This is a genomic window from Candidatus Cloacimonadaceae bacterium (assembly GCA_030693415.1).
GTDB lineage: Bacteria > Cloacimonadota > Cloacimonadia > Cloacimonadales > Cloacimonadaceae > JAUYAR01.
Window position 1 is genome coordinate 1 of the sequence record JAUYAR010000080.1, and the last position, 41,749, is coordinate 41,749.

The 41,749-nt window shown below is 47.7% G+C and carries 34 protein-coding genes; 33 read left to right on the forward strand and 1 reads right to left on the reverse strand.

Annotation, left to right across the window (positions count from 1 at the left end; translation table 11 throughout):
- Positions 1-442: 442 nt before the first annotated feature.
- From infC to Q8M98_05040, 33 genes are all read left to right on the forward strand, one after another.
- Entirely contained in the window at positions 443-1,060 is a 618-nt protein-coding gene (gene infC / locus Q8M98_04880; protein MDP3114095.1) for a translation initiation factor IF-3, read from the forward strand.
- Positions 1,061-1,147: 87 nt separating this feature from the next.
- Complete coding sequence (gene rpmI, locus Q8M98_04885; protein ID MDP3114096.1) at positions 1,148-1,342, forward strand: 50S ribosomal protein L35; 195 nt, start codon at positions 1,148-1,150, stop codon at positions 1,340-1,342.
- 12 nt (positions 1,343-1,354) lie between these two features.
- Positions 1,355-1,705, forward strand: a complete 351-nt coding sequence (gene rplT, locus Q8M98_04890; protein ID MDP3114097.1) for a 50S ribosomal protein L20 — start codon at positions 1,355-1,357, stop codon at positions 1,703-1,705.
- 102 nt (positions 1,706-1,807) lie between these two features.
- Positions 1,808-2,842: a phenylalanine--tRNA ligase subunit alpha gene (pheS, locus tag Q8M98_04895; protein ID MDP3114098.1), complete on the forward strand. Its 1,035-nt coding sequence runs from the start codon at positions 1,808-1,810 to the stop codon at positions 2,840-2,842.
- Positions 2,839-5,373, forward strand: a complete 2,535-nt coding sequence (pheT, locus tag Q8M98_04900; GenBank protein MDP3114099.1) for a phenylalanine--tRNA ligase subunit beta — start codon at positions 2,839-2,841, stop codon at positions 5,371-5,373. Before pheS ends, pheT begins: the two co-directional genes overlap by 4 nt.
- Before the next feature lie 3 nt (positions 5,374-5,376).
- On the forward strand, positions 5,377-5,697 hold the full coding sequence (locus Q8M98_04905; protein ID MDP3114100.1) for a hypothetical protein: 321 nt from the start codon (positions 5,377-5,379) through the stop codon (positions 5,695-5,697).
- A 5-nt stretch (positions 5,698-5,702) separates the two neighbouring features.
- Complete coding sequence (gene zapA, locus Q8M98_04910; GenBank protein ID MDP3114101.1) at positions 5,703-5,969, forward strand: cell division protein ZapA; 267 nt, start codon at positions 5,703-5,705, stop codon at positions 5,967-5,969.
- Positions 5,970-6,201: 232 nt separating this feature from the next.
- Positions 6,202-7,776: a ribonuclease Y gene (gene rny / locus Q8M98_04915; protein MDP3114102.1), complete on the forward strand. Its 1,575-nt coding sequence runs from the start codon at positions 6,202-6,204 to the stop codon at positions 7,774-7,776.
- Positions 7,776-8,564 (forward strand): TIGR00282 family metallophosphoesterase, encoded by a 789-nt coding sequence (locus tag Q8M98_04920; GenBank protein ID MDP3114103.1) that lies wholly within the window; start codon positions 7,776-7,778, stop codon positions 8,562-8,564. The genes rny and Q8M98_04920 overlap by 1 nt, the downstream gene beginning before the upstream one ends.
- A 5-nt stretch (positions 8,565-8,569) precedes the next feature.
- Complete coding sequence (locus Q8M98_04925; protein MDP3114104.1) at positions 8,570-9,481, forward strand: bifunctional 5,10-methylenetetrahydrofolate dehydrogenase/5,10-methenyltetrahydrofolate cyclohydrolase; 912 nt, start codon at positions 8,570-8,572, stop codon at positions 9,479-9,481.
- Between the two features lie 36 nt (positions 9,482-9,517).
- The gene (locus Q8M98_04930; GenBank protein MDP3114105.1) at positions 9,518-11,923 is read left to right on the forward strand and encodes a hypothetical protein; all 2,406 of its coding nucleotides are present in this window, start codon (positions 9,518-9,520) and stop codon (positions 11,921-11,923) included.
- Positions 11,924-12,754: 831 nt separating this feature from the next.
- Positions 12,755-12,886, forward strand: a complete 132-nt coding sequence (locus tag Q8M98_04935) for a hypothetical protein (protein MDP3114106.1) — start codon at positions 12,755-12,757, stop codon at positions 12,884-12,886.
- On the forward strand, positions 12,870-16,211 hold the full coding sequence (locus tag Q8M98_04940) for a helicase-related protein (protein ID MDP3114107.1): 3,342 nt from the start codon (positions 12,870-12,872) through the stop codon (positions 16,209-16,211). The genes Q8M98_04935 and Q8M98_04940 overlap by 17 nt, the downstream gene beginning before the upstream one ends.
- Positions 16,212-19,511: a hypothetical protein gene (locus Q8M98_04945; protein MDP3114108.1), complete on the forward strand. Its 3,300-nt coding sequence runs from the start codon at positions 16,212-16,214 to the stop codon at positions 19,509-19,511.
- The gene (locus Q8M98_04950; GenBank protein ID MDP3114109.1) at positions 19,471-19,956 is read left to right on the forward strand and encodes a hypothetical protein; all 486 of its coding nucleotides are present in this window, start codon (positions 19,471-19,473) and stop codon (positions 19,954-19,956) included. The genes Q8M98_04945 and Q8M98_04950 overlap by 41 nt, the downstream gene beginning before the upstream one ends.
- Positions 19,957-20,778: 822 nt before the next feature.
- On the forward strand, positions 20,779-22,302 hold the full coding sequence (gene proS, locus Q8M98_04955) for a proline--tRNA ligase (GenBank protein ID MDP3114110.1): 1,524 nt from the start codon (positions 20,779-20,781) through the stop codon (positions 22,300-22,302).
- 4 nt (positions 22,303-22,306) lie between these two features.
- Complete coding sequence (locus Q8M98_04960; GenBank protein MDP3114111.1) at positions 22,307-23,539, forward strand: CinA family nicotinamide mononucleotide deamidase-related protein; 1,233 nt, start codon at positions 22,307-22,309, stop codon at positions 23,537-23,539.
- Positions 23,536-24,783: a phosphoribosylamine--glycine ligase gene (gene purD, locus Q8M98_04965; protein ID MDP3114112.1), complete on the forward strand. Its 1,248-nt coding sequence runs from the start codon at positions 23,536-23,538 to the stop codon at positions 24,781-24,783. Before Q8M98_04960 ends, purD begins: the two co-directional genes overlap by 4 nt.
- A gap of 13 nt (positions 24,784-24,796) precedes the next feature.
- Positions 24,797-29,806 carry a C25 family cysteine peptidase gene (locus Q8M98_04970; GenBank protein ID MDP3114113.1) on the forward strand — a complete coding sequence of 1,670 codons (5,010 nt, stop codon included), beginning with the start codon at positions 24,797-24,799 and terminating at the stop codon, positions 29,804-29,806.
- 8 nt (positions 29,807-29,814) lie between these two features.
- A complete protein-coding gene (locus Q8M98_04975) occupies positions 29,815-30,825 on the forward strand; it encodes a hypothetical protein (protein MDP3114114.1) in 1,011 nt (336 codons plus the stop codon).
- A 14-nt stretch (positions 30,826-30,839) separates the two neighbouring features.
- Positions 30,840-31,595 (forward strand): hypothetical protein, encoded by a 756-nt coding sequence (locus Q8M98_04980; GenBank protein MDP3114115.1) that lies wholly within the window; start codon positions 30,840-30,842, stop codon positions 31,593-31,595.
- Positions 31,596-31,747: 152 nt separating this feature from the next.
- The gene (locus tag Q8M98_04985) at positions 31,748-32,236 is read left to right on the forward strand and encodes an SLBB domain-containing protein (protein MDP3114116.1); all 489 of its coding nucleotides are present in this window, start codon (positions 31,748-31,750) and stop codon (positions 32,234-32,236) included.
- A gap of 11 nt (positions 32,237-32,247) precedes the next feature.
- Positions 32,248-34,533, forward strand: coding sequence for a polysaccharide biosynthesis tyrosine autokinase (locus Q8M98_04990; protein ID MDP3114117.1), 2,286 nt, complete (start codon positions 32,248-32,250; stop codon positions 34,531-34,533).
- A complete protein-coding gene (gene ispE / locus Q8M98_04995) occupies positions 34,493-35,338 on the forward strand; it encodes a 4-(cytidine 5'-diphospho)-2-C-methyl-D-erythritol kinase (protein MDP3114118.1) in 846 nt (281 codons plus the stop codon). The genes Q8M98_04990 and ispE overlap by 41 nt, the downstream gene beginning before the upstream one ends.
- Positions 35,323-36,267 carry a ribose-phosphate pyrophosphokinase gene (locus Q8M98_05000; GenBank protein MDP3114119.1) on the forward strand — a complete coding sequence of 315 codons (945 nt, stop codon included), beginning with the start codon at positions 35,323-35,325 and terminating at the stop codon, positions 36,265-36,267. Before ispE ends, Q8M98_05000 begins: the two co-directional genes overlap by 16 nt.
- A gap of 21 nt (positions 36,268-36,288) precedes the next feature.
- Positions 36,289-36,894 carry a 50S ribosomal protein L25 gene (locus Q8M98_05005; protein MDP3114120.1) on the forward strand — a complete coding sequence of 202 codons (606 nt, stop codon included), beginning with the start codon at positions 36,289-36,291 and terminating at the stop codon, positions 36,892-36,894.
- 6 nt (positions 36,895-36,900) lie between these two features.
- Entirely contained in the window at positions 36,901-37,512 is a 612-nt protein-coding gene (gene pth, locus Q8M98_05010) for an aminoacyl-tRNA hydrolase (protein ID MDP3114121.1), read from the forward strand.
- Positions 37,496-37,786, forward strand: coding sequence for a 30S ribosomal protein S6 (gene rpsF / locus Q8M98_05015; GenBank protein ID MDP3114122.1), 291 nt, complete (start codon positions 37,496-37,498; stop codon positions 37,784-37,786). Before pth ends, rpsF begins: the two co-directional genes overlap by 17 nt.
- Before the next feature lie 8 nt (positions 37,787-37,794).
- Entirely contained in the window at positions 37,795-38,238 is a 444-nt protein-coding gene (locus Q8M98_05020; protein MDP3114123.1) for a single-stranded DNA-binding protein, read from the forward strand.
- Between the two features lie 11 nt (positions 38,239-38,249).
- A complete protein-coding gene (rpsR, locus tag Q8M98_05025) occupies positions 38,250-38,486 on the forward strand; it encodes a 30S ribosomal protein S18 (GenBank protein ID MDP3114124.1) in 237 nt (78 codons plus the stop codon).
- On the forward strand, positions 38,486-39,328 hold the full coding sequence (locus Q8M98_05030; GenBank protein ID MDP3114125.1) for a hypothetical protein: 843 nt from the start codon (positions 38,486-38,488) through the stop codon (positions 39,326-39,328). Before rpsR ends, Q8M98_05030 begins: the two co-directional genes overlap by 1 nt.
- Positions 39,325-39,948, forward strand: a complete 624-nt coding sequence (rplI, locus tag Q8M98_05035; GenBank protein ID MDP3114126.1) for a 50S ribosomal protein L9 — start codon at positions 39,325-39,327, stop codon at positions 39,946-39,948. Before Q8M98_05030 ends, rplI begins: the two co-directional genes overlap by 4 nt.
- A gap of 17 nt (positions 39,949-39,965) precedes the next feature.
- Positions 39,966-40,538, forward strand: coding sequence for a hypothetical protein (locus tag Q8M98_05040; protein MDP3114127.1), 573 nt, complete (start codon positions 39,966-39,968; stop codon positions 40,536-40,538).
- A gap of 491 nt (positions 40,539-41,029) precedes the next feature.
- Here Q8M98_05040 and Q8M98_05045 read toward each other — a convergent pair whose 3' ends face one another.
- Positions 41,030-41,566, reverse strand: a complete 537-nt coding sequence (locus Q8M98_05045) for a hypothetical protein (GenBank protein MDP3114128.1) — start codon at positions 41,564-41,566, stop codon at positions 41,030-41,032.
- Positions 41,567-41,749: the final 183 nt, after the last annotated feature.

Below are 41,749 nucleotides of genomic sequence, written 5' to 3' on the forward strand. Positions count from 1 at the left end.
GGAATTTACCACCCCAATGGTTAACTCATTGCAGGTTAACTATTTGCAGGCACTCCGCAGGATCGGCATCCGGCGCTACCTCCTTAGCATTACGGAGTCAATACGGACTTAGTCCGTAATGAGTCCGTATTGATTCCGTAAAGCAAAGGGGGAAGATGCCGGATTTTATAGGTGAGATTTGAGATGAGTTCCCACCCTTCCACCTTTCCACCAATTCTCTTCTTGACAAGAATCTGCCCCGCGAAAAGGATGATCCCTAAACGAAGCTGTCTGCTTCTGCCTTAATGCCAATGTGCACGTAAGGCTATGATAGTAATAACATTATGATTTGAATCATTACTGTGAAGCAGGCGGAACGAGATGTTCCGCCTTTTTCATTTCCGGTAAGAAGGAGGTTCTTATAATCCGGATTAAACGTGGAAAGGCACGAACCAAAGAGGTGGTGCCAAAAGAACGGATCAACAATCAGATCTCGGCGAGCAACGTGCGTCTGATCGGTGCCGATGGCAGACAGATCGGAGTGGTTTCGCTGCGTGAGGCTTTGCGCCGGGCAGAAGAGACGGAGCTCGATCTGGTGGAGATTTCTCCCAATATCGATCCTCCGGTTTGCCGTATTCTGGACTTTAGTAAGTACTATTTCCAAAAGGAAAAGAAAGCTAAGGAAGCCAAAAAGAAACAACACGAAGTGGAAATCAAAGAGATCAAGTTTGGTCCCAATACCGAGGAACACGATTTTAACTTCAAGAAAAACAATGCCGTCAAATTCCTCAAACAGCATAACAAAGTGAAATTCACCGTGCGTTTCAGGGGACGTCAGATGGCGCACAAGGAATTGGGGTACAGGGTATTGGAAAAACTCAAAGCCGATCTGCATTCGATTGCGGACGTCGATGCGGAGCCAGTATCCGATCGCAACCTGCTTTCCATGATCATGAGCCCCAAAAAGGAAATCGACCGCATTCTGGAAAAGCTGAGCAAAACAGAAGAGACGCCGATCCAACCGGAAGCTGAGGTAACGGAAACACCCGCTCCTGACGGCGAACCGACTGAAAATAAATAAACATCCTGGTATCAGGATACATAGATTCCATCAGTCCGCGACCCGGACTGAGGTGTATAATACGCGAAAAAACACAAGGAGATAAAGATGCCTAAGATCAAGACAAACCGTTCCGCAGCAAAGCGGTTCAAGGTTACCGGCTCGGGCAAGATCGTGCGCCACCACGCCAAGAGCGCTCATATCAAAACCAAGAAATCCCCCAAGCTGAAACGCCACTTGCGTGCCAGCGCGATCGTCCGTAAATGCGATGAAGGTAGAATCCGTCGCATGCTTGTATTGTAAAGGAGAATAACGATGCCAAGATCAACTAATAATCCAGCCGCACACCGCAGAAGAAAGAAATATTTGCTCGCAGCCAGAGGCTTCTTTGGCCGCAGAGGAACCATCTATCGCGTTGCCCGTCAGACTGTCGAACGCGGACTCGCCTTTTCCTTTGCTCACCGCAAACAGAAAAAGAGAGTTTTTCGCCGCCTGTGGATCGTCCGTATCAATGCCGCCTGCAGGATCAACGATATGTCCTACAGCAGGTTTATCAACGGCTTGCACAAAGCCAATATCGAGATTAACCGCAAAACCCTCGCCCATCTGGCATGGCACGATAGCGACGCCTTCGCCAAATTGGTGGAAATCGCCAAGGGAATCTGAGCCGACATTTTGTTGCTGACGCGGCAGACGGGATTCGTTTGTTGCTCCAGAAAACGGTGCATCAGTGCATAGCAACCTCGATTAAGAAAAACGGGAGATTTAGTGCAAAGCCAATTGATGGAATTGGTCGCGCGGGCAAAAACCGACATCACCGCCTGCGCAAGCCCAAATGATATACTCAATGTCCGGTCGCAGTATCTGGGTAAGAAAAGCATGCTCAATGGCCTTTTTGCCCGTCTGCGCGAGCTTTCTGCAGAAGAAAGACCCGCCTTTGGACAATTAATCAATGATGCCCGCGTTGAATTGGAAATACTGATCGCCGAGCGGGAAAATCAGATCAAAATCCAAAGCTGGGAAAAGCAAAGCTCCGCACTGCAGATGGATATCACTCTGCCGGGGATAGCAAATGAGCGGGGAGGATTCCATCCGCTCACGATCATCCGCAACCGCATCGACGAAGTCTTTCTCAGCATGGGTTTTGAAATCGCTGAGGGCTTGGATATCGAAGACGAATTCCACAATTTTGACGCGCTGAATACTCCAGAAGACCATCCTTCGCGGAATCTGGCGGATACTTTCTATCTGGACAACGGTAAGCTGCTGCGGACTCAAACCTCCACAGTGCAGATCCGGGTGATGGAAAGCTATCCTCCGCCGATCAGGATCATTTCCGCCGGTAGATGCTACCGCAACGACAAGCCTGATCCCTCGCACTCCCCCGTCTTTCATCAAGTGGAAGCGCTCGTGGTGGATAAAGGCATATCCATGGCGGATCTGCAGGACTCGCTACAGGCTTTTGCAAACATCATGTTTGGCAGCAAGGTGCGCTCCCGTATCAGACCCCATTTCTTTCCTTTCACTGAGCCCAGCGCAGAGATCGATATCAGTTGCGTGAGCTGTCAGGGAACAGGTTGCCGCATCTGCAAACACTCCGGCTGGCTTGAAATGGGTGGTGCCGGCATGGTCGATCCCACCGTGTTCACAACCGTGGGCATCGATCCTGAGATCTATTCCGGATTCGCTTTCGGACTCGGCATCGAACGCATCGCCATGCTCAAGTATAACATTCCGGACATGCGCATCCTGTTTGAAAACGACATCCGCATGCTGCGCCAATTCAGTGGTGAATCGTCATGAAGATATCCTACCGCTGGCTCAGCCAATACATCGATCTGCCGGAAAGCGTCGATGACCTGAAACGATATCTCACTTTCTCCGGCATCGAAGTCGAAGGCATTCAGACCATTCCCGCCCTGCCGGAAAGCGTCGTCTCGGCAAAGGTCGTCAGTGCTGAAAAACTCGAAGGCAGCGATCATCTGATTATCTGCAAGGTCGATGCCGGAAACGGTGCAGAGCCTTATCAGGTGGTTTGCGGCGCGCCCAATTGCCAAAGCGGCATGATCGGCATTCTCGCTCTACCCGGCACTCAACTCAAAGACCTTCTGATCAAGAAAACAAAACTACGCGGAATCGAATCCAGCGGTATGCTCTGTTCGGAAAGAGAATTGGGAATATCGGATAATCATGCCGGTATCATTGAGCTGGCGGAAGATACACCCATCGGCATATCGGTCAATGAGTTATATGATTTTCCGGATAGCATATTCGAGCTCGAGATCACTCCCAACCGCTCCGATCTGTTAGGTTATTTTGGCATTGCCAGAGATCTCTCGGCATCGATGGGCAAGGCTTTGAAGCTTCCCACCCTACCCGATATTCCCACAGAAATATGCGAAACTCAGGGATTGAAACTAATCCTCAAAGAACCTGAACTCTGTCCTCGTTATACCGCGCGTTTGATTTTCAATGTGACGGTCTGCCAATCGCCGCTGTGGTTGAAAAGCTTACTGATTAAATCAGGGCTCAGACCCATCAACAACATCGTCGATATCACCAATTATGTGATGCTCGCGACCGGGCATCCGCTGCACGCCTTTGATTATCATACACTTGCCAAGATGGATGAAACCGATCCCCACCCCGCCATCGTGGTGCGCAAAGCTTTTGTAAACGAACCTTTCGCCGCGCTTGATGGAAAGGACTATATCCTGGAAGGTGACGAACTTGTGATCGCGGATGGAGAGAAAGCTTCAGCCATCGCAGGTGTAGTCGGTGGTCGGGTATCCGCCATCACGGATGAGACGACGGCAATCGTTTTGGAATCCGCTGCTTTTTACCCCGGCTCGATCCGCAAGACGGCATTTAAGCACAAGATTTCCACGGACTCTTCCTATCGTTTTGAGCGTCATCTTTGTGATTTCACGCCTCCGCATGCCGGCGCTATGGCGACAAAGCTCATCCTCGAGCTTGCCGGCGGCGAAGTGATCAATGGGTTATACGACGCCTATCCCAAGCCCTGGCAGCCACAATATCTCGCACTACGCCCTCGCAGATTTGAACAGATTATCGGCTACAAAATGCCTGAGGAGCAGATCCTCATCTATCTGGAAAAGTTGGGCTTGAAGTTCCTGCAATATGGAGATTTCCAAGCTGGGCTGATTCCAGATCCAAGCACTATCTACTGTTTCCACGGCGAAGAGGTCAAAGCGGGAATCACGCAGTTTTCTCCCCGCGACGAATGCGTGCACGCTCTCTATTTCAGCGTTCCGCCCTACCGGGTGGATCTGACTCGGGAGATCGATCTGATCGAAGAACTGACAAGGCTGGACGGCTATGACAAGATTCCGCAAAAGACGCCGGTTTCAATGATCATGGATCGCCATGCCTACCGGATCAGAAAGCTGATCGCCGCTCAATTTCGCGATATTGGCTTTTTCGAGACCGTCAGCTACAGTTTCTTGGATCCGGAACAGCTTGTGCAGCTTGGCTTTGACGAAGAGGAGCTAAAACGGGATCTGATCAGATTGATCAATCCGCAAAGCAGCAATCAAAGTGCCATGCGCATCAGCCTGATCCCGCAACTGCTGAATACTCTGAACTATAACATCAATCACGGCGAGCGCGACCTGAAGCTCATGGAAATGGCAAAACTCTATATCAAAAAGGGCGATTCCCACGAAGAACCCTTCCGGCTGACCGCTCTGCTCACCGGGAAAAACGCTTCCGAACACTGGAATAGCAAAGGCGAAAACAGCGGATTCTATCATGTAAAAGGCATCCTTGAGTCGCTATTTACCGCTTTGCAGCTTGACGATTGCCAGGCTCATCCCGCGGAAAAACTCGCTTACCTGCTTCCGGGAGAAAGCCTTGACTATTATTCCGGTGGTATATTCTGCGCCCGCATGGGCAGAATCAATCCCGCCAGCACCGAGACATTTGGCATCGATACGACCACGCTCAAACAGGATATCTGGCTCATTGACGCAGATGTTGAAAACCTGATTATGCTCACTCGGGACTTGCACCACGAGTTTAAATCGCCGCCAAGGTATCCCGCGGTGGTCAGAGACCTTTCTTTTTTGATTTCAAACGAAGTTTCCTGGCAGGATATCCAAACCGCGATCAAAAAGGTGGATCCGGCTTTGATCCACGGCGTCGGCATATTTGACGAGTATCGCGGAAAGCAGGTTCCCGAAGGGTTTCGCAGCATTTCAATCCATTTATTTATGCAAGACGCAGAAAAAACATTGACAGATGAGCGCGTAGATCAGCTTATTGTCTCAACGGTGAAAGTGCTCCAGGATACCTGGCACATTAAAATGAGGTAAAGAATGGAAAACCAAGCATATAGCTTGCAGGATAAGATACAAAAACTGATCGATCAATATACTCTGGACAAGCAGAAACTGGCTGAATTGGACGAGAAGAACAACCTTCTGACCGAAGAAAACATGCAATTGATCAAACAAATCGACGGCGTGAACTTGAGCCAGGCTCAGATCCAAGAACGCACCCAGCAATTGGATACTCAACTGAAATCCCTGGAAAGCAAATACCTGGAACTTCAGAAGACTCTCAGTGGTTTCGAATTGATCGCCACGGATGCGATCAGCAAGATCGACAACATCTTCCCGGAATTCTCAGAAGCATAAGACCAATGAAATCGGTTGAAGTGGATATATTCGGACGCAGGTTTCGCCTACGCAGCCTCGATCCGGATGAAACATTGCAGATAGCATCAGAGATAGACAAGCAGCTCAACGAACTCAAAGACCTCTATGAGCAGCTCGATTTCACCAAGCTATTGCTGCTGCTGGCACTTCAACAACAAGAAAAAGTCCTGAACCTCGGTCGGAAAAACCAGGAACTCAGTGCCGACCTCGAACGCATGAACCAGATGATTGGAAGGATCATCGGTGAGTGAATATACATTGATACGCCTGCGGAACTCGTGATATGGATTGCAGAAAAGCTATTTAAGAATCGGGAATCGAGCCATGAGTGGCGTGCATGCCGGCTAATTCCGGACACATAAAGCTCACAAGGTAGATGCCCACCTGATGCTTGGCTTTTAACGGACAGGCATACACGGTTACCGCGGGTTTTTCGGTTTGGACAAGGCTCCAAGCCAATTCAAAGATATAAGGAATTGATAGATGAACATCGATCTAAACACGATCATTGTAGCTGCAATCGGTGCCGCGGGGGGATTTGTCCTTGCACTGATCATTTACCTCATCCGCCGCAACAACTCTTTCCGCTTGATCTCACAGGCAAAAGAAATCGCCGAGGAGATCAAAACCTCAGCCAAAAAGGAAACCGAAGCCGCTCGCAAATCCGCCATCCTCGAAGCGAAAGACGATTGGTTCAAACAAAAACGCACCCTGGAAGAGGAGATCAAGGAACGCCAGAGAGAGCTGCGTGCCCAGGAAAAAAAATATAGCGAACGCCTCGGCAGCCTGGACAAGCGGCTGGACTCTCAGGACAAAAAGGAAAACTACCTCAGCGAACAGGAACGCAAGCTAAAAACCAAAGAAGATGAAATTGCAAGCAGGAGTCAGGACGCAGAGCGCATTATATCCGACCAGCGCAAAAAGCTTTCCGAGATCGCCGGTCTGAGCCGCGAAGCAGCGATTCAGATCATGCGTGAGGAGCTGATCGGTCAAGCTCGTCAGGTAGCCGCAAACGATGCCAAGCTCACTATCGAACAGCTCAAACTGGACACTAACAAAAAAGCCGCGGATATCCTCTCCACTGCCATCCAACGCATGGCGGCAGATTATGTTTCCGAGACCACGGTCTCCGTCGTATCCCTGCCTTCAGATGAAATGAAGGGTCGCATCATCGGTCGCGAAGGCAGAAACATCCGCACTTTCGAAAAAGCATCAGGCGTGGATCTGATCATCGACGACACTCCGGAAGCGGTGGTGCTATCCTGCTTCGATCCCGTACGTCGTGAAATCGCACGTCTTGCTTTGGGAAAGCTCATCTCCGATGGCAGAATCCACCCCGGCAGAATCGAGGAAGTCATCTCCAAAACCGGTAAGGAAATGGAGGAAACCCTCGTCAAGATCGGTGAAAAAGCAGTATTGGAAACCAATATCCACAACATCTCTCCAAATCTGATCAAGATTCTTGGACGGCTGAACTACCGAACCAGCTATGGTCAAAACGTTTTGCAGCACTCGATCGAAGCAGCTTGGATCTGTGGAATACTGGCAGCGGAACTGGGTCTCGATCAAGAGATCGCGCGCCGTGCCGGCATGCTTCATGACATCGGCAAAGCAGTCGATCACGAATTTGATGGAACCCATGCCATCATCGGCGCCAACCTTGCACGCAAGAATGGGGAAGGCAAGCTCATTGTAAACGCTATCGAAGCTCATCATGAAGAAGTGGAAGCCACCTCCGTCTATGCCGTTCTGGTACAAGCCTCGGACGCCATTTCCGGCGCCCGTCCCGGTGCACGCAGAGAAATGCTGGAAACCTATATGCAGCGCCTCGCCAAGCTCGAAGAGATCGCCAATTCCGTAAACGGCGTCAATAAATCCTATGCCATCCAAGCAGGAAGGGAGCTGCGCATCATCGTGGAACCGGGCACCATAGAAGATTCCCAGACCTCGCTGCTCGCCACAGAAATCGCCGCTCAGATCGAAAAAGAAGTTCAATACCCAGGTCAGATCAAGGTTACCGTCATTCGCGAAACACGTCAAGTCGCCATGGCAAAATAATGCGCGTTCTCTTCTTTGGTGATATCTTCGGCAAATCCGGAAGAAAGGCGTTTCTGGATGGCATCGGCGCTTTGAAAGAAGAATTTCAACCGGATTTTGTCATCGTCAACGGAGAAAACATCGCCGACGGCAAAGGCTTGACGGAACATACTCTGAAACCCCTGCTTGGCGCCGGAGTCGATGCCATTAGCGGTGGAAACCATCTTTGGGATCGCGCGGAATCGCATGAATATATCCGGGCTACTCCGCGCATCGTCAAACCCTTGAACTATCCGGACGCCACGCCCGGGAACAGCTATCACATAATCAACAAGGCGGATAAGAGTTTGGGATTGATTTGTCTCACCGGACAGATGTTCATGCCTCCATCGGATTCTCCCTTCGCCGCTTTTGACAAGTGGTACGCTCAAAACTCTTTACCCTGCGTTCTTTTGGATTTTCATGCGGAATCTACTGCCGAAAAAAGAGCCCTGGGCTGGCACGTCGATGGCAGAATATCAGCAGTGGTGGGCACTCACACTCACATCCAAACCGCGGACGAAGAGATCCTCCCCGGTGGCACTGCCTACATTACGGACGTTGGCATGACCGGTCCGCACGATAGCGTCATCGGCATCAAAAAGTCTATTATCCTGGAAAAGTTCACGACCTGTGTCCCGATCCGCTATGAAGTTTCCGACCGCGGTTTGCAGATCAACGCCGTCTATATCGAGATCGATGAAGAAAGTGGCAAATCACTGTGCATAAAACGGATCCGCCATCACAGCGAATACCAGAGCCAGGGATGAGCAATATGGAAAAGATATTAAGCGGAAAACCGATCGCCAGCGCGATCAAAACCCATATCAAGACCCTCTGCCACGAGCTGGACATCCACCCCGCGATGCTATTGATCCAAGTGGGCACAGACCCCGCCTCGGATTACTATGTGCAAAGCATCGTCAAAAACGGTGAAAAGCTCGGCTTGGAAATCAGTTTGACAAAGCTGCACGTATCGGTTTCCCAGAGCGAACTGCTCGCCATCATCGAAGCTGCCAATCAGGATCCCTCCATTGACGGCATCATGCTGCAAAAGCCTCTGCCAAAGCACATTGACGACATTGCCGCCGGCATGGCGATCGCTCCGGGAAAAGACATCGACAGCCTGAATCCCGGCAATCTTGGCAAGATACTGCTTGAAACCGACAGCCTGCTGCCAAACACGCCCGCCGCGGTCTATGCCACGTTGAAGTATTACCAAGTTCCCGTTCAGGGGAAACATGTAGTGATCATCGGCAGAAGCAGCATAGTAGGCAAGCCTTTGGCAAACATGCTCTTGTGGAAAAACTCAAACGCCAACGCCACCGTCACCGTCTGCCATAGCAAAAGCGAAAACCTGTCCGGAATCACCCAAAGCGCGGACATCCTGATCGCCGCCATCGGCAAAGCCAATTTCGTTTCTGCGGATATGATAAAAAAAGATGCGATCCTCATTGACGTGGGTATCAACGAGGTTTTCGACGCTTCCGGCAAGCAATCATACGTGGGCGACATCGACTATAACTCCTGTTTCTGCAAGGCTTTGGCTATCACTCCCGTGCCCGGTGGCATCGGAGTGATCACTTCCGCATTATTGATGTATAATCTGCTGAAAACCAGATTGATCAAGCTGAATCAAAATAAAAGTATTGACGATTTTCTAAGGATCATTTTTAGTGATAAATAGAAAGATAAAATGACCGACAATGTTTTGGGAGGAATGATGCAAGTAAAGAGTATCAAGCTCTTAACCCTACTGTTAACAGTAACTTTGGCGCTGCTGATCTTCGGCGGATGCGGAAAGTCCGGCACGAGATTTGCCAATCTCGCACCCACGATCAGCATTACATCCTACGAGGGATTTGATGATAGCGCGCTCCTGGCACCCTATGCCAACACAGTTTTTTTGTTCCAGCAACGTATTTATTGGCATGCCACGGATCCGGACGGCATCATCACAGGTTTTGCATATCGCGTGAAAAACCAAAACGGTGATCCCATAGCCACCCCCGGAAACCACTTTGTGGATATGGACGGCAGCGTCACTCCGCAAAACGTGCTTGATCGTTTCGGCCCCGGTTGGGTGATGCACTACATGCCAGGTGCCGATCAGAGCATTCCGCTTTCCAATCCAGAGGCGCGCCGCTGGGTCTGGACTTCTCAAAAATATGCCCTGATCAATTTCCCCGCTTCCGATGCCAACGGCAATCCGCTCACCCTCGAAAGCACCTTCGAAGTGATCGCCATCGACAACCGCGGCGAAATCACTCCGCTCGATCCAAATTATACAGCGCTGCACAGAAGTGTTGCCTGGCGCAAATTCAACGCCACTTCAGCACGCCCGAAATGTATCCTATCCACCACCAAGGGCAATCCCAACGGAGGCGCCGTCGGTTCGGGCATCAAACTGATGTTTTCGATGAAGGATTATGATCCCTTTATCCCTGAAACCCCCTTCAAGTATGAATTCAGGATGCTTAAGGTGCACCCCACCACCGGAGCCCCCATCGCGGGAACCGAAACAGAGTGGTTCAACACAAGTGGACAATACCGCTTGAGCGAATATCTCCTGACCCGCTATACTACTCCAGCCCTCACCTATGACTTTAACGCAAGCAACACCCTGATCTCCAAAACCAAAATCTTTGCCCGCGTTCAAGACCTTGCCGGGGTCGTGTCCTATGCCGATTCGGCATCGATCAATTTTGCCGTCAAGCCCGGTTTCCGGCCCAAGACCATGATCTATCCCCAGAAACTCTATGCCCTTGGAGACAACCACTTCATCGACTATTCTGATGAATCCACTCCGGAGATCTTTCCCTTCACCATCATCGGCGGAGCACAGAGATTTGCCACTGCGTTTTTCAAGGACATGGAAGGAAACACCACTGCGATCAACAGCAACAACCTCAAGGTCTGGATACGTTGGGGATGGAGAGGTGAATACGGTACCCTGCCAGCCTCCGGAGTGCCCAACCCCACAGATAATCCTTATGATAAAAAACTGGACATGGTGCTTGATCGAGAAACCGGCGCAAACTATTTCAGCGAAATCACCCACTTTGATCTGCGGCTAAACGGAGAGCCCTACAATTTCCCGCCTTATGCCAATAATATCATCACCGATGGCGACGGCAAGCGCTGGATCCGCATCCCGCAGCATTCGCCTCTTGGTCAAACAGTTGTATTGACGTCTCTCATCACTGACACACACACTTTTGAAGTCCGTTGCGTTGACCTCCAGGGCGAAGTCGATCCCATTCCTGCGGTATTTTCATTCACGCTGCATGCCCCGATACCCAAAGCCCAGCGCGAGGGTGTCCTGATTATCGATGACGACTTCCACAACGCTGGCACTTCTCCGGATGCCACCGTAAATGCAAAATACGTGAACATGCTGTCCGATTTTGTGGGAACCAAGACCTTTATCAAGCGCACCACCTCCGTCAACCTCCCAGGAAACACCTACCCCGATGGCAACTCGCGCAATTTTGCCACCAGCGACCTTCAGAAATACAAACTGGTCATCTATCACAACGACAATCCTGACGATACCGGAAACCTGAAGCTCGAAAACGACGGTCTGGTGCTCTATATGCATACCGGTGGAAACGTGCTCATCTCCCACACGGCGAAACTCTCGCAAGTGCTGGAATCTTTTGTGAAGTCAACTCAAAAGACCTTTTTGAGCTACTTCGGAGTTCCATATCGAAGCAATCCCGCAAGTTTCATGAGCGCGGCTCTCCATATTCGTCCCATTTTCCAGAAAGCTGTGGGGCAAAACGCCTATCCGGACGTCAATCTCCAATGGGGTGCGACCGGAACGCCAGAAGCCAGCTTCAATTCGATCGTCAATGCGAGGCAAGGGCTTTCCACGATCACCTTTTTCCCTTTCGCGGAAGCAGCCTCCTATAACTTGAACAGGATCTATAACATGGGATTAAAACCGGTCACGTATCCTGTCTTTCCTCCCTCCCAAGCTGATTTTGACTTGTATAACAACAAGCCCATCGGCATCAGAAGCATCAACACCAACAACCGTTGCTACCTCTTCGGTTTCCCGCTCTCCTATATGCAGGACATGGATACCAAAGCGTTGATGAACAAGATCCTCAGCGAAATAATGTAAACCACAACCTTGACAGATAACGATCCCCGGGTAATTCCGGGGATTTTTTTTGGATGATTTGAAGCCTGTGATTTTGCAAAAGACATGAAAATGCAGAGATTCCAGAGAAGAAAATCGTAGGAAAGGCAGAGGAGATTACAAAGATTTTATTCAACCTCTGAGGGGCGAAATGGGATCAGACGAGGACATCCGACCCTACAGCGAAACTGACAAAAGGTGTGGAATAATCATGGAGCGCCTCCTCATGGAATGCCGACGTCCCCGTCGGCAACAGTAGTCACGGTTTTATGACATATCAATATATAAACTGTATAACAAATATAGATATCTAAAGATTCAAGGATTTTATGAGAGTAAGTAAGACATATTTGTCCACTTTAGGTGCTCGCATGAGCATGATTATACAATGGTTTAGGCTTATCGTTACAGTATATATACTTGCATCTACTCAGCTGTGAGTAATCATCCGCAGCACCCTATTCTCCAAAGTGCTCGGATAAAACCATAGAATGTGCCATGCAGCCCCGTTCCTCCTTCCAAAGCGTTAATCAAGCCTTAATCAAGCGTTAGTTTAATTACGCTTGATTAAGGCATGATTGACGCAGTCAAGTGGGAGAGCGGTGTAGCGCAGCATGCCGCGATGCTGCGGAAGCTGTGTATTCAGCGTGAGATATTCCTTGGTAGCAGTAATACATGTATGATCTCATCGAACCCCTACAAATGAAAATAATGCTGATGTAGCCAATTAGGGAATGTCCCCAGAATTTGTGGTTGACAGAAAAACCTTCTGCATATTCTTGTGAAAAATGCAAATCGCACGGTGAGGGATAGATGAAAAAAATTATCGAAAATATCCGTAACATGTTGAAAAATGGTCTGTTCAAAGATGAACAGCATGTCCGTTTTTCACTGGTAAGAAGGCTGTGCTTTGAATTAGGGAGGGATTTTGCCGAGGATTTTTGACAATATTAACGATTCATTATTAACCTATCTTCAGAATACTCTTGAGCACTCATATAGAGCTGATTTCTGTGTAGGATTTTTCAATCTAAGAGGTTGGGCAAGCATTGATCACAATGTAGAGAAGTGGCCGGGCTGGGATGGAGCATGCGCCAGAGTCCTTGTCGGAATGCAAAGATTGCCGGTTGAGGAGCTCAAAGCTGCCTTCAGAACTGATGAAGATGGCATCAGGATGGATTTGAAGACCGCCTCGAGTCTCAGAAAAAAATGTGCGGAACAATTTAAAGAACAGCTATTGATCGGGATTCCTACAAATCGGGACGAAGCTGCACTACGCGAATTATCAGCTCAAATCAAATCAAAAAAGGTAATCGTTAAGCTGCACCTGTCCTTTCCTCTACATGCCAAGCTATACCTTATGCATAAAGAGGATAGTAATGCGCCAATAATAGGAGTAGTTGGCAGCAGCAATCTTACCATGTCCGGTTTGGAGCGTCAAGGCGAGCTAAATGTAGATGTGCTGGATCATGACGCATGCAATAAACTCCAGAACTGGTTTGAGGAGAGATGGGCTGACCAGTACTGCATTGATATCTCAGCTGAACTTGCTGAAATCATTGATAATAGCTGGGCTCGTGAGACGGCTATTCCACCATATCATATCTACCTCAAGATGGTTTACCATCTTTCCCAGGAAGCCAGAGCCGGGCTAAACGAATTTAAAATCCCCAAAGTATTCAAAAACAAGCTCTTTGCTTTCCAACAAGCAGCCGTATTAATCGCAGCTAAAAAGCTATATAATCGCAATGGTGTTTTCATTGGTGATGTAGTTGGCTTGGGAAAAACCTTCACTGCGTGTGCTGTGGCTAAGATATTTGAAGAGGATTATTACTATTCCACGCTGATAATCTGTCCGGCAAACCTCATCGAAATGTGGAAATCCTACATCGACGAGTATGATTTGAAAGCAGAAGTCCTCTCAATGAGTGCCGTTCAGAAAAATCTGAAAAATAAAAAACGTTTCCGCTTGGTTATTATAGATGAAAGTCATAACCTTAGAAATCACAAGGGAGAACGCTATAAAGCAATAAAGACATACCTTAGCGAAAATGAAAGCAAAATAATGCTCCTATCAGCTACTCCATACAATAAGGATTACAAGGACTTATCAAATCAACTTCGGCTGTTTATCCCGGACGATCAAGATTTAGGGATTAGTCCGGAACGATATATCGATAGCATTAAAGGCTACCATCAATATGCCATGAAACACCCAGATACACCTATTCGCAGTATCAGGGCATTTGAAAAAAGTGATTTCCCTGATGATTGGAGAGAACTGATCCGGCTCTATATGATCCGCAGAACACGGACTTTTATCAAAGAATACTATGCTATCCCAGATGATAATAATGAGTTATATCTTGAGTTTCCGGATGGTAAGAAGTCCTATTTCCCAGTAAGAACACCAAAAAAGCTTGGCTACGAGCTACCGGTAGAAGGTCAACAGGATCAATATACAAGGCTCTATAATGAAGAGCAAGTAGATCAGATCGGCTCTCTCAGTCTCCCGCGTTATGGACTTGCCGGCTATGTAGATGAATCCAAATGTAAACATTTAAGCGCTGCAGAACAGAAAATAGTAGAGGATTTGTCCAGAGCAGGGAAACGGTTGATCGGGTTTTGCCGCACCAATCTCTTCAAACGTTTGGAAAGCAGTGGCTATTCCTATCTGCTCTCCTTATGCCGTCACATCCAAAGAAACTACATCTTTATCCATGCCATAGAAAATGAATTAGCTCTTCCTATCGGTAAGAATTATACGGACGTGGTGAGTTCATTCCTCGATCTGGATGATTCAGACGATTTTGAAGACGATACAGATCAGGTTTCAGTCATCGAATTCAGCCACGATTCACGCCTCTACAGCCAAAGAGCGATCGTATCCTACGAGTACTTCACGCAACCAAGCATAAGGAAAAGATTTGTTTGGATAGATAGCACATTATTCTCAAAGGGACTTTTGAAAGCACTAAAGGATGATACGGACATACTGATGGAAATAGTCGTGGCGAATTATAGCTGGGATCCCCAGCAAGACCGTCAGCTACAAGCTTTACGCAAGCTCGTTGTGGAAACCCATGCTCACGATAAGGTACTGATCTTCACACAGTTTGCAGATACTGCAAACTATCTATATCAGCAACTCAGCAAAATGAATGTAGATCATATAGCTGTGGCAACTGGAGCCTCAGATAACCCCACTGAGCTTGCCAGGCAGTTTAGTCCCCTAAGCCATAACCGACATCAGACATCCAGGGATATCAGGGTTCTGATAGCTACTGATGTGCTGAGTGAAGGCCAAAATCTTCAGGATTGCCATATCATGCTAAATTACGACCTACCATGGGCAATTATCCGTTTAATCCAACGAGCGGGACGTATTGACCGGATAGGTCAAAATGCCAAAGAAATCCAGTGCTACAACGTCTTACCTGAGAAGGGAATTGAGAAGATTATCAATGTTCGAGCCCGTCTCAGTAAGCGCATTAGCCAGAACGCCGAAGTCTTTGGCTCGGATGAAGTTTTCTTTGCCGGAGATCCCACCAGTATTGTAAATCTGTATAACGAAAAAGCCGGTATTCTGGATGATGAACAAGATGCAGAAATAGATCTGGGTTCCTATGCCTATCAGATTTGGAAAAATGCCATTGATAAAGACAAAAATCTGGAACGTCTAATACCTGAGCTTCCCAATATCGTTTATTCCACTATGGAATCTAATGCTGAACCTGCTGGAGTAATAATCTATGCCCGAACAGTCCATGATAATGACGTCCTGGCATGGATGGACATCCATGGCAACCTGATCTCCCAATCACAAAAAAGAATACTTGAGGTGACAGCTTGTGGGCCTGATACCAAAGCCTTGCCAAAATTGGAGATTCATCATGAACTGGTCGGTAAGGGAATCGCTATTATCAACACTTCAGAGCGTGATACATCCGGCAGCTTAGGCAGAAAAAGCAGTATCAAACGGCAGCTTTACACCAAGCTGGATGAATTTATAAAAGAAAATGACGCCACTATATTTGTATCAACAGCCCTAAAAAAAGCTGTCGAAGCCATCTACCGTTATCCGCTGAAAGAAGATGCCAAAAACATTATCAGCCGCTATTTCAAAACCAAAGAGCCGATAGATGCTTTGGTAGGGTTAGTGGAATCATTCTGGGAAGAGAATAAACTTTGCACTGATCCCGATGATGGTAATCACTATGATGAGCCCCAAATCATCTGCTCCATGGGCTTGGTGAACAAGAAGGATTAAATGATTAAAAGCACTTTTGCAACACTGGTCAGGGAATTCAACTTCAAAGAACTATTTAACCAAATGGGATGGGATAACGCCACCGGCTCGTTTGAAACAGACCTAAAAGGAACTATCTACACGGTCAGCGTTATCTGTGAAAAAAGCGGATTTCGCTTCTTGCAATGCTCTCCTCCAGTAGGATCGAGCATTCCCCCAAAGAATGATAGACTCCGTATTCAATCTATTGTTAAACGCAGATACTATGAGCATTTGCTAATATTTATCGATGAAACAAAGCAAAGGCAAGTCTGGCAATATGCCTATAAGCCAGCGGGTAAGCCACTGAAAACCGTCATTACAGAGTATTACATTACCCAGGATCCCCAATTGCTTTATCAACGTACTGCAGGCTTAGTTTTTAGCATAGATGAGCATGAGAATATTACACTGGTCGATGTAACCAAACGGTTGAATGCTACCATAGATCAGAATTCTGAAAAGGTCACCAAGAAATTCTATGATGGCTTCAAAAAACAGCATACTAAGTTTCTATCCTTTATGACAGGGATAACAGAAGAGATTGATCGTAATTGGTATGCCTCAGTGATGCTCAATCGGCTCATGTTCTGCTATTTCATCCAAAAACGTGGGTTCTTGGATAATAATGTGCATTATCTGATGAACAAACTTCAAGACGGACAGAGGGTGCGTGGTAGAGACCAATTCTATTCCTTCTATCGCAACTTTCTGCTTCATCTTTTTCATGAAGGACTCGGCTCACCTGATAGAGGTCGCTTCTCATCAGAAATTGGCAAAATCCCCTATCTGAATGGGGGCATCTTCTCGGTGCATGAACTGGAAACTAAGTATGAGGGGCAGATCAAAATTACCGATGAGGCTTTTGAATCTCTCTTTAAATTCTTTGAGGAATATCACTGGCATCTTGATACAAATGTAACTGCTACAGGAAGAGATGTCAATCCAGATGTTATCGGCTATATCTTTGAAAAATATATCAATGACCGGGCTCAAATGGGAGCGTATTATACCAAAGAAGATATTACCGATTACATAGGCAAAAATACAATACTGCCCTATCTTTTTGATGAAGTGCAACGTAAATACCCCGATGCTTTCAAACCGGTGGGGGAAATCTGGCAAAAGCTCATGTCTAGTGAGGATCAGTTTATCTACAATGCAGTTAAACATGGAATTAACCCTGATGATGTCTGGCATGACCTACCTGACGATATCAAAGCCGGACTTGATCCAGAACAGATAAACCTTGTAGAGATACGGCGATGCTGGAACCGCCCTGCACCTTCAGATGCTGCTTTGCCTACAGAAATCTGGCGAGAGGTGATCACCAGGCGACAACGGTATATTGAGGTCAAAAAACTTCTCTCTAGTGGGAATATCACTCAGATAAACGACTTTATCACCTATAACCTTGATATTCGTCAATTTGCCCTTGACCTTATCTATGAAACAGATGATCCTAAGCTGGTTTTCCAATTTTACAATGCTCTGAAATCCATTACAATTCTTGACCCCACCTGTGGATCAGGGGCTTTCCTATTCGCTGCTATGAATATCCTGGAAGACCTCTATGAAGCCTGCATTAACCGAATGAAGGACTTTGTGCATGACAATCACGGGCATGGCACAAGCCACCTAAAACGGGAACTTGATATTGTTGATACCCCCTCTCACCCTAATCTGGAGTATTTCATCTATAAGAGCATCATTCTAAATAATCTCTATGGCGTTGATATTATGAATGAAGCAGTGGAGATAGCAAAGCTTAGATTATTCCTCAAACTCGTTGCTTGTGTTGACCCTGATCCTAAACATCCGAATTATGGATTGGAACCGTTACCGGATATTGACTTTAACATAAGGTGCGGGAATACTCTAGTTGGGTATGCTAATTGGGAAGAGATTGAAAAAGACATTGAAAGCGATGCTATATCTGCTGCTGAAAACAAAGAGATTATTCCAGAGATGTGCCAAAAAGTGGCTATGGCGTTTATCCAATACAAAGATATTCAACTGGAAGGCTATCAGGATTATAAAAACTTCGTAGTTGCAAAGTCTGAACTGCAAGATAATCTGAAAGAACTTACTTCTCACTTAGATAAAATGCTATATCAACATTCAAACTCAGTGTCTTATAGTAAATGGAAAGAAGCACATCAACCCTTCCATTGGTTTGCAGAATTCTACGAAATTATCCACGACAATGAAGGTTTTGGAGTTATCATTGGTAATCCACCGTATATTGAAACCACAAAGGTCAGTTATACATTAGATAATTATAAAACTTGCCCGTGTGGGAATCTATATGCCTTAGTAATCGAAAGAGTGCACACAATTTCAAATAAAACAAGTTCGATATCTATGATTGTCCAGTTACCTATTGTATGTACTGACAGGATGATTCCATTACAAGAAATGCTTGTAGACAGGCACACGTGTTGGTTCAGCACCTTTGATGATAGACCGGGGAAGCTATTTGATGATTTACAGCATATTCGTGCAACCATTATTATTAGTAAATGTATGCAACCATCTCAGATTTTTACGAGCAAGTATAACAGATGGGTGTCTTCTACAAGGGAAAACCTGTTCAAAAATCTGTACTATTTTGAGACTGAACCAAAGCTGTATAGGGGAGCCATTGCTAAAATCGGTGGAAAGAGTTTTTTAACGATTGTGCAAAAATTGCTATTGATGAAAGGTAGGTTCACTAGCTGTATTACGGACTTTAAAGTACTTTACCATAATGCTCCACAATACTGGGTTAGAGCACTTGACTTTTCACCATACTTCTCAAGCGAGAAACTGGGGATAAGTGTCTCGACACAGGTTAAATCACTAACTGCTCGTTCAGAAATAGAGAAGATTTTTTTGATAGCAGTTGTTAACAGTAGTCTTTTCTATGTTTGGTTCATAGGCTTCTCAGACTGTCGCCACCTAAATCTTAGAGAAATAACATCTTTCCCGTATGATATTGAATCTGTTAGTTCTGAGATATCTGAAAAGCTGGCAATCTCAGTATCTCATTTGATGGATTCTTATAATGCTCATAAATCGAGAGTAGTTGCAAATTATAAAACATCTGGTAGAGTTGAGTATGATGAATTCTATCCAAGGTTATCAAAAGAAACAATTGATGAAATTGACAATATATTAAGTGTTTACTACAATTTTACTCCAGAAGAACTGGATTTTATCATTAACTTCGACATCAAATACCGCATGGGTAGTAGCTTAAATGAAAGAGATGATGACGATTTTCAGGACAGCGGGCAATAAAGACATTTTGTCACTGCCAAAAACAAGCTTCCTTTGCAGCCGTAGGATATCTGCCACATGTGTGTTGCGCTCGTATGATTGGGCGATTTCACAAGTTAAAGCCGGCAATTGTGTCATTGGTGGCTTTCATAGCAAAATTGAAAAGGACGTACTTCATTTCCTCTTAATGGGAAGTCAACCCCTTATCATAGTCCTTGCCCGAGGATTCTACATAAGATGGCAGCCAGAAATTAAAACAAGATTAGATAAAGGTAACCTGCTAATCATCAGCCCCTTTGAGGATAGCGTCCAAGTGGTGACACCGCAGACTTGCTTGATCCGTAATAAACTGATAATTGAACTGGCAGACAAACTTGTGATTGGTCATGCAAGTCCTAATGGACAGATTTCCAAGCTTCTCAAGGCTGTGGATAAACCGGTGGAGTATTTGGATAAAGAAATCTAAACTTGCTGTCGAAACTCTGATAGGTGATATAAGAATGGTTAATCCGAAACATGTTCATGTCATCATCCAAGCTGTTTGATCTGGTATCCGGTTCCATTAGTTTATCCATTACCTCTATCGCATCAATTATTGGATAGACCTTGTCCATTGGTGCCATCATCCGCAACATCCTATTCTCCACACTGCGCAACTTCATATTCCCCAGCAATTTACCCATTTCTATCCCTCGTCTCTCCCAAACCACAGCGTTAATCAAGCCTTAATCAAGCCTTAATCAAGCGTAATAAAACTAACGCTTGATTAACGCTTGATTAACGCTTGATTGACGCTGTCAAGGCTGGGAGGGGCATGCTGATCCTGCGGACAAGAACCGACGGGGACGTCGGTAATTCCATAATCATGGAACGCTATCTCATGGAGCGCCGACGTCCCCGTCGGCGACACGAAGCTCTATCCCATAGGCGACAGTAGCAATGAACATGACACATCCACAAGTTTCGTCTATCATCCACAAGTTTCGCCAATCATCCACAAATATGTAGCTGATGCTGCGGACAAGAACCGATTTTTCCTGTTCCGCCACCTTTACGGTTTGTTTCCGGATTTCCTTTCCGGTTTGACGGCATAAGCGATGCCACAAGTGGCAATGACTGGGTAAGCGTGTGGGATGAGATGAGAAGATAGTTGACGAAACAAATAATTCTCTGGATCGTCCACCCAACCGTTCATTTTGTTCACTCGTTCACACGAAGCGCGCCTTTCTCATTGACAGCCTGCGGCAATTCAGAATCTTGTATCCTGCATAAAAGTACAGGAGAATCGATGAGCAAAAACAAACGCAACGCGATTGAGCCCAGCCGCGAGGAAAATTACGCGGAATGGTATCAACAAGTGATAAAAGCCGCCGACTTGGCGGAAAATAGCGATGTGCGCGGATGCATGGTGATCAAGCCCTGGGGCTATGCCATCTGGGAAAACATCCAACGCAATCTGGACGAAATGTTTCGCGAGACCGGACACCGCAACGCCTACTTCCCCATTTTCATACCCAAGAGCTATTTTGAAAAGGAAGCCGAACACGTTCAGGGCTTTGCCAAAGAATGCGCCATCGTGACGCACAGCAGGCTCGAAGACGATGGCAAGGGCGGACTCAAGGTAGCCGGAGAACTAACCGAACCATATATTGTGAGACCCACTTCCGAGACGATTATCGGCGCCTCTTTTGCCAAATGGGTCAATTCCTATCGCGATCTGCCGCTTTTGATCAATCAATGGGCAAACATCGTGCGTTGGGAACTGCGTACGAGACTGTTTTTGCGCACCGCGGAATTTCTCTGGCAGGAAGGACACACCGTGCACGAAAGCTATGACGATGCCATGGAAGAGACCCTGAAAATGTTGGGCGTCTATGCCGAATTCGCGCAGAAGTATCTTGCCATACCGGTGATCCAAGGTGAAAAAACCGAGGGGGAGAAATTCCCCGGCGCGGTCAATACCTATTGCATCGAAGCGATGATGCAGGACAAAAAGGCGCTGCAATCCGGCACCTCGCACTTTTTGGGACAGAACTTTGCCAAGGCATCAAACATCCGTTTCCAAAGCAGAGACGGTGAATATGAATACGCTTGGACGACTTCCTGGGGCGTTTCCACGCGCTTGATCGGAGCTTTGATCATGGCACACAGCGATGACAACGGCTTGGTTCTTCCTCCAAAGATCGCTCCCTCGCACGTGGCAATCATACCCATCTACCGCGATGAAGAAGAACACGCGCTAGTGATGAGCACTGCAAAGCAGATCGAGGCTTCGCTGAAAAAACTCCATTTTGAAGGTGTCCGTGTCTATACCGAGCTTGATGATCGGGATCTGACATCCAGCGAACGTAATTGGTATTGGGTGAAAAAAGGCATTCCGCTCAGAATCGAGATCGGACCACGGGACATAGCATCCGGAACGGTGATGATCTCACGCCGCGACCGGGAGCCCAGAGATAAGGAATCCGTCGCCATCGACACTCTGAAAGATCACATCGTGATCAGCCTCTCCGATATGCAGAACAATATCTACAAGAAAGCGCTCAAATTCAGAGATGAGAACATCGTATCCATCGACGACAATAAAGAATTTTACCGTTATTTCACGCCAAAGAACCAAAACCAGCCGGAGATCCATGGCGGCTTTGCCAAATCGCACTGGTGCGGCAGCGTCGCATGTGAAGAAAGGATCAAGGACGACCTCAAGGTAACCGTTCGCTGCATGCCCTTTGGCGAACCTGATGAACAGGGAAACTGCATCTGCTGTGGAAAGGAATCCTCCCGCCGCGTGATCTTTGCCAAGTCCTATTAAATATATGATCAAATGCGCAGTCATCAGCATCGGGAATGAGCTCCTGCTTGGCAGGACGGTGAATAGCAATTTTGCCTATCTGGCATCCGAACTCGCGCGGATGGGTATCGATACCCAGCTTGGCATTACTTGCAAAGATGAGCCGGATGCGATTCGCGAAGCGCTTGGCATCTGCGTTGAAAAGTGTGATCTAATCATCAGCACCGGTGGTTTGGGGCCGACCGCGGATGACATTACTAAAAGCATGATCGCCGAATACTTTGGCAAGGAACTTGTTTTTGATGAAAAGATCTGGGAACATGTGCAAAAGCTATTTGCCGTGCGCGGGGTTCCTACTGCGGAGATAAATCGCAATCAGGCTATGTTGCCAAGGGGCTTTTCCGCTTTACATAACGATCGCGGTACCGCACCCGGGCTCTGGTTTGAGTATGAAAACAAGTGTTTCATCGCTTTGGCAGGCGTGCCTATGGAGATGCGCCATGTCTTTGAAAATCGCGTCAAACCTTTGTTGAAAGCCAAGTTTTCCGGCTTGAAACCGATCATCCAAAAAACCGTGCATACCTTCAATATCTCCGAATCCGCGTTGGCGGAATTGATCCCGCAGAACTTTATTCCCAAAGAGACAAGCATGGCTTGGCTGCCGCAAACCGGAAGGGTCGATCTGAGATTCTATGGCAGCAATGAAAGCGACATCGATCAATGCGTAAACCGGGTGCTGGAATTGGCGCAAGACTATGTGTGGGGTATCGATGAAGACACACCGGTCAAAGCTCTCAATAATGAATTGCGCAAACGTGGTTTGACGCTGTCCGTGGCGGAATCCTGCACCGGAGGCGGAATCGGAGCAATGATCACAGCCGAAAGCGGCGCTTCGGACGTCTTCCTCGGAGGCGTGATCTGCTATTCCGATGACATCAAACGCAATGTGCTGTCCGTGAGGGATTTAACCTTGAAAGAAAAGGGCGCCGTAAGCGCTGAAACAACCGCGATTGAGATGGTTCGCGGAATAAAATTGTTGACAGATTCCGCCTGTGCAATATCGGTGACCGGGATTGCCGGACCGCTTGGCGGGACGGAATCAAAGCCTGTCGGAACTGTTTATTTTGCATTTGTAGTATTCGAGAAAATCTGGAGCCTGAAATCGGTATTTTCCGGTGGTAGAGATTCGATTCGGCACAAAGCCGCAGAATTCGCGATACTGCACTTACTGAAATATCTACAAGGAAGTAATGCTTGAAAGTTCTGATCATAGGTAGCGGAGGCAGAGAACACGCCCTCGCCAATGCCTTTGCCAAAAGCGCGCAAGTAACCGAGCTCATCGTTGCTCCGGGGAATCCCGGCATCGCAATCGAGCATCGGTGCGCCCCCCTCAAAAGCAATTTCGAGATACTATCATGGTGCCTTGAAAACCATCCGGACATTGTGTTTGTGGGTCCGGAACAACCACTGTCGGAAGGGCTTGCCGACGATTTGAGGGAAAATGGGATCAAATGCATCGGACCCTCAAAAGCAGCCGCACGCATCGAAACCAGTAAAATCTTTGCCAAAGAACTGATGCAAAAACACGGCATCCCCACCGCGGCATATTTTAAGACCGATAATTATCAAATCGCAAAAGCATATCTGGCTGCTAACAAGCAATATCCGATCGTGCTCAAAGCAGACGGACTGGCAGCCGGAAAAGGCGTCATCATCGTGCAGGATAAAGATGCAGCTTTGCACGCGCTCGATACTCTGATGCCTCCCCACAGCGAAACACCAAAATCAGGAGTGGTGATCGAAGAATTTTTACTCGGATGGGAAGTATCCTTATTTGCCTTCACAGATGGATACGACTTTCAAAGCACACTTTTCTCCCAGGATCACAAGCAGCTATTTGATCATGACCTGGGCCCGAACACCGGCGGGATGGGAGCTTTTTGTCCTGTGCCGGAAGCCGAACCCTATCGCGAAGAGATAGAAGACAAGATTATCAGAGTGGTGCTTGCCGCTCTGCGCGAAGAGGGATGCCCCTTTCAGGGTGTGCTCTATTGCGGGTTGATGATCACTGCGCAGGGAGCAAAGGTGATCGAATTCAACTGTCGCTTCGGCGACCCGGAAACTCAGGCGCTGCTTCCTCTTTTGAAGACAGACCTGGTGGACGTTTGTAGAGCTATTTTGGACAATGACGTGAAGAACCTCTCTCTTGAGTGGATCGATCAAAGCACCGTTTGCGTGGTTTTGGCATCCCGCGGATATCCCGGTATATATCAATCCGGTTTTCCTATCACCCTGAACTGGAAGGCTATGCCGATCTGTTTTGGCGGCGTGGATTCTGGGGGTGAAAAACTCATCACCAAGGGAGGAAGAGTGCTATCCGCGATCGGAACGGGAAGTTCCCTTTTTGAGGCTCGCGAGGCTGCTTACAAAGCTGCCGACGCCATTTTCTTTGAAGGTAAAACCCTGCGCAAGGATATTGGCTTGCGCAAAAACAAACTATGACAAGGCGGTCTAAATGAAATTATATATCATCCTGTTGGCACTTGTTCTGCCTCTCCTTTTGGGAGCGACAGGGATGCAGGTGCTGGAACAAAGCGGAAATGAGCTGCTGATCGAATTCACCCTGCCCGAATATGAGATCGGACATCAAAACCTGAAAGGCGCAACCTGGCACAAGCTAATGAGCGAGTATGGCAGCATTGATTCACAAGAGGGCTTCCCGGAACTGCTCGTTTTCGGCGAAGCGGTGGCGGTCCCCATCGATGGAGACATCTCCATTCAGGTGTTAGGCGTCAAAAGCTCGGTGATCAGGAATATCAACCTGATGCCGTCACCCAAAATGGTATTAAGCGATTATGAAGTGGACTATGTATTTTATCAGGATGCCGCTGCATATAACAGCAGCACGGCATATCCTCATCAGATAGTGCAAAAGGGGGAATCCGCCTTTATCGGAGACCGCAGATTCGTCCCATTGCGCATCTTTCCTTTCCAATACCGCGCCGCGAGCAAAGAACTGGTCGTGAATTCCCGGATCAGTATCTGCGTGACGATCCATGGGACGAAGAATCAATCAAAAAACTGGATGCTCTCGGAAAACCCCGTCGATCCGGTCGCGGATAGCTTTTTCCTGAACAATGCCACATCAAAAAGCTGGCGTCTTGAAAAAACCAGCGATCAAAGCTATGAATCCCCCAAGAATGGAACAAGCACGGTCAACGAGATCCAGCTTGTGGTCGATAAGGAAGGCATCTATAAGGTCACCTATACCTATCTGAACAATTTGATCAACACCATGGTCGATTCCCTGGGTGTCCAATTGGCATGGAATCTGAATACGCTCGATCCTCGCTATCTGGAACTGAAAGATAAAAACGGCTCCGTCCCGATCCACTTTTTTGGAGAATCGGACGGCAGTTTCGGTGTCAATGACTTCTTTGAGTTTTTTGGCGACCGAAACTATGGCGATACTGCTTGGATGGATGATTATACCGCCGAAAACGTTTATACCCTTTCCCTCAAAAGCAGCTTGGGAGCGAGAATGGCGGTGGAAAACGGTGGCTTGGTCGTTTCCAATCCGGCTCAGTATATAGTTCCAGACGCTTATGAGGAAACTGTGCACTTTGAGGAGCAATTGGTCAGCGACAAACTGGGACGCGGATGGAGCGCCTTGAATCCTGAGTATTATCGGGAAGATGTGTGGTTTTGGAAAAAGATCAGCGCTCCCAATCTGGATATCGTCCCCATTGAGCTTCAATATCCCAGAGAAAGCACGATCCGAACCGCCAGCGCCAAAGTGGTATTGTTCGGATTATCATATTCCGAAACTATTCTGCCCAACCAGTATGATCACGAAGCATCCGTTCGCATCAACCAGGCAATGATCAATTCTCATACCTGGAGGGGGCAAGCGGAAATGATCTTCAACAATCAAAATCCCATCCCCAACTCATTTTTGAGACACGGCACCAATCATATTTACATCAGCCTTTCCGGAAATACAGTTTCCGGAGACCGCGAACAGGTGCTGCTGGACTACGTCGAGATCAAATACTGGCGCGAGTATAAAACCAATCAGGATTGGATCAAGTTTTCCAAGCCTTCCAACCGTCCGGCAGGGCTCTACCAATTTCAGGTGGAAGGTTTTCCCAATGCCAATGTCTCGGTATATAAGATCGGCTCCAGCATCTTCAACAATCTGCAGATCGAGCCCTTTAGTTTGGGCGGTATGGCACCCTGGACAGTCACTTTCCAGGATAGCGTATCATCAAATGCGGTCAGATACTATGCGGTTTCAGAAAACCAGAAAATGACCCCCAAATTCAGCCGTTTGAACCTACCGTCCAATCTTAAAAACCCCAATAAGCAGGCTGACGTCATTCTGATCACGACATATCCATTCCTCGAGGCAGAGGGCACTAATATGCTCAAAACCCTGTGGGAATCAAATGGATACGGGGTGACAAAAGTAGATGTCCAAGATATCTTTGATGAATTCAACAGCGGGATCAGATCGGCGAAATCGATCAAGGACTTCATCACTTATGCGTATAACAATTGGAGCACTCCGCAGCTCAGACACGTTGTTCTTCTGGGAGAAGGGGTCGATGATGAAAGGGACTTCAGTCCCTCAAGACAATATGCCCTGATTCCGGTGAAAAAGACCTGGACATACAAACATGGCGCCACTGCCAGCGATAATTGGTATGCCTGCATCGTCGGGACCGACACGGTGCCGGATATCTCCATCTCCCGCATCGGAATCTGGAGGGAAGACCAGATCCTTGCCTATGCCAACAAAGCGGGTCAATATCGGAACAACCCTCTGACCTCGAGACTTTGGAGCAGCCATCTGACCTTTGCATCAGGAGGAAAAATATCCGATCCTAACAATATCTTCGCCCACCAATCGGAACGCATCCGCAGAAAAAGCGTTCCAAAAGACTATCGTGTGACCAGAGTTTATACTTCCGCGCAAGAAGTGAGCCCTGATTATTTCGGCGGGACATTCGCACTGAAAGACGCGATCAATAGCGGCACCCAATATCTTCAATTTATGGGACACGGCGGAGGACGCATCTGGGCGGATTATAACCTTTTTAATTTCAACGATGTGGCGACCCTGAACAATCAAGCCTATCCGATCGTGCTCAGCTTGGCTTGCTATGCTTCCGCTTTTGACACAAATGGCTCTGCCTCGATCAGCGAAGCGCTTGTATTGCAGCCAAATAAAGGCGCGATAGCCGCACTTGGATTCACCGGATTGGGCTATCTATACCAGGATGAAGATTGGGGTTTGGCTTTCACCGAAGCGTTGTACAAACACAATTTCCCATCCGTCGGAGAAGCTTTGCAGTTTGCGCTGGCAAAGTTCTATACCACAACCTCTACCAGTGCCGCCAGGTACGCGCTGACCAACGGGGCATCCTATTTGGGCGATCCATTGATCAAAACGCGCAAACCCATAGGTGGCATCCCTATTGATGCGGTGAGCTATGTTTTGCAGCCCGGCGATACGCTCAGAGTGAGTGCCCAGTTTCCTCCCTCGGTCACAGCCGCGCGTCTGTTTATCATGAAACAAAACGAAAAGACGATCAACGTCCCCTTCGACCTGCCTGTGATCCAGGGTAATTTCAATGCCACCTGGGTGATCCCGGTAAATCAGGGAACGAATTATTCGCGTATCATCTATGTGGCGGGCTATTCTTCAAACGAAGAATACATCGGCAGAGCCGCATTCGGTGTGGGACGCTCTGCCATCTTCCATCATGCGCTGGAGCCGGCAAATCCGGCATGGACGGATTCGACGAAATTTATGGCAAAAGTATTTAGCAATGAGGATATCCTATCCCTGATCTGCAAAGTCCGCACGGACAGCACCAACACAACCATCACCTGGGTGAATCTGCCCATGCAGCCACATCCGACCCTGGCAAATACCTATATCACCACTCAGAGGCTGCCGGGGCAGATAACGGGCAAGGAAATCTTCTACAAGTATGTTCTAACCACCAGTGTGAGGACATCTGAAACCTTCCTCGAAAGCCATGTCTATCGCGGACCGGATCTTTTCCTTCGGGACATCAGGTTGGTCTCGGATAATGATAACATCGTGCTTCAGGTGCTGGCTTCCAACATCGGGGACGCGCCATCGATCACTACCGACCTGAGGTTGTATTATACGGCGAGCGGTGGTTCCCAAATCCTGCATTCGACACAGGATATCAGCGGATTGGGCGTCAACGAACAGCGTTGGGAAACGATCCAGCTTACAGGATTGCCGGCTGCCAACATGAGCGTCGAGGTTCGGGTGAACTGGTCAAATACTTTCCCTGAATGGCATATTTTTTACAATACTAACAACATGATCTCGATGAGCTTGCCTTTCAACTATCACAACATCGGATCCACCGGCGGGGTGATCAGCAGCATAGATAACAACATGACCTGCGAGATACCGGACAATCTGATTCCGGTAAATCACACTTCCGTATTCTACGTCCACAATCTAAGCACTCTGGCTGCAAACAACCAACCCGACATATCTCCGATCAAGCTCCTTTCCTCCGATGCCTCAGGCACCGCTGTCTCATCCATCCCATACGAGATCAAAACTCTCGATTCCAGCATCGTGGATTCCACCGGAACCTTTATCAACGGCAGACGCATCAAACTGACATATTTCTACAGTGCAGCCGACGCCGAGACCCAGAGCTTCGAAACCGAGAATTCATACAAGATCTATCGCTGGGATGATCGAGGCAGAAAATGGATACTGCAGGGTGGTAATATCTCCACTACCGAAAACCGCGTGGTCTTTGAAGTCAACAAACAGGGTATTTATACGATCTATCGAAATAGAGATAGAATCCGACCCTCGATCGACGTCAACGTCCAGGATCAGGAATTCACTATCGGCGGCTATGTTTCGGGAAAGGGTACGATCTCGCTGCTGCTCAGCGATTCTAACGGAATTGATGTGTTTGACAACTCCATCCGGCTTCACATGAATGGAATGCCCGTTCCGGAAAGCGACTATGTGACCTCGATCAATCTCGACAACATCAACCGCATTCCGATCAAGTATCAGCTCAACCTGAGCAGGGGCAACTATACCCTCGTGGTCGATTGCAAGGATGTCAATGGCAATTTCAACACCCGCGAGATCCAGTTCAGAGTAAACGAGACCTTCAACATCACCAATATCGGCAACTATCCAAATCCCGTGCTGGGAATAGCAGATGACCCTAAGAACTACGGCAGAACCAGATTCACCTATGTGTTGACCGACGATGCCAGTGAGGTCACGATTAAAGTCTATACTGTTAGTGGAAGATTGGTCAAGACCTTTGCAAACTTGCCATCGGGAGTGGGATATCACGAGTTTCCCCGATCTCTTTATGGTTGGGATTGTAAAGATGAATATGGCTTCAATCTGGCAAATGGAGTCTATTTCTACAAGATCATCGCCCGTCAGGGAAACAAGAAAATCGAAAAAACCATGAAAATGGCTATCCTGAAATAGAGGCAGACATGAAGAATACACTATTTACCATCGCTCTCCTCACATTGATCGTAATTCCGATTAGCGCCGGACGCTATGCCGGAGATTTTATGATGATCGGAACCGGAGTGCGTCCCATGGGTATGGGAGGAGCCTTTGCGGCTCTTGCCAATGACGGCTCGGCAATCTATTGGAATTCCGCTGGCATCGCTCAGATTCGCGAACCTGAGTTTTCTGCCATGCACGCGTTTCTCTATAACGGGCTGGCTTCTTATGACAACTTCAGTTTCTGCCAGCCTCTTCCAAACGGTGTGACCATCGGATTGAACTGGACAAAGCTCATCGTTTCCGAGATACCCTTGTTCAGTGAGAGCTATCTGATCGGCACAAATGTGGATCAACGCATCAATAATAGCGCTTACCACCTTCCGGGGATTCCGGACGGCAAGTTTAACAGCGTTGATGATCTATTTCAATTTGCCTTTGCCAAACATGTGCATTACGATGCCAATATGGGCTGGCTATTTTTTGAAGTCCCCTTCGATTTGTATTTTGGGGGAAACGTCAAATACATCCGGCGCGAGATAATGGATTTTCTTGGCAAGGGGATAGGATTGGATTTTGGATTCAAATTGACCACTGATATGGGCGTGATCTTTGACCTGGAAGAGCTTGGCGAGTTTGATTTCGGGCTCAACTTCCAGGATATTGCCGGAACCGACATCGTTTGGGATACGAAAACGGAGCATCGGGATGAAGTGCTTTTCAACACCAAGCTTGGCATCGCCGTGCGCCAACCAATCCCTCCGCTGAAGTCCGATCTGACCTTAGTTTACGATTATGATTACGTCTATCAGGGATCCAACCACTATGGCGTGGAATGGACCTATGACAAGAAAGGCAGCCTGAGAGCTGGATATTACGACAAGAATTTCACCTGCGGCGCTAGTGTCCAAGTTTATGGCGTGAATATTGATTATGCCCTGCTGACCAATCCGGTGGGGCTCACCAATCGTATCGGTTTGAGAATCAGTTTCTGAACTATGGAGATAATATGAAATATGCACTTTACCTTGTGATGATCATGCTTTTGATCGGCTTGCTTTCCTGCTCCGGCGAAGACAACCCGGATAAGGACAAGATTCCTCCCTTCCCACCCACGCTAATACCTCATTTGGGAGATACCGGCGACCCCCCGGTTCAAGGGATCGTCTTTAACGATGAAAACAACGGCATCGATACCGTGCCGGACGGAAACTGGATTCGGGTGCTATGGAAACCCTTTATCGACACTGATCTGAGCCACGTCAAGATCTTCCGCTACAATCAATTTAACACCACTCCGGTCTTGATTGATTCCATTCCTTCGTATAATAACTTCTATGTGGATAGTAGAACTCAGTTGAACGAGAGAGTCCGGTATTCCTATTTCATCGATCTGGTGGACGTCTCCGGCAATGTAGCCAGGTCGGATACAGTGTCCTATGCCTTATTGGGTAAATCCATTTTGCTCACTCCGGGGAACAACGCCACCATCTCACCGGTGGGGGCGACCTTCATGTGGAATCGTAGCGGTTTTGCCTCCTCTTTCAGGCTCCTGATCCTCAATGAAAACGATGGCTATGTCTATCATCAGGATTTGGTAGTCTCTACTGAGGAAGACCCCCTGTTCCTAACCTTCCCAACAAATCTGGCACAAGAGTATTCTGGACAAAGCCTGCGCTGGAGGATCGATTCCTTTGATTGGGATGAGGAGATGCAGATGTTTATGGGGTCGGAATCCATTGAGCGGATCGTTCATATCCAATAGACTGTACACCATAACCTAAACAATGATAACGAGCATGGCTTGAACTATTCAATAACAGGTTTATTAAAACCTTCAAAGTCAATGTATAACAGATTTCGCTTGACTGAATAGGCTTGACGAGAACTATTGTATAAAATGTGAAAGAGGATAAGGTGAAGAAGTTACTGCTGTTAATCTTGATACTGGGAATTGCATTGGGCATTTATGGTCAAGGAACCGTATCGTATGCACCGATAAGCAATATATCCGCCTATTCATACGAAGGCATTCGTAGCGGCGTAGAGAAGCTGAAAATGAACACTTATATTTTGGGACAGGTGGCAAAACCGGGATTATACTCAGTGCCGGATGATACAAACTTCCTTACGCTATTGGCTTTAGCCGGTGGCCCCAAAGAAGATGCCAAGCTATCCAAGATTAGGATCATCCGCCCCAGCAACGAGGAAAAAGAAAGAGTCCTCTGGGTCAATCTGAAGAAATACATGGAAACCGGCGACGAATCACTGCTGCCGGCTATGAAACCGGGGGACACGATCGTGGTTTCCGGCACGATCTTCTATGCCTTCAGCAAAGTTGCGGATTTCCTCTCCAAAGCAGCTATTGCATTTAGCGTTTACAATCTCGTGACCAACTTGAAATAGGAACAGGCACTATGGATAATCAGCAACAACCAATACATCACCAAGAAGATATCAAACTCTCCGACTATTTACGCATAATCGTGCAATTCCGTTATCTAATCGTTTTGGTGTTTGTCATCGTCATGGTTCTCACCATCGTCTATACCGCACGGCAGCCCAGAATCTATGCCGCCTCCTCAAGAGTATTGCTGGAAGATCAAAAAGGCAGCAGCGAACTGATGTTTTTGACGTCTCCCGGGGTGGGCAAAAACTCGCTGAACAACCAGATCGAACTGATGAAGAGCAAGCCCGTGCTCAGTGCCGCCTGGGAGATCATGAAGAAATATCCCGAATGGGAGTCCTTTCCGATCAACAACATTGCCAATCCAGCCGGTCGCTTGCGCAACGTGAAAGTGGAATCCAAACGGGATACCGATATCCTCACCATCAGTTTCGAATCCACCAATCAAGGCGAAGCCATGGCTGCAGTCAATGCCATCGCCGAAGCTATTCAGCAACAAAACACCCTGCATGCACGTCTCGAATTCACCACGATCCGTGAATTCCTCGAGACGCAATTGGATGCCATTTCCCGTAGATTGCAAAGCTCTGAAAACGACCTGCGCGAATTTAAAAACCTGAATAAACTCACCGAACTTAGCCAGGAAACAACCAAGCTGATCGAGCAATCCGCCGAAATCGAAGCTCAATATGAAAGCGCTTTGACCGATCAAGCCGTCAAAGCCAAAACCTTGGACATGTTCAACCGCCAATTGCGTGATCAGGATTCCCTGCTGGTGAACGTAAACAATATCCTCAAGGCTCCTTACATCAGCGAACTGCGCAAACAGGTGATCGAAACCCAAGCTCTGATCACCCGTTTGATCACAAAAAACGAGTATCCTCTTGATCATCCCCAGATCCTGGCTCTCAATCAAGAGCTTGAAAAAGCAAAGCAAACCCTGGATATCGAAATCAAGAAGTTCGTAGCAATATCCTTACAAGATGACCCCCTCAAGACCAGAAACGAGCTGCTTATCAAGATCATTCAGACCAACGTCGATCTGGAAGTAGCACGCACCCGCGTGAGCGGACTGGCGCAGACCAAAGAAATGTATGACGAACGGATCATCACTTTGCCCAATACCGAGCTTGAATTAGCTCGTCTGCTACGCAATATGACCTTGGACGGCAAAATCCACGGCATTATGATGGAAAAATATGAGGATGCCAAGATCGCCGAACAAGCCAAAGTTGGTAATGTCCGCATCATCGATTATGCCGAAAGACCCAGCGCTCCGATCAAGCCAAGAGTGTCGATGAACATCCTGGTTGGCATCATTTTGGGGCTCGGTCTCGGAATCGGTACCGCCTTCGTTGTCCATTCACTGGATACGAAATTGCGCACCCTGGAAGACATGGAGACCTATGTGAGACTGCCGATCGTGGGCACGATCCCCTTGATCCAGGAATCCGAATCCAAGATGGAAGAATTCAACAGAATGATCGAGCAGGCAGACCCCGAAAGCAAGGAACAACTGAGCAAATCAATGCACCATGTGATGATGCAGTTAGTTTCGCACTATGCCCCCAAATCCCCCATCGCAGAAGCCTATCGCACGCTGAGAACAAACATCGTGTCCAAGAAACCTCTGGGGAGCACAACGATGTTAGTCACCTCCTCGGGTCCCAAAGAGGGAAAATCCACCACTATCGTCAATCTGTCCATCACCCTCGCGCAAATGAACTGCCGCGTGATATTGGTGGATATGGATATGAGACGTCCCATGATTCACAACAAATTCGGCATCGAGAAAGAGAACGGTCTCAGCGATTATCTGATCGATCCGGAAGTGGGCATCAACCAAATCATCAAACCCTCCGGAATTCCCAATCTGGATGTCATTTCCAGCGGATTCGTCCCTCCCAACCCTTCGGAATTGACTTCCTCCACCCGCACGGACAAGCTCATCGAAGAGCTCAAAGCCCGTTATGATTACATATTGTTTGATACACCTCCGATCATCGCCGTCACCGACGCGTTGATACTGACCAAAAAAGTGGATCTCACCTTCGTCGTCGTCCGTTGCGGCTACACGGAGAAAGGTATCATCAAGCGCACCAAGGAGCTGATGGAAAACATCAACGCTACTATCGACGGCATCATCGTCAACAGCATCTACGTCCAGAAATACTACAACAAGCAGAACTACTACTATTACTACTACTACTACTACTATTATTACGGAGACGAGGTGCCCAAAAAACAAAAGAAAAATGCAGGCCGTTTCTTACGCAAAGATAAATCTGCATCTTGAAATTCTGGGCAAGCTGCCCGGTGATTATCATCAGGTCGATACTGTGATATGCTGTATCGACCTGTATGATTCTATCAAATATGTTTTGACAAAAAAACAGGGTATTAAATTGTGGTCTAACTTGCCTGAATTGGCGGATAAAAACAACCTGATGTTCAAAGTTGCATCCTATATTCAAGGTAAGTACCAGCCCCTTTGTGGGATAGAAATGCGGCTCGAAAAACGCATCCCTGTCTCCGCTGGACTGGGAGGCGGCAGCAGTAATGCCGCCAATGTGATCATGGCTCTGAACAACCTGTGGAATCTGAACCTGAGCGAACCCGAAAAACATGAGATCGCGGCGATTTTTGGCAGCGATATCAATTTCTTCCTGCAAGGCGGAACAGCCCGGTGCACCAATCGTGGTGAGATTATCAGGCAGTGTGAAGACATCGTGATCGATCACATCCTGCTGGTCAATCCAGCGATCGCGATATCCGCAAGGGAAACGTATCAGAAGGCTCAAATACCAGTAGCGAGTCAAATACAAAGATTTGATCCGCTGCTTGGCGTCTCCGGTTGGTTCAACCGCCTGGAAAGCGGGATCAGAAAGGATTACCCCGTGATCGACGGGATCATAGATGATATGCAAAGCTATGCTGCTCGGATAGCGATGATGAGCGGTAGCGGCAGCACATGTTTCGGCATCTTTGCCGGCAAGGATGCAATGCGCGAATGTCTGGAACACTTTGCCCGGCAAGGTTTCTGGACGAAAGTAACAAGAACGATTAGGAAAGAAGAGTATCAGCAATGTATTCAAAACTAAAGCTAATTACGGGAAACGCGAACCGGCCGCTGGCAGAAGAAGTTGCCAGATACGCCGGCATACCTTTGGCGGATATTGATCTGTTCAAGTTTTCCAACGACGAGTCCTTTGTGAAGATCAACGACAATGTTCGCGGCGCGGATGTTTTCGTGATCCAATCCACTTGTCGCCCCGTAAACGACAACTTGATGGACTTGTTGATCATTATCGACGCCTTGAAACGCGCATCCGCGCAGCGGATCAATTGCGTGATCCCCTATTATGGTTATGCCAGATCGGACAAAAAGGATCAACCCCGCGTTCCAATCACCGCCAAGCTCGTAGCAGATTTGATCACCGTTGCCGGTGCAGATCGGGTCATCACGGTTGATTTGCATGCTGATCAGATTCAGGGTTTTTTTAATATCCCGGTCGATCATCTCTTTTCGATCCCCACCTTCGCTCGCTATTTCGCCAGTATGGATATCAATGACATCGTGGTCGTATCACCGGATTCCGGAGGAGCGATCCGTGCCAGAGCTTTGGCAAAACGTCTGGATTGCGGACTCGCCATCGGAGACAAACGCCGTAGCGGAAACAACGATCAAACGGAACTGTTCAACATTATTGGCGATGTTACGGGAAAAACCGCCATCCTTTTTGATGACATCATCGATACCGGAGGCAGCCTGATCAAGGTCGCCAACGCTCTCAAAGAGCAGGGCGCCGGCAATATCTTCGCAGCTTGCACCCACGGCGTGCTATCCGGTTCCGCGGTGAGCAATTTGCAAGATTCGCCCATCGAAAAGCTCTTCATCACAAATACCATCCCGCTCTCCGAAGAACAACAAAAATGCGGAAAGATCATACAGCTTTCGATCGCCGAGATGCTTGCCATTGCGATCAAGAAAGTCCACATAGAAGAATCACTAAGTATATTATTCAGATAGAAATTGAGATTGGAGGAATAAATGATATTTACTCTCGATGCTGAAAAAAGAACCATGGGAAAGAAATCGGAACTCTCCGCCTTGCGCGCCTCGGGCTTGATCCCCGCAGTGTTATATGGTGCAGAAACCGAATCCACACCCATCTCCGTGAACAAAAACGAGTTCACCAAATACTTCAAGAAGAGCTTCACTGAGCTTGCTTTCTGGGAAATCATCCTCGAAGGCAAGACCTATCACACCATCCTCAAAGACAAGCTGGTGCACCCCGTGAGACGCGATGTCATGCACATCGATTTCATGGTCGTAGGCGCCAAAGCCGAGATGGAATTTGATATCCCCATCCATTTTGACGGCGAAGCCATCGGCACCAGAGAAGGCGGATTCGTGGACATGATCCAAAGAACCGTGAAATTATCCTGCATTGCCAGCAATCTCCCGGGAGAGCTCAGGCTCGATATCACCGATTTGAAAGTCGGCGAGTCGAAACATGTCCGAGACCTACCGATGGGAAAATGGACATATAAGGATCACGCCGATAACACTTTGGTCGTTATCCATCCGAAACGTACCGAAGCCCCGACCACTGCCACAGCGGTGGAAAAACCCGAAGCTCCGGAAGCAAAATAAGCGCGCATGAAACTCATCATCGGGCTGGGAAACATTGGCGAGAAATACTACGCTACGCGTCACAACGTGGGTTTCCTCTGTCTGGACGAATGGGCTCGCTTGCGCAAAAAGAGCTTTTCTGCAGAGCTGGAATATGACTTCATCAAGCTGGAGAAAGCGGTTTTGATCAAGCCCAAGACCTTTATGAACCTCTCCGGCAAGGCGCTCCAAGCCGCCCGCGAACGTTGGAAGATCGATCAGGTGCTCGTGATCTATGACGATATCGAGCTGCCGCTTGCCGATCTGCGTATTCGCAACGGAGGCGGAGACGGCGGCCACAACGGGATGAAGTCTCTGGGAGAAATCCTCCCCTATGACGAGCTGAAACGCATCCGTTTCGGCATTGGCAGGGACGCGGAACTGTGTCCTGCTGATTTTGTCCTGCAAGACTTCAACGAAGATGAATTGATCGCGCTGAAGCCCATGATCACCCGCGCGGGAAAGTTTATCGACACCTATATCAAATATGATTTCAGCACGATGCTGGATGAATATAGCAAATGGAAAAAATCCTATTCCGGGGTAAAATCCACCGGAATCATTAGTCCAAAGGAGGAACAAAATGACCAAGGATTATGAACTGATGGTGATCATATCGCCTAAGCTCAATTCTGAAGAGGCGGATGCCACCAACGAAAGCATCCTCAACCTCGTTAGAGAAAACGCCGGGGAGATCATCAAGACCGATCCCTGGGGACGTAGAATTCTTGCCTATCCCATCGAAAAGATGCAGGAAGGCTATTACTATGTAAACTATTTCAAGCTCGAAACCACTGCCGTCAAGGGCTTGAAGCGTCTCATGAACATCAACGAAAAAGTTCTGAGACACATGTTTATCGCCAGAGGCGAATAGGAGAAATCATGGCTGATCTTAAATTACCGAGACTGAACAAGGTCTTCATCAGCGGCAGAATCACTGCCGACATCGAGCTGAAATACACCCCCAAGGGCACCGCCGTCGTCCGCATCACCGTTGCTATGGACAAGCGCTGGAAAGATGACACCGATACTTGGCAGCAAGCCCCCATCTTTGTGAATGTGGTCGTCTGGCATAACGCCGCGGAATTGCTTGCCAAGCAAGCGCATAAAGGTTCTGCCGTCCTCGTCGAAGGCCGCATCGAAACCAGCAGCTACGTCGATAACAACAATATCAACCGCAAAGTCTTCGAAATCATCGCCGAAAACGTCCAGACCCTGGAATGGAAACCAAAAACCGAAGGCGGACAGGACGATGAAAGCGTTCCCCTTCCCGAAGAACACAGCGCTCCGGCAACTCCCGGCACTACCGACGACGTGCCATTCTAACAGGAGAGATAATGAATATTACCGATAGAAAGAAAAGATTCACACGCAAGAAATATTGCCGTTTCTGTGCCAATAAAGAGATTCAGATTGATTACAAGAACCTGGACATCATGCGTCAATTCATCTCCGATGTGGGCAAGATCGATCCCGCCCGTCTCACTGGAACCTGTTCAAAGCATCAGAGAAAGCTCACCGGCGAGATCAAGCGCGCACGCACCATGGCATTGATTCCCTACGTGATCGAATAGTGTTTCTGATTCCGCTTGTTCTTGGCGCTTTGGCGATTATCAATCCCTTCATCAGCTTGATCCTGATCATGATGTTCATCGGCAAAACCATCGAATTTAGTCTGATCTCCCCCATAAGGGCGATCGGCATTTTCTTTGTTATTCCTTTGATTGTCATCATGTTGGACAGTTCGATGAGCACCACTGTGCTGGTCACCGATGGAGTCATTGGCGTTGGATTCACTGCTGTAGTGTATCTGATAGCTTTGCGCGGGCTGCATAATATGTGCTCTGCCTTCAGCGTCGCCGCCGTGCTCATCGTCGTCTATGGGATCTGCCGCTACTATTTCTTTGGGGATTATCTCGCCCTTGCCAACGAACGAGCCTTCAGTGAAGTCCAGTCCTCTCTTCCGCAACTATTTGACGGCGATATCATGCAAAAATCCATCTCACTGATCAAAGCGATTTGGCCGGCGGTATGGATCGTTTCGCATCTGATGGCGCTATTCATCGGCTTCATCCTGTTCCAAAGACAGATGGGCTTGCGGTTCAACTGGCAGGAACTGGCTTTCCCAAAATACTATGTTTTATTGATTATTGCCATCCTTCCCCTCTATCTTGTGCCGGGAATGCAGATGCTCTTCATCAACGCGATGCTGGCTCTGTGTTTCCTGCCGTTCATTCAGGGGATCGGGGTGATGCTTCACAAGCTCTCAAAACTGATCGCGAACAAAATGCTGCGTGCCGCGCTCTTGGTTTTGATCCTGCTAAACACCGTATCATATCTCCTGATCACGCTGCTCGGTTTTGCAGACCTGTGGCTTGATCTCAGAAAACTACATCCTGGAGGAAATCTCACATGAAAGTGATTATGCTCACAAATATAGAAAAAGTCGGAACCAAAGGCGAAGTCGTCAACGTCAAACGCGGCTATGCCAGAAACTATCTGGTTCCTCGTAACTATGCAATTTATGCCACTCCGGCAAACGTCAAACGCATCGTCAACATCCAAGCCCAAGCCGCCGATGAAGAAGAAAAACGCATCTGGGAGCTGAAAAAGCTTGCCGAGAAGATTAATGCCGTAAATCTGGTATTCGTGCGTAAAGTGGACGAACACGGCAGCATGTTTGGCTCCGTTTCCGAGACCGATATCGCCCATGCCTTACATCAGCATGGCATCGACGTGCACAAGTCCCTGATCCTGATGGACAAGCACATCAAGGAACTGGGCGTCATCGCTATGCAGATCAGGCTGCACAAAGACATCCTCGCCGATCTGAACATCAGGATCGAAAGAGAAGGCAAGGAAATACCCGTTGTGGCAACCGAGCCCGAACCGATCATCGAAGACGAAGTAATAGAAAGCAGTGAACCGGTTGAAGTCGAAATCGTTGATGAACCGGGCTTGGTGGAAGAAGAGCTGGAAACGATATTTGAAACTGAAGATATAGTAGAGACCGAAGATACCGAAGTAAAAGTCTAACCCCGAGGAGGTTTACCATGCGTGAAACTTGGTTCACGATCAAACAGATCATAGCGATCGTCATTTTCGTAGCGGCATTCTCGCTGATGGGATTGATGACTGGGCGGCCGCTCATGATGTTAATCTATGCGGCAATCGTTTTAGCGGCTTCCGCCATCGCTTTTTTGATGATCCGCAAAAGACAGCGCCACAGCGAAATTGCTCTTGAGACTTCGCGTCTGCCGATGAAGATCATCGGCTGCATCCTCGGTCTTCTGGCAATCGCCATTCCCCTGATCCTGACACTCTGGACCAATGTCATCACTCTGCCCGGTGGAGTTTCCATTGTGGCTATCGTGATCATCTTTGCGCTCACGCTGGTTTTCATCGCTCTGATGGGATTGGCTCTTTATCTGATCAACTACAAAGGCTGGGAAACGCTATATCGCGTGGTCGGCTTTGCCGTGATCTTCATCGCCTCCATCATCCCCGGAATCGCGATGTCCATGATCGACAAGACCGCCAGTAGCATCGGTGCCGCCTACTACGTGGCGCTCGCCGTGTTGATCCTGTCCTATAACAGTATGGGACTTTTGATCAAGCAGGATTAAACCTCAGCATAGATTCCCAGACAACTTAGCAGCCATGAAACCGGTCTTCGAAGCCAACTCATGCTTGAGATCCCCGGTTTCATGGCTTTTTTCGTATGGAATTACCGACGTCCCCGTCGGTTCTTGTCCGCAGGATCGGTTACATACTTGTGGATGATAGACTAAACTTGTGGATGATAGACTAAACTTGTGGATGATAGACTAAACTTGTGGATGTGTCATGTTCATCGCTATTGTCGCCTATGGGATAGAGTTTCGTGTCGCCGACGGGGACGTCGGCGCTCCATGAGATGAAGTTCCATGATTATGGAATTACCGACGTCCCCGTCGGTTCTTGTCCGCAGGATCGGTTACATACTTGTGGATGATAGACTAAACTTGTGGATGATAGACTAAACTTGTGGATGTGTCATGTTCATCGCTATTGTCGCCGATGGGATAGAGTTTCGTGTCGCCGACGGGGACGTCGGCGCTCCATGAGATAGGTTTCATCAAAAAGTTATGTCCAAAACGAGAAACTTTATCGGTACTAGCAAGGATAATAGCTCAGTATATAGTTTCAACGAAGTACCTGTCCCAAGCGGAAATTCAAAACCGAATTGGGTTCCAATATTTGGGAATATAATCCTTTCAAAATTGTCATCATTCTCCTCAAGAATAAAAAACCGAGTAGGAACCCACTGCATGTAGGATAACCCCAAATGAAATCCTATGATAAATTGGTCCCCAAATAGCTTTTTTGGAGTCTCATACAATCTCCAGTCAATCCCTAAATAGAAGAACTCTTTAGAATTCAAACTCCGTGGGTCATTTGCTGCCGCCACGTGCACACACCAACCTGTTTCAACGTCACTTCCAAATTCCCTGACCGTTTTCTTTGAATACCCATAGTTGATGGAACCCATCAGTATTTGAGGGAACATTTGCATATTAGCTCCCACAGTATGCTTATACTCCGAAACACCCTCGGCAAAGCAAATGCCGATTAACAATATCCCGACCGTCACGAGGACTATTGTCTTCGTCATGATATTACCTCAAATGCATAATTTTGACTCCCTGGAAAAAACTCAATTTTTATGAATTTGCTTTGCCTGCGAGTTTGGGTTAGTAGTTGCCAGTTTGGGCAACAGCATTTCAAAATGAGCCTGAATAACTACAATAATCGCAACCAAAGTGGCAATAAGCAACGCGAAAATATGAGACAAAGA

Coding starts and splice junctions, on each gene's coding strand:
- rpmI (MDP3114096.1), top strand. CDS start 1,148: ATGCCTAAGATCAAGACAAACCGTTCCGCAGCAAAGCGGTTCAAGGTT.
- rplT (MDP3114097.1), top strand. CDS start 1,355: ATGCCAAGATCAACTAATAATCCAGCCGCACACCGCAGAAGAAAGAAA.
- pheT (MDP3114099.1), top strand. CDS start 2,839: ATGAAGATATCCTACCGCTGGCTCAGCCAATACATCGATCTGCCGGAA.
- Q8M98_04905 (MDP3114100.1), top strand. CDS start 5,377: ATGGAAAACCAAGCATATAGCTTGCAGGATAAGATACAAAAACTGATC.
- zapA (MDP3114101.1), top strand. CDS start 5,703: ATGAAATCGGTTGAAGTGGATATATTCGGACGCAGGTTTCGCCTACGC.
- rny (MDP3114102.1), top strand. CDS start 6,202: ATGAACATCGATCTAAACACGATCATTGTAGCTGCAATCGGTGCCGCG.
- Q8M98_04920 (MDP3114103.1), top strand. CDS start 7,776: ATGCGCGTTCTCTTCTTTGGTGATATCTTCGGCAAATCCGGAAGAAAG.
- Q8M98_04925 (MDP3114104.1), top strand. CDS start 8,570: ATGGAAAAGATATTAAGCGGAAAACCGATCGCCAGCGCGATCAAAACC.
- Q8M98_04930 (MDP3114105.1), top strand. CDS start 9,518: ATGCAAGTAAAGAGTATCAAGCTCTTAACCCTACTGTTAACAGTAACT.
- Q8M98_04935 (MDP3114106.1), top strand. CDS start 12,755: ATGAAAAAAATTATCGAAAATATCCGTAACATGTTGAAAAATGGTCTG.
- Q8M98_04945 (MDP3114108.1), top strand. CDS start 16,212: ATGATTAAAAGCACTTTTGCAACACTGGTCAGGGAATTCAACTTCAAA.
- Q8M98_04950 (MDP3114109.1), top strand. CDS start 19,471: ATGAAAGAGATGATGACGATTTTCAGGACAGCGGGCAATAAAGACATT.
- proS (MDP3114110.1), top strand. CDS start 20,779: ATGAGCAAAAACAAACGCAACGCGATTGAGCCCAGCCGCGAGGAAAAT.
- Q8M98_04960 (MDP3114111.1), top strand. CDS start 22,307: ATGATCAAATGCGCAGTCATCAGCATCGGGAATGAGCTCCTGCTTGGC.
- Q8M98_04970 (MDP3114113.1), top strand. CDS start 24,797: ATGAAATTATATATCATCCTGTTGGCACTTGTTCTGCCTCTCCTTTTG.
- Q8M98_04975 (MDP3114114.1), top strand. CDS start 29,815: ATGAAGAATACACTATTTACCATCGCTCTCCTCACATTGATCGTAATT.
- Q8M98_04980 (MDP3114115.1), top strand. CDS start 30,840: ATGAAATATGCACTTTACCTTGTGATGATCATGCTTTTGATCGGCTTG.
- Q8M98_04990 (MDP3114117.1), top strand. CDS start 32,248: ATGGATAATCAGCAACAACCAATACATCACCAAGAAGATATCAAACTC.
- ispE (MDP3114118.1), top strand. CDS start 34,493: ATGCAGGCCGTTTCTTACGCAAAGATAAATCTGCATCTTGAAATTCTG.
- Q8M98_05000 (MDP3114119.1), top strand. CDS start 35,323: ATGTATTCAAAACTAAAGCTAATTACGGGAAACGCGAACCGGCCGCTG.
- Q8M98_05005 (MDP3114120.1), top strand. CDS start 36,289: ATGATATTTACTCTCGATGCTGAAAAAAGAACCATGGGAAAGAAATCG.
- pth (MDP3114121.1), top strand. CDS start 36,901: ATGAAACTCATCATCGGGCTGGGAAACATTGGCGAGAAATACTACGCT.
- rpsF (MDP3114122.1), top strand. CDS start 37,496: ATGACCAAGGATTATGAACTGATGGTGATCATATCGCCTAAGCTCAAT.
- Q8M98_05020 (MDP3114123.1), top strand. CDS start 37,795: ATGGCTGATCTTAAATTACCGAGACTGAACAAGGTCTTCATCAGCGGC.
- rpsR (MDP3114124.1), top strand. CDS start 38,250: ATGAATATTACCGATAGAAAGAAAAGATTCACACGCAAGAAATATTGC.
- rplI (MDP3114126.1), top strand. CDS start 39,325: ATGAAAGTGATTATGCTCACAAATATAGAAAAAGTCGGAACCAAAGGC.
- Q8M98_05040 (MDP3114127.1), top strand. CDS start 39,966: ATGCGTGAAACTTGGTTCACGATCAAACAGATCATAGCGATCGTCATT.
- Q8M98_05045 (MDP3114128.1), bottom strand. CDS start 41,566: ATGACGAAGACAATAGTCCTCGTGACGGTCGGGATATTGTTAATCGGC.